This window comes from Borrelia nietonii YOR (genome assembly GCF_023035795.1).
GTDB lineage: Bacteria > Spirochaetota > Spirochaetia > Borreliales > Borreliaceae > Borrelia > Borrelia hermsii.
The window spans coordinates 1-57,671 of the sequence record NZ_CP073157.1 but is presented as its reverse complement, the minus strand read 5'-3'; the positions used below and the strand labels follow the sequence as shown (position 1 = coordinate 57,671).

Annotated in this window: 54 protein-coding genes and 25 pseudogenes (1 of these 79 running past the window's edge); 42 read left to right on the top strand and 37 right to left on the bottom strand. The window is 32.4% G+C overall.

The window, feature by feature from the left end:
- The 8 genes and pseudogenes from bhYOR_RS07330 to bdr (bhYOR_RS07300) form a co-directional block, all read right to left on the bottom strand.
- A pseudogene (locus bhYOR_RS07330) lies at positions 1-91 on the bottom strand (variable large family protein) (it extends 912 nt beyond the left edge of the window).
- Positions 92-193: 102 nt separating this feature from the next.
- A complete protein-coding gene (locus bhYOR_RS07325) occupies positions 194-838 on the bottom strand; it encodes a Vsp/OspC family lipoprotein (RefSeq protein WP_247088599.1) in 645 nt (214 codons plus the stop codon).
- A gap of 351 nt (positions 839-1,189) precedes the next feature.
- Positions 1,190-1,327: a hypothetical protein gene (locus bhYOR_RS07320; RefSeq protein WP_155265630.1), complete on the bottom strand. Its 138-nt coding sequence runs from the start codon at positions 1,325-1,327 to the stop codon at positions 1,190-1,192.
- Positions 1,318-1,443, bottom strand: a complete 126-nt coding sequence (locus bhYOR_RS08260; RefSeq protein ID WP_276325109.1) for a hypothetical protein — start codon at positions 1,441-1,443, stop codon at positions 1,318-1,320. The genes bhYOR_RS07320 and bhYOR_RS08260 overlap by 10 nt, the downstream gene beginning before the upstream one ends.
- 50 nt (positions 1,444-1,493) lie before the next feature.
- Positions 1,494-1,631, bottom strand: coding sequence for a hypothetical protein (locus bhYOR_RS07315; RefSeq protein ID WP_155265631.1), 138 nt, complete (start codon positions 1,629-1,631; stop codon positions 1,494-1,496).
- Positions 1,632-1,642: 11 nt separating this feature from the next.
- Positions 1,643-1,747, bottom strand: a complete 105-nt coding sequence (locus tag bhYOR_RS07310; protein WP_247088597.1) for a Vsp/OspC family lipoprotein — start codon at positions 1,745-1,747, stop codon at positions 1,643-1,645.
- Between the two features lie 421 nt (positions 1,748-2,168).
- Positions 2,169-2,366 (bottom strand): annotated as a pseudogene (bdr, locus tag bhYOR_RS07305) (Bdr family repetitive protein); the annotation flags it as partial.
- A gap of 44 nt (positions 2,367-2,410) precedes the next feature.
- A pseudogene (gene bdr, locus bhYOR_RS07300) lies at positions 2,411-2,515 on the bottom strand (Bdr family repetitive protein); the annotation flags it as partial.
- Positions 2,516-3,086: 571 nt separating this feature from the next.
- Between bdr (bhYOR_RS07300) and bhYOR_RS07295 the strand changes: the two are divergent.
- The 3 genes and pseudogenes from bhYOR_RS07295 to bhYOR_RS08480 form a co-directional block, all read left to right on the top strand.
- Positions 3,087-3,731, top strand: coding sequence for a Vsp/OspC family lipoprotein (locus bhYOR_RS07295; RefSeq protein ID WP_247088595.1), 645 nt, complete (start codon positions 3,087-3,089; stop codon positions 3,729-3,731).
- 229 nt (positions 3,732-3,960) lie between these two features.
- A pseudogene (locus bhYOR_RS07290) lies at positions 3,961-4,577 on the top strand (variable large family protein); the annotation flags it as partial.
- Between the two features lie 21 nt (positions 4,578-4,598).
- Positions 4,599-4,808, top strand: a pseudogene (locus bhYOR_RS08480) (variable large family protein); the annotation flags it as partial.
- Here bhYOR_RS08480 and bhYOR_RS07285 read toward each other — a convergent pair.
- Positions 4,709-4,912 carry a hypothetical protein gene (locus bhYOR_RS07285; RefSeq protein WP_155265629.1) on the bottom strand — a complete coding sequence of 68 codons (204 nt, stop codon included), beginning with the start codon at positions 4,910-4,912 and terminating at the stop codon, positions 4,709-4,711. The pseudogene bhYOR_RS08480 and the gene bhYOR_RS07285 overlap by 100 nt on opposite strands.
- A 194-nt stretch (positions 4,913-5,106) precedes the next feature.
- Positions 5,107-5,310, bottom strand: a complete 204-nt coding sequence (locus tag bhYOR_RS08420) for a hypothetical protein (RefSeq protein WP_206741062.1) — start codon at positions 5,308-5,310, stop codon at positions 5,107-5,109.
- Here bhYOR_RS08420 and bhYOR_RS07280 point away from each other — a divergent pair.
- The gene (locus bhYOR_RS07280; protein WP_025400448.1) at positions 5,219-5,455 is read left to right on the top strand and encodes a variable large family protein; all 237 of its coding nucleotides are present in this window, start codon (positions 5,219-5,221) and stop codon (positions 5,453-5,455) included. The two genes, bhYOR_RS08420 and bhYOR_RS07280, sit on opposite strands and share 92 nt — an antisense overlap.
- Positions 5,456-5,485: 30 nt before the next feature.
- Here bhYOR_RS07280 and bhYOR_RS07275 read toward each other — a convergent pair.
- A pseudogene (locus tag bhYOR_RS07275) lies at positions 5,486-5,859 on the bottom strand (variable large family protein); the annotation flags it as partial.
- Positions 5,860-5,930: 71 nt separating this feature from the next.
- Between bhYOR_RS07275 and bhYOR_RS07270 the strand changes: the two are divergent.
- Positions 5,931-6,131, top strand: coding sequence for a hypothetical protein (locus bhYOR_RS07270; RefSeq protein ID WP_025400449.1), 201 nt, complete (start codon positions 5,931-5,933; stop codon positions 6,129-6,131).
- An 87-nt stretch (positions 6,132-6,218) separates the two neighbouring features.
- On the opposite strand, the gene bhYOR_RS08245 is transcribed toward bhYOR_RS07270, so the two are convergent.
- From bhYOR_RS08245 to bhYOR_RS07235, 8 genes are all read right to left on the bottom strand, one after another.
- Positions 6,219-6,350 carry a hypothetical protein gene (locus bhYOR_RS08245; protein WP_281506160.1) on the bottom strand — a complete coding sequence of 44 codons (132 nt, stop codon included), beginning with the start codon at positions 6,348-6,350 and terminating at the stop codon, positions 6,219-6,221.
- A gap of 292 nt (positions 6,351-6,642) precedes the next feature.
- Positions 6,643-6,810, bottom strand: coding sequence for a hypothetical protein (locus tag bhYOR_RS07265; protein ID WP_157255302.1), 168 nt, complete (start codon positions 6,808-6,810; stop codon positions 6,643-6,645).
- Positions 6,797-6,976, bottom strand: coding sequence for a hypothetical protein (locus tag bhYOR_RS07260; protein ID WP_025400450.1), 180 nt, complete (start codon positions 6,974-6,976; stop codon positions 6,797-6,799). The genes bhYOR_RS07265 and bhYOR_RS07260 overlap by 14 nt, the downstream gene beginning before the upstream one ends.
- Before the next feature lie 36 nt (positions 6,977-7,012).
- Positions 7,013-7,108 carry a hypothetical protein gene (locus bhYOR_RS07255; protein WP_247088593.1) on the bottom strand — a complete coding sequence of 32 codons (96 nt, stop codon included), beginning with the start codon at positions 7,106-7,108 and terminating at the stop codon, positions 7,013-7,015.
- A 96-nt stretch (positions 7,109-7,204) separates the two neighbouring features.
- A complete protein-coding gene (locus tag bhYOR_RS07250; RefSeq protein ID WP_247088591.1) occupies positions 7,205-7,738 on the bottom strand; it encodes a chromosome replication/partitioning protein in 534 nt (177 codons plus the stop codon).
- Positions 7,739-7,812: 74 nt separating this feature from the next.
- Positions 7,813-8,571, bottom strand: coding sequence for a ParA family protein (locus bhYOR_RS07245; protein ID WP_025400452.1), 759 nt, complete (start codon positions 8,569-8,571; stop codon positions 7,813-7,815).
- On the bottom strand, positions 8,547-9,107 hold the full coding sequence (locus bhYOR_RS07240; protein WP_025400453.1) for a DUF226 domain-containing protein: 561 nt from the start codon (positions 9,105-9,107) through the stop codon (positions 8,547-8,549). Before bhYOR_RS07240 ends, bhYOR_RS07245 begins: the two co-directional genes overlap by 25 nt.
- A gap of 9 nt (positions 9,108-9,116) precedes the next feature.
- Positions 9,117-10,220 carry a plasmid maintenance protein gene (locus bhYOR_RS07235; protein ID WP_025400454.1) on the bottom strand — a complete coding sequence of 368 codons (1,104 nt, stop codon included), beginning with the start codon at positions 10,218-10,220 and terminating at the stop codon, positions 9,117-9,119.
- Positions 10,221-10,368: 148 nt separating this feature from the next.
- Here bhYOR_RS07235 and bhYOR_RS07230 point away from each other — a divergent pair.
- From bhYOR_RS07230 to bhYOR_RS07210, 5 genes and pseudogenes are all read left to right on the top strand, one after another.
- Positions 10,369-10,865: pseudogene (locus tag bhYOR_RS07230) on the top strand (variable large family protein); the annotation flags it as partial.
- 136 nt (positions 10,866-11,001) lie between these two features.
- A complete protein-coding gene (locus bhYOR_RS07225; protein ID WP_247088589.1) occupies positions 11,002-12,042 on the top strand; it encodes a variable large family protein in 1,041 nt (346 codons plus the stop codon).
- Positions 12,043-12,429: 387 nt separating this feature from the next.
- Positions 12,430-12,646 (top strand): annotated as a pseudogene (locus bhYOR_RS07220) (variable large family protein); the annotation flags it as partial.
- Complete coding sequence (locus bhYOR_RS08415; protein ID WP_407933142.1) at positions 12,630-12,794, top strand: hypothetical protein; 165 nt, start codon at positions 12,630-12,632, stop codon at positions 12,792-12,794. The pseudogene bhYOR_RS07220 and the gene bhYOR_RS08415, both read left to right, overlap by 17 nt.
- A 1,105-nt stretch (positions 12,795-13,899) precedes the next feature.
- Positions 13,900-14,811, top strand: a complete 912-nt coding sequence (locus bhYOR_RS07210; RefSeq protein WP_025434415.1) for a P12 family lipoprotein — start codon at positions 13,900-13,902, stop codon at positions 14,809-14,811.
- 297 nt (positions 14,812-15,108) lie between these two features.
- Here bhYOR_RS07210 and bhYOR_RS07205 read toward each other — a convergent pair whose 3' ends face one another.
- Both bhYOR_RS07205 and bhYOR_RS07200 read right to left on the bottom strand, forming a co-directional pair.
- Complete coding sequence (locus tag bhYOR_RS07205) at positions 15,109-15,561, bottom strand: hypothetical protein (protein ID WP_025434299.1); 453 nt, start codon at positions 15,559-15,561, stop codon at positions 15,109-15,111.
- Positions 15,562-15,956: 395 nt separating this feature from the next.
- Complete coding sequence (locus bhYOR_RS07200; protein WP_025400426.1) at positions 15,957-16,160, bottom strand: hypothetical protein; 204 nt, start codon at positions 16,158-16,160, stop codon at positions 15,957-15,959.
- Between the two features lie 234 nt (positions 16,161-16,394).
- Between bhYOR_RS07200 and bhYOR_RS07195 the strand changes: the two genes are divergently transcribed.
- The 5 genes and pseudogenes from bhYOR_RS07195 to bhYOR_RS07175 all read left to right on the top strand — a co-directional run bounded on the left by bhYOR_RS07195 (position 16,395) and on the right by bhYOR_RS07175 (position 22,127).
- On the top strand, positions 16,395-17,453 hold the full coding sequence (locus tag bhYOR_RS07195; protein WP_407933137.1) for a variable large family protein: 1,059 nt from the start codon (positions 16,395-16,397) through the stop codon (positions 17,451-17,453).
- Positions 17,454-17,554: 101 nt separating this feature from the next.
- Positions 17,555-18,559, top strand: a pseudogene (locus bhYOR_RS07190) (variable large family protein); the annotation flags it as partial.
- A 244-nt stretch (positions 18,560-18,803) separates the two neighbouring features.
- A pseudogene (locus tag bhYOR_RS07185) lies at positions 18,804-19,378 on the top strand (variable large family protein).
- A gap of 524 nt (positions 19,379-19,902) precedes the next feature.
- A complete protein-coding gene (locus bhYOR_RS07180) occupies positions 19,903-20,949 on the top strand; it encodes a ThiF family adenylyltransferase (RefSeq protein ID WP_247088587.1) in 1,047 nt (348 codons plus the stop codon).
- The gene (locus bhYOR_RS07175; protein ID WP_025400392.1) at positions 20,946-22,127 is read left to right on the top strand and encodes an MFS transporter; all 1,182 of its coding nucleotides are present in this window, start codon (positions 20,946-20,948) and stop codon (positions 22,125-22,127) included. The genes bhYOR_RS07180 and bhYOR_RS07175 overlap by 4 nt, the downstream gene beginning before the upstream one ends.
- A 342-nt stretch (positions 22,128-22,469) precedes the next feature.
- Here the strand turns inward: bhYOR_RS07175 and bhYOR_RS07170 are convergent, their stop codons facing one another.
- From bhYOR_RS07170 to bhYOR_RS08325, 3 genes are all read right to left on the bottom strand, one after another.
- Positions 22,470-22,901: an Mlp family lipoprotein gene (locus tag bhYOR_RS07170; protein ID WP_025434331.1), complete on the bottom strand. Its 432-nt coding sequence runs from the start codon at positions 22,899-22,901 to the stop codon at positions 22,470-22,472.
- 188 nt (positions 22,902-23,089) lie between these two features.
- On the bottom strand, positions 23,090-23,158 hold the full coding sequence (locus bhYOR_RS08330; RefSeq protein WP_330378878.1) for a hypothetical protein: 69 nt from the start codon (positions 23,156-23,158) through the stop codon (positions 23,090-23,092).
- An 8-nt stretch (positions 23,159-23,166) separates the two neighbouring features.
- A complete protein-coding gene (locus tag bhYOR_RS08325; RefSeq protein ID WP_330378877.1) occupies positions 23,167-23,406 on the bottom strand; it encodes an Mlp family lipoprotein in 240 nt (79 codons plus the stop codon).
- A gap of 366 nt (positions 23,407-23,772) precedes the next feature.
- On the opposite strand from bhYOR_RS08325, the gene bhYOR_RS08235 reads away from it, so the two are divergent.
- The 19 genes and pseudogenes from bhYOR_RS08235 (at position 23,773) to bdr (bhYOR_RS07080) (ending at position 40,724) form a co-directional block, all read left to right on the top strand.
- Complete coding sequence (locus tag bhYOR_RS08235) at positions 23,773-23,904, top strand: hypothetical protein (protein ID WP_276325097.1); 132 nt, start codon at positions 23,773-23,775, stop codon at positions 23,902-23,904.
- Positions 23,901-24,290: pseudogene (locus tag bhYOR_RS08410) on the top strand (Vsp/OspC family lipoprotein). Before bhYOR_RS08235 ends, bhYOR_RS08410 begins: the two are co-directional and overlap by 4 nt.
- A gap of 390 nt (positions 24,291-24,680) precedes the next feature.
- A complete protein-coding gene (locus tag bhYOR_RS07155; RefSeq protein ID WP_025434353.1) occupies positions 24,681-25,022 on the top strand; it encodes a hypothetical protein in 342 nt (113 codons plus the stop codon).
- Positions 25,023-25,062: 40 nt separating this feature from the next.
- Complete coding sequence (gene bdr, locus bhYOR_RS07150; protein WP_247088582.1) at positions 25,063-25,584, top strand: Bdr family repetitive protein; 522 nt, start codon at positions 25,063-25,065, stop codon at positions 25,582-25,584.
- Between the two features lie 197 nt (positions 25,585-25,781).
- Positions 25,782-26,808, top strand: a pseudogene (locus bhYOR_RS07145) (variable large family protein).
- A 132-nt stretch (positions 26,809-26,940) separates the two neighbouring features.
- Positions 26,941-28,050: a variable large family protein gene (locus bhYOR_RS07140; protein WP_247088574.1), complete on the top strand. Its 1,110-nt coding sequence runs from the start codon at positions 26,941-26,943 to the stop codon at positions 28,048-28,050.
- Between the two features lie 113 nt (positions 28,051-28,163).
- The gene (locus bhYOR_RS07135) at positions 28,164-29,219 is read left to right on the top strand and encodes a variable large family protein (protein ID WP_025434306.1); all 1,056 of its coding nucleotides are present in this window, start codon (positions 28,164-28,166) and stop codon (positions 29,217-29,219) included.
- Positions 29,220-29,382: 163 nt separating this feature from the next.
- Positions 29,383-30,447: a variable large family protein gene (locus tag bhYOR_RS07130; protein WP_407933138.1), complete on the top strand. Its 1,065-nt coding sequence runs from the start codon at positions 29,383-29,385 to the stop codon at positions 30,445-30,447.
- 101 nt (positions 30,448-30,548) lie between these two features.
- Positions 30,549-31,553 (top strand): annotated as a pseudogene (locus bhYOR_RS07125) (variable large family protein); the annotation flags it as partial.
- Between the two features lie 286 nt (positions 31,554-31,839).
- Complete coding sequence (gene bdr, locus bhYOR_RS07120; protein WP_051473560.1) at positions 31,840-32,328, top strand: Bdr family repetitive protein; 489 nt, start codon at positions 31,840-31,842, stop codon at positions 32,326-32,328.
- A gap of 228 nt (positions 32,329-32,556) precedes the next feature.
- A pseudogene (locus bhYOR_RS07115) lies at positions 32,557-33,201 on the top strand (Vsp/OspC family lipoprotein).
- A 218-nt stretch (positions 33,202-33,419) separates the two neighbouring features.
- Positions 33,420-34,458: pseudogene (locus bhYOR_RS07110) on the top strand (variable large family protein).
- A gap of 135 nt (positions 34,459-34,593) precedes the next feature.
- Positions 34,594-34,812: a Vsp/OspC family lipoprotein gene (locus tag bhYOR_RS08320; RefSeq protein WP_331486848.1), complete on the top strand. Its 219-nt coding sequence runs from the start codon at positions 34,594-34,596 to the stop codon at positions 34,810-34,812.
- Positions 34,799-35,089 carry a Vsp/OspC family lipoprotein gene (locus bhYOR_RS08315; RefSeq protein WP_331486847.1) on the top strand — a complete coding sequence of 97 codons (291 nt, stop codon included), beginning with the start codon at positions 34,799-34,801 and terminating at the stop codon, positions 35,087-35,089. Before bhYOR_RS08320 ends, bhYOR_RS08315 begins: the two co-directional genes overlap by 14 nt.
- Positions 35,090-35,463: 374 nt before the next feature.
- Entirely contained in the window at positions 35,464-36,507 is a 1,044-nt protein-coding gene (locus bhYOR_RS07100; RefSeq protein ID WP_025434304.1) for a variable large family protein, read from the top strand.
- Between the two features lie 102 nt (positions 36,508-36,609).
- Positions 36,610-37,546: pseudogene (locus bhYOR_RS07095) on the top strand (variable large family protein); the annotation flags it as partial.
- A gap of 113 nt (positions 37,547-37,659) precedes the next feature.
- Positions 37,660-38,732, top strand: a pseudogene (locus bhYOR_RS07090) (variable large family protein).
- Positions 38,733-39,193: 461 nt separating this feature from the next.
- Complete coding sequence (locus tag bhYOR_RS07085) at positions 39,194-39,805, top strand: Vsp/OspC family lipoprotein (protein ID WP_025400178.1); 612 nt, start codon at positions 39,194-39,196, stop codon at positions 39,803-39,805.
- 514 nt (positions 39,806-40,319) lie between these two features.
- On the top strand, positions 40,320-40,724 hold the full coding sequence (gene bdr, locus bhYOR_RS07080) for a Bdr family repetitive protein (protein ID WP_025400177.1): 405 nt from the start codon (positions 40,320-40,322) through the stop codon (positions 40,722-40,724).
- A 561-nt stretch (positions 40,725-41,285) separates the two neighbouring features.
- On the opposite strand, the gene bhYOR_RS07075 is transcribed toward bdr (bhYOR_RS07080), so the two are convergent.
- The 3 genes and pseudogenes from bhYOR_RS07075 to bhYOR_RS08215 form a co-directional block, all read right to left on the bottom strand.
- Positions 41,286-41,720, bottom strand: a complete 435-nt coding sequence (locus bhYOR_RS07075; RefSeq protein WP_025434303.1) for an Mlp family lipoprotein — start codon at positions 41,718-41,720, stop codon at positions 41,286-41,288.
- Positions 41,721-41,755: 35 nt separating this feature from the next.
- A pseudogene (locus bhYOR_RS08220) lies at positions 41,756-41,977 on the bottom strand (Mlp family lipoprotein); the annotation flags it as partial.
- Positions 41,950-42,108: an Mlp family lipoprotein gene (locus tag bhYOR_RS08215; RefSeq protein ID WP_330378867.1), complete on the bottom strand. Its 159-nt coding sequence runs from the start codon at positions 42,106-42,108 to the stop codon at positions 41,950-41,952. The pseudogene bhYOR_RS08220 and the gene bhYOR_RS08215, both read right to left, overlap by 28 nt.
- Before the next feature lie 449 nt (positions 42,109-42,557).
- Here bhYOR_RS08215 and bhYOR_RS07060 point away from each other — a divergent pair, with 449 nt between their 5' ends.
- Together bhYOR_RS07060 and bhYOR_RS07055 are read left to right on the top strand one after the other, a co-directional pair.
- Entirely contained in the window at positions 42,558-43,202 is a 645-nt protein-coding gene (locus bhYOR_RS07060; protein WP_247088572.1) for a Vsp/OspC family lipoprotein, read from the top strand.
- A 378-nt stretch (positions 43,203-43,580) separates the two neighbouring features.
- Positions 43,581-44,608 (top strand): annotated as a pseudogene (locus bhYOR_RS07055) (variable large family protein).
- Positions 44,609-44,736: 128 nt separating this feature from the next.
- Here the strand turns inward: bhYOR_RS07055 and bhYOR_RS07050 are convergent.
- The 9 genes and pseudogenes from bhYOR_RS07050 to bhYOR_RS08400 all read right to left on the bottom strand — a co-directional run.
- Positions 44,737-45,360, bottom strand: a complete 624-nt coding sequence (locus bhYOR_RS07050; protein ID WP_025434302.1) for a Vsp/OspC family lipoprotein — start codon at positions 45,358-45,360, stop codon at positions 44,737-44,739.
- Positions 45,361-45,514: 154 nt separating this feature from the next.
- Complete coding sequence (locus bhYOR_RS07045; RefSeq protein WP_247088570.1) at positions 45,515-46,627, bottom strand: variable large family protein; 1,113 nt, start codon at positions 46,625-46,627, stop codon at positions 45,515-45,517.
- A gap of 646 nt (positions 46,628-47,273) precedes the next feature.
- Positions 47,274-47,543, bottom strand: a pseudogene (locus bhYOR_RS07040) (P12 family lipoprotein); the annotation flags it as partial.
- A gap of 261 nt (positions 47,544-47,804) precedes the next feature.
- Positions 47,805-48,632, bottom strand: a pseudogene (locus tag bhYOR_RS08405) (variable large family protein); the annotation flags it as partial.
- Positions 48,633-48,690: 58 nt separating this feature from the next.
- Positions 48,691-49,695, bottom strand: a pseudogene (locus tag bhYOR_RS07025) (variable large family protein); the annotation flags it as partial.
- 101 nt (positions 49,696-49,796) lie between these two features.
- Positions 49,797-50,894, bottom strand: a complete 1,098-nt coding sequence (locus tag bhYOR_RS07020; protein WP_247088566.1) for a variable large family protein — start codon at positions 50,892-50,894, stop codon at positions 49,797-49,799.
- A gap of 122 nt (positions 50,895-51,016) precedes the next feature.
- Positions 51,017-52,094 (bottom strand): annotated as a pseudogene (locus bhYOR_RS07015) (variable large family protein).
- Positions 52,095-52,198: 104 nt separating this feature from the next.
- Positions 52,199-53,224 carry a variable large family protein gene (locus bhYOR_RS07010; RefSeq protein WP_247088564.1) on the bottom strand — a complete coding sequence of 342 codons (1,026 nt, stop codon included), beginning with the start codon at positions 53,222-53,224 and terminating at the stop codon, positions 52,199-52,201.
- A 133-nt stretch (positions 53,225-53,357) separates the two neighbouring features.
- Positions 53,358-53,722, bottom strand: a pseudogene (locus bhYOR_RS08400) (variable large family protein); the annotation flags it as partial.
- A 41-nt stretch (positions 53,723-53,763) separates the two neighbouring features.
- Between bhYOR_RS08400 and bhYOR_RS07000 the strand changes: the two are divergent.
- The 6 genes and pseudogenes from bhYOR_RS07000 to bhYOR_RS06975 form a co-directional block, all read left to right on the top strand.
- Positions 53,764-54,303, top strand: a pseudogene (locus bhYOR_RS07000) (variable large family protein); the annotation flags it as partial.
- A gap of 154 nt (positions 54,304-54,457) precedes the next feature.
- Positions 54,458-54,715 carry a hypothetical protein gene (locus bhYOR_RS06995; RefSeq protein ID WP_247088629.1) on the top strand — a complete coding sequence of 86 codons (258 nt, stop codon included), beginning with the start codon at positions 54,458-54,460 and terminating at the stop codon, positions 54,713-54,715.
- A gap of 5 nt (positions 54,716-54,720) precedes the next feature.
- Complete coding sequence (locus bhYOR_RS06990; protein WP_157255271.1) at positions 54,721-54,906, top strand: hypothetical protein; 186 nt, start codon at positions 54,721-54,723, stop codon at positions 54,904-54,906.
- 89 nt (positions 54,907-54,995) lie between these two features.
- Entirely contained in the window at positions 54,996-55,292 is a 297-nt protein-coding gene (locus bhYOR_RS06985) for a hypothetical protein (RefSeq protein WP_247088562.1), read from the top strand.
- A complete protein-coding gene (locus bhYOR_RS06980; RefSeq protein WP_247088553.1) occupies positions 55,255-55,413 on the top strand; it encodes a hypothetical protein in 159 nt (52 codons plus the stop codon). Before bhYOR_RS06985 ends, bhYOR_RS06980 begins: the two co-directional genes overlap by 38 nt.
- A gap of 1 nt (position 55,414) precedes the next feature.
- A complete protein-coding gene (locus tag bhYOR_RS06975) occupies positions 55,415-55,786 on the top strand; it encodes a hypothetical protein (protein ID WP_247088551.1) in 372 nt (123 codons plus the stop codon).
- Between the two features lie 181 nt (positions 55,787-55,967).
- Here the strand turns inward: bhYOR_RS06975 and bdr (bhYOR_RS06970) are convergent, their stop codons facing one another.
- Positions 55,968-56,684: a Bdr family repetitive protein gene (gene bdr / locus bhYOR_RS06970; RefSeq protein ID WP_247088549.1), complete on the bottom strand. Its 717-nt coding sequence runs from the start codon at positions 56,682-56,684 to the stop codon at positions 55,968-55,970.
- Between the last annotated feature and the right edge of the window lie 987 nt (positions 56,685-57,671).

The following is a 57,671-nucleotide window of genomic DNA, read 5'->3' as shown; positions in this document are numbered from 1 at the left end:
CTAAGTCTATTACTGACTTTAAAAATTTACTCTGAGGATCTTCCGCAACCCCACCGCTATTACAGCTTACTAATACCATAAATAAAGTCATCAACACTTAAGCTTTTTATTTCTTGACTTTATTTTTCCTAGCTCTTACAGCTTACTTAATTAACTTATCTTATAATAACTACTTAAGTTATTTATTTCCTAGTTAGTTATTTTGAGAAGGTTTTTCTCCCTTAACAGGAGTTGTAAGCTCTGCAATTGCAGCTTCTACGGCACCATTAGCAGCCTTTAATAACTCATCTATTGCTGTATTTAAAGCAATAAGATCTTTTGCACCTTTCTCTCCACTAGCATCACTTTTAAGTAAGGCTTTTTTTGCATTCTCATCCGAAGCATCTTTTTTACCAAGATCACCACTTGCTCCTTTCACTGTATCTGTAAACTTTTTACTTGCAGTTTTAGCAACAGTAACCTTCCCCTTCAATTCAGTAGAAACTCCATCTTGTTTCTCTAATTTTTCCAATTTAGTGCTTACAGCTGATACTATACTATATGCTCCTGAAATTAAAGAACCATTTTGACCACCATCATCACCAAGAGTACCCGCATTCTCAACTTTCTTTCCAATAGCTTTAGCAAGCTCATCTATTGACTTAACTAAAGTATGAACTTCTTTAACACTTGTTGCAAAATCACTAGCATCTTTTATCTTTTTACTTATTTTCGCTAAATCAAGTACTGTTCCATCTGACTTAGCTACTTCGTCACTTTTAAGCTCTGGACCTCCATTATTACAGCTTACTAATACCATAAATAAAGTCATTATTATTGCACTTATTCTTTTTCTCATTTTTTTTCATGCCCACGTATAAACAAAAAGATAAAAAGCCACAATAACTTTCTGACATTGACATAAAATAAGACTTATTATTAACCGGTTTTTTCTATTTTTGTTTTACTTAAGCAAATTCAACTTACTTTTAAAGTATTTAATTATTTGATTACAATAAAAATATACTCTTAATATCATACTTGCAATTATTTATATTCAATCTTTACTCATATAAACAATTTGATATACAATCAAACACTCCCTAAATAACATCAGAAGCTAAAAGCATTACACTCCTAGCTTCCTATTCCTTTTTGACTTTATTTCTCCCTGATCTTATCTTTTACTCAATTTTTGATTTTATAATAATCATTTAAATTTATTTATACCTATTAAGAACTTAGCAGGAATTTTTGGCTTAGCAGGAGCTGTAAGCTCTTTAATTGCAGCTTTTACTACCTTATTATCAGCCTTTAACAACTCATTTATTGCTGTGTTTAGTGGCAAACAATTTCTTTTGCTTCTTTATCACCAGAAACATAACTTTTATCGATAGCTTTCTTTAAATTAGTATGAGTAGCAACGCTGTTAGCAAGTCCCAAATCATCCTTAGAATTTTTCAACTAGCCTGTATATGCTTTAGACTCACGCACAACGCCCTGAACTTTATCATTTAAATCTTTAAAATTAATAGATTAATAGATTCTTTAATTTTCAACTTTGCTGAGTTTATTTCTATAGTTTCAGCCACACTATATGTCCCTGTTAACAACAGAATATAGTGAGCATTAGCACCAGCATCGGCTTTCAACTCAGCTGAACCTATTTTTTCTCAATACCCTTAGCAAGATCGTCTACTGACTTAACTAGGGTTGCTATTTCTTTAACACCTGTCGCAAAAGCACTAGCATCTCTTATTTTTTGCACTTATTTTTGCTAAATCAAGAATTGTTCTCTCAGACTTCGCCACTTTGAAGATCTGGGCCCGCATTATCACAAGGAATAACATAAGAACATAAAATTTTAAAGCTTAATTAAAAACCCTTAAAAAATAATTAACCAAGCCTTAAAGGCTATTAAAAACCGATCATCTAAAGGTAATCCTAAAATGACTAACACTACTGACAAGTAATATACATTGAATTTAAAATAAAATTAATCCTTGTTCACAAAAATTTTTTCGGTTTATAAAAAATTTGCTTATTATAGACATGATTATAGATATAATTATTGGTATCCCTATAAGGGATATAAGGTTCAACATCCTATTCCCCACCTTAAGCTTTTCTAATAATATTGCATGGCCATTTTTCATTTATTCTCTTAAGATCAAATTGTTATTTTGTATTTATTTAAGTAAATTGCTCTCTAAATTAGATACGTATTTTTGTAAAATCTTCTCTACATTCATGATTTGTTGTTCTAATGAATTCATCTTTTCTCTTAAAACTTCAAAATTATAATTGTCATTATGAAGTAAAATGAAATCTATTGCTGCTTTAATAAATCCCGTATTTAAGAACCCCATCCTTAAATTTTCTGTTTTATATGTTCTATAATTTCGAGTTTTAAGTTAAAATTATTCTTTCAATACTCAATATCTTTATAAATAAGTTTGTTACGATAATATCTGAAAGAAAGGTCAACAACAATGTCTCTATTTATTCCATCTTTAATAAGTTCAGCTAAAACCATTGGCTGTGTAATTACTGGGGTTGCACGTGTCCCTAAAGAATCGTCTTATAAGGGTTTACAGTATTTTAAATATTAAGGGGATTTGCTTTAGTAAAATGCTTCTGGGTTGTGCTTACTTTTTGAAGATATGAAACAGGATTGCTAGTTGCTATTTATAGGGAGATTTGTAAGAAATATCCATTTCTTTGAGTCGTAGATTAATGTGAGCTTTGAGTTTATGAAGTGCATGATTATGTTTAGAGCTTGTATAGTTAGAGAAGAATTCTTCTATTATGGGGGTAATAATATTTTTTGCGCCAAGATCTAGGGTTTTTATAGCAGTTTAAATTGTTTTTATTAAGCCTAACAATATCAAATGAATGTATGTCCTTTAATTTTTTCTATGTTTTGAGGTATAGCTTCATTGGCCAATGCTATGTGCTTTTTCTTAGAGTAAATTATTTTACTGTAAAATAGTACGGCATTATCTATAAGTTTTTCATTTCATTAAGAATTAAGGCATAAATATTTTGCAAATCTTTAATTCTGATGTTTAAACTAATGCATAAGTTAAAAGGAGGCACGTAAAAAAATGAGAAAAAGAATAAGTGCAATAATAATGACTTTATTTATGGTATTAATATCATGTAATAATGGAGGGCCAGAGCTTAAAAGTGACGAAGCAGCTAAGCCTGACGGAACAGTACTTGATTTGGCAAAAATAAGTAAAAAGATAAAAGATGCTAGTGATTTTGCAACAAGTGTTAAAGAAGTAGAGACCTTAGTTAAGTCAATAGATGAGCTTGCTAAAGCTATTGGAAAGAAAATTAAAAGTGATGGAGGGTTGGATACTGAAGCTAGTAAGAATGGGTCATTACTTGCAGGGGTACATAGTATAATATCAGCTGTAAAAACCAAATTGGAAGCATTGGGAACAACAGATGGGGTTTCTAGTGATTTAAAAACAAAAATTACGGATGTTAAGACTAAAAGTCAAACATTTTTAGGTAAATTAAAGGATAATCATGCTGATCTTGGTAAAAATGATGCTTCTGATGATGACACAAAAAAAGCTATAAAGAAAGATAATAGTGATAAAACTAAAGGGGCTTCTGAGCTTGAAGCACTCAACACAGCAATAGATGGGTTGTTAAAGGCTGCTAATGGTGAAGTAGAAGCTGCAATTGCAGAGCTTACAACTCCTGTTAAGGGAGAAAAACCTTCTCAAAATAACTAACTAGGAAATAAATAAGTTAAGTAGTTATTGTAAGATAAGTTAATTAAGTAAGCTGTAAGAGCTGGTAAAAATAAAGTCAAAAAGGAATAGGAAGCTAGGAGCGTAATGCTTTTAGCTTCTAATGTTATTTAGGGAATGTTTATTTGTATATCAAATTGTTTATATGAGTAAAGATTGAATATAAATAATTGTAAGTATGATATTAAGAGCATGTTTTTATTGTAAGTTAAGTTACTTTAAAAAGATTCAGGACACTGTAACATCTACTAAGGAATCCCTTCAAAAGGGTATCAGACATAAAGAGTGAAGGCAATTCTAATGCAGCTGGAACAGAGACCGCTGTTAACAAACTAGTTGCTGGAACACTTGATAAAATAATAGAAGGAGCAAAGACCGCAAATGAGGCTATTGGTATTGCAGGTGATGACTTACTTGGTAATGTTGCCGATCAAGCAACAGCTGGTACTGCTGCTGAAGAAGCTTTGGTTAAGTTCCTTAGCGAAGGAATTGGAAAGATTGTCAATGTAGCACTTAAAGATATAGGAAATGCTGATTCTGGTACCGATAAAAAGCTGGAAATGGGGATGGTGGCGCAAAAGGTAATAATAATGGCGCAGCAAAGGCTGTTGGAACAGTAACTGGAGCTGATATTCTGCAAGCTATGATCAAGGATAATGGTGATGCTGTTAAATTTACCAAGAACAATAATGCGGCTTTTAACGCTACTGGTAAACCTAAAGATGCAACTATAACAGGAGGTATCAGCATTAAGGGCTATGACTAAAGGCAGTAAGTGCAGTAATTAAAGCATTAGATACACTAACTATTGTAATAAGGAAAACTATTGGGAATGCTTTTGAACTTACAGCAGTAAAATCTGATGATAAGAGAAGCAAAGTAGAAAAACACTTTGAGAGTATAGGAAATGGACTTAAAGCAACTAAGAATAAGTTAAACGATCTATCAAGTAAAATATCTTAAGCAAAGAATGCTGATAAAAGCAGCATTGAAGCTGTTAAGGATACAATTAAAGGAACGGGTGATGTTTTTAAACAACTAATTGGTTCTCTAACTAAACTAGCTGGTGTAACTAAAGAAAATGTTGATATTGGTACTAATAAAAATGCGAAGGCTATTGGTGCTGATAAGGCTAGTATTGCAACTATAATTGCAGAAGTCAATAGTTATGATGCAGCAGAGAAATCTGGCATAGAAATCAAGTCTGGGGATGCCGGTGCTAAAGTAGAAATGCTAATGACCCTAAAGCTTTAGCTGGTAATAATGGCGGCAATGCAAATGATGCTACAAAGCTAGCTAATAAAGTATCAAAAGCGATCCATGGACAATGACAAATAAGAAAAAAATGCCAAAACTACTACTGGGATCTTAACAATGACAATGCTGCATGAGAACTAGCTACTGGTGGTGGTGATGGAATTACTTCAAAAACTAATGCAGATCTAGCAGCAGCAGTAGCTCCTAAGGCAATGACTAAGACTGGCAAGTTTAGTGCTAATGCTGCTGATGTTTCTGGAATAGCAGCTAGTGCAGCGAATAAGGTCTTGGGAATATTGGACATAATAATTAGGAAAACAGTAGCGAGCAATCTAGAAAAAGTAAGAGAAACTATTAAGGAAATAAAAACTCTGAGACTACTGGAACTGATGCTACTGAAGCTGAGACTGCCCAACCAACTGCTAATAAATCAGGAAGATAAGTACTAAAAATATAAAGTCATAGCATCGCTACCTACAAGCTCCACTTGCTGCTTCTTTAGCTCTTGCTGCAATCTTGTCTAAGACTTCTGTAATAAACTTATCTACAACTGTTTTCACTTTTACGTAATTACCATCCTTAGTAACTTCTGTCTGCAACTTATCTTTAAGTTATGTCATTGTGCTTTCAACTGCAGTAAAATACTTCCCTATATCGCTCTTTTTAGTATCAGCCTTAATACCAACCGCATCTGACATCATGCCTCCAAATGATACAAAAGCATCTAAAACCCTTTACCTAAATTAGCTATAGATGTCAAATACACAAGTTTAGGATCCTCTACTACCTGACCGCTACTACAGCTTGCTAATACCAAAAATAAAGTCATTATTACACTTATTCTTTTTCTCATTTGTTCCTTTTACAAGGCTCTACTGCACTCTCAGTAGTATTAAAACTTAGTTATCTCCATCATACATACATTTGGATGTCGTAGTTAATGATGAAACCTCACTAAACATCGCAAAAATAGCCGCACCACTTAACACAAAAGTTCACGGAATTGAAGTTGGTAAGGCTAACTTAACAGAAATGGCTAACTTTTTACGGAATGAAGCATTAATAGCAAAAAATTTTAGGGAAAAGAATCAAATGAAAGCAATATTACATATCCCTCAAAAATAAAAGCCCTATTAACAACGCTCTCTAGCATCATAAAATTGCTTAAAATCAGAAATCTTTTCTTTAAAGTCCATTTATATTCTTATATGCCTACCATACTTCTGCAATATTATTTAAACTAGTTTTACTTATTATTATATTACTTGTATTTGTTACTTCACTTTTTATTATACTGCTCATATTTTGCATTTCATTTCTTATTATATGACTTGCATTATGCATTTTTTAACACTCCTATAATGTATTACTCAAAACAAATAGTATCAAAAATTAGTTCTAGTTAAATTTTTAACAAAATGTTTTTAATCAAAAAGAATTTTACTAAATATTGCATTATTAAACTTGAAAATAAAAAATTTAGAGCTTAATTAAAAACTCTTAAAAGAATACTTAATTAAGCTCTAAAGGCTTATGAATGTGATCATAAACAAGGTAGTACTAAAATGAGAGTACTACTAATATACAATATACACCAAATCTAAAACAAAATCAATCCTTATTCATTATAACTCTTTCAGTTTATAAAAAATTCACTTATTACAGACATAATAATAGATATAATTATTGGTATTCCTATTAATAAAATAAGGTTTAACCCCCTATTCCCCATCTTAAGATTTTCTAATAATATTGCATGATTACTCTTTAACTCTCTTCTTAAGATTGCGCTATCTCTTTTCATTTATTCTCGAAAAGATCACATTGTTATTTTGTATTTCCTTAAGTAAATCTTTATCTACATGATCAATCTTAGCATTAAGTTCATTGCTTACATTTTCTATCTTGATATTAAGTTCATTTTTTATAGTTTCTATTCTAATATCTAAATTAGATATATCTCGTTTCAATTCTACTTTAATAAATGCACTATCTTTGATTAAGTTTTATTCCACATTAATCACTTGTTGTTCTAATGAATTCATCTTTTCTCTTAAGACTTCAAAATTAGAATTGTCATTATAAAGTAAAATAAAATCCACTGCTTCTTCAGCAAACCCCTTATTTTAAGAATTCCATTTTAAATCTTCTGTTCTATATGTTTTATATGCTAAATTATTCATAAACATTCCTTACGCTTAGCCTTTTAAACTTTTAAATTTTTTCATAAATTCTTCGAGTAAATCTTTTTTATCTCTAAATAATTCATCCATTAAGAAACTTGTGAATTTTGCATTTTTCTTATAAAAATTATAACTATCGTGACTTTTAAGTTGAAAACGCAAAGGTTTTATTGGATTTTGTCTTGATTTCCTTATTGTTTTATTTCTTTCATTTCCTATCAAAACCAATGAATTATGAATGCCGTGTTCTATGATATAATCCTCTTGAAGGATACCATCTTGTAATGCACTGGCTAACTTCAAGTAGGCATATGCCTGTGTTTTAGCTACTTTATATTCTTTAACAAAACTTTCAAAGCTATTGTAATTATCCAATTTATAATATTCATTATCTTTTATTTCTTTTAAAATTTTAATAGCCTCCACTTTATAATGAATTTCTCTCTTAAAGCTCTCTTTCAACCTATCTTTCAAAGAATTATAATAACTTATTACATTCTCCTGTTCTTCTTCATTTGCTAAAACTCTATTATTTATCTTTATATTCATATATAATACTCACACACCGTTCGGATTCTGAACAATATGCACTTACTCCTTTATGCATATATAATTAGGCCCTATTAAATTTCATTTTTAAATCCAGTCCTTTCTAAAAGAAGCTCCAATACACCTTGATATTCTTTTATATAATCTTTCTTTAAATCAAAGATATTATTTTCTGCTATTTTTCTGTTTAAATCTTCTCTTTCAGATACAATACCTAAAAAATTGTTCTTTGACTGTAAATTTTCTAATAAAAACTTATGTGAATTATTTTTTTTAAATTTCGTAATAAAAATAAAAGTTGGGATTTTTAATTTTAGTTCTCTTATATAAAATTCTAATATCTGTAGACTTTCAACAGCCCATTTCTCAGCTGTCATTGGAATTAGTACATAATCACTAACAACTAAAGCATTGACTAAAGTAAAATCTAAACTCGGATTAGTATCTAATACTATGAAATCATACCTCACTTTCAAAAAAGTTAGAGCTTCATTTAATTTCAATTCCTTGAAACTAATAGCTTCTTTGTTAAATAAGTGTAGACTTAGATAACTAGGTATTAAATCTAAATTTTTATCTATTGTTACAATGGCTTTATTAATACTTACGGTCCCTTTAAGAACTCTATATATATTTTTGGAAACTATGTTAAAATTATTTTGCTCAAAAATTCCATAGAAATAACTAGTAGTAGAAGCCTGCGTATCCATATCAATTAAAAGCACTTTATGTTTTTGAGCTAGTAGTGTTGCAAATATGATTGAGCTTGTACTTTTTCCAACACCTCCTTTAATCGATGCAATTGTTATTATTTTAGGTTTTTTTCTATCCATCTATTTATAAGACCCCCATCTGGCAATTTTTTACCATAAAATTCATATACTTGTGCTTCTAAGCTTAAAAATGTTTTCGTTAAAGAATCGTAATACTTTTTATGAGACTTTTCTTTTTTAAGCAAATAGGCAATTCCTACAAGATAGCAAAACACACTACCCTTCTTGAACCTAAATTCTATGTAGTAAACCTTTGAAAAGGTAGATGCTTTCATAACCCCGTTCTCCTCATATCTTGTTACAACATTCTTGATTGGTTTCCTATATCCATAAAAAACACCTAAAAATTTATCATTTCCTTTTAAAGAAAATAAATGAAAAGACTCTATTTTCTCTTGATTAAATAACCCTCTAAATGAAATAAAAAATTTGTTCTTTTGATTTTTATTAATCCCAAATATATACAAATCATTCATTATCTTTGTATGATATAAAGTTCTGTCATTTTTACTTTCTATCTTTATGAAAATAGGCTTATTCCTTTTTCCTCTAATTTCTAATCCCTTTTCTTTAAGACGTTCTAACACACTTTCCATAATTAATCCTTAATTAACAATTTTTTCAAATTCTCTTGGCTTGAAATGATCTTTGTTGTCTTTCACTAATTCCAAAAACTCGTAGTAATAATAGTTATCAAATACCTTGTTATATTCTAATTTGTCCTGTCTACCCAAATAACCTTTCAGCATTGGCACTAAGACCGATGTGTCCACTTTATGACTTAACTGATCAAGAAGTATGCTAAATACGTTACTCCCAATTTCTTTCTCATCTTCTTTTGTGGTTGCTTTAATATGTTCAACTGATTTTTTAAGCTTCCCTATTATTTTTTTTAAGTCATTGTACTTATTGTTCTCTATGATAAAGTGTGGTTTATCTTTATATAGCTCATATACCTTTTGTATTTGGACTTCCAACTGTTTACTATTATAGCCTTCATTTTCTAAGCTAATCTTTGTTTTATCCAATATCTTGCTTAATTTTTGTTGCTTACTTCTAAGTTTGCTTCTTCTTGATTTGATACCGTTGAGTTTCTTGTATATACTCTTTTCAAGAAAGTTTTCAGTTCTTTTAAGAACTTTAAATACTTCAATCATAGTATCTTTTTCTATTTGTAGATCTAAAATAGAGTAAAATGTATTTGATTTGAAGTTACATTTTTTAGCATATTTTTTTGCTTGTAGTCTTTCTATTGGTTTTTCATTTCTATCTTCTTTTTTATTATATTTATTATTATAACACTCCCATTTTTCTACATTCCTATTTTTAATACAGGTCTTTTCAAGATATGCATTAAAACGTTTTTTGTGTCTTTCCTCTTTTTTCTCTCTAAAGAGTTTATTGATTATACTGTAACATTCTTTCTTGGAGTATTTAAGTTTGTAATGAATTTCAGTTCCCATGTTAACACCCAAATGTCTATGATAATTAATTGTTACTTTAAGTTCTTTGTCTAATTTATAAAGATAGCTTTGAAGTGTTTTAAGAGTAGTTTCTTTGTGACCATTGCGTCTTAAATTTCCATTAAAGTAATAAAGTATGTTGCTTTGAGTGTATTTTTTAAACTTTAAGTTCATGTAGTTTAGTGTAGATATTAAAACGATTAATTTGTGTTGGTGTTTGTTGGTAGGTTTTTTTGTACCCTTCATGTTTAATCCCCTTGTTTATGAGTTATTGTCATTTATAATAACTCAATTGTGACTAAAAAGTAAACCCATTTTAATAAAAAAATGTTTGAAGGATTTGAGTCATTTGCATTTTAAAGTCAAGGTCAGGTTAAGAACGAGCTAAAGAGCAGAAACTGTAGTAAATAAACTAGTTGCTGAAACACTTGATAGGATCATTGACGGAGCAAAGACTGCAAGTGAGGCTATTGGAGATGCTAGTGACCCAATTGGTAATGTTGCTTAACGCTGCTGGGGGGTTGAGGCTACTGCTGGCGATGTTACAAACCTAATAAAGGGAATTAAGACAATAGTAGATGTGGTACTTAAAGAAGGAAATTTTACCATTGGTGTTGCTCCCAAAGATGCAGTTGTAACAGGAGCCATAGCGTTAAGAGCTATGGGGCTCAGGGTGGTAGTTCGCTAATGCTAATACTGAATCTAATGGTGTTGTGCTTGCAGTTAAAGGAGTGCAGTAACTAAGACGTTAGATACCCTACTATTGCGATAAATAAAGCAATTGACGGGGGTCTTAAAACAGTTAAAGAAGCAATGAAAATTAATGCGAATGATATTTCTATAAGTCTTGAACAGAGCCTCTTAAATCTACTGTTAGTAACTGATAATTAATAATAAATAAATACTAAAATGTAAAGTCATTTAAGGGAAACGCTTCTCTTGTTCTTTGTAGGGCATCAGAGCTATTAGCTAACGATAGTTCTGATGATAATGCTAATGCATAAGTTAAAAGGAGGCACGTAAAAAAATGAGAAAAAGAATAAGTGCAATAATAATGACTTTATTTATGGTATTAGTAAGCTGTAATAGCGGTGGGGTTGCAGAGGATCCTAAACATGTGTATTTAGCATCTATAGCTAATTTAGGGAAAGGATTTTTAGATGTTTTTGTGACTTTTGGTGATATGGTTACTGGAGCTTTTGGTATTAAGGCTGATACTAAGAAAAGTGATATAGGAAAGTATTTTACTGATATTGAGAGTACTATGACAACAGTTAAAAAGAAGTTGCAAGATGAAGTTGCAAAGAATGGGAATTACGTAAAAGTTAAAACAGTTGTTGACAAGTTTATCACTGACACATTAGATAAGATTGCATCAGGAGCAAAAGAAGCAGCTAAAGGTGCTACAACTGATGTTGTTATTGGTAATGCTAAACAAAATGAGGATGCTGTAGCAGCAGAAGCAGCAAGCGTAAACTCACTTGTTAAAGGAATTAAAGAAATAGTTGGTGTAGTGTTAAAAGAAAATGAAGGGGATGCAGGCACTACTAAGACCAAAGATGAACAGCAAAAATCAATTGGTAAGTTGCTTGGTGGTAAAGATAATGGTGGAGCAGAAGCACAAGCAGCAGCAGCAAGTGCATCAATAGGAGCAGTAAGTGGTGCTGATATTCTTCAAGCTATTGCTAAGTCTGCAGAGGCTATTGGTGAGCCCACTATTCAGGCAGCAAAGAATGCGGCAGAGATTGCTGTTGCTAAAAAAGAAGACAATAAGGATCTTGGGGTTTCAGCACAAAAGGATGCAGTAATAGCAGCTGGTATAGCATTAAGGGCAATGGCAAAGGATGGTAAATTCGCTGCTAAAACTGGTGAAGAAAAATCTGCACATGCAGTAAATGGAGCAGCAGCAAGTGCAGTAGGCAAGACATTAAGTACTCTAATAATAGCAATAAGGAATACAGTTGATAGTGGATTAAAAACAATAAATGAAGCACTAGCAGCTGTTAAACAAGAAGATAAATCAGTAAAAGCAACTAATACTGCAGAAGTAACAACTGATGGGCAGTAAATAAAGAACTAGTTAAGGGTAAATATAAAGGAAGTTATTGTAAGATAAGTTAATTAAGTAAGCTGTAAGAGCTGGTAAAAATAAAGTCAAAAAGGAATATGAAGCTAGGAGCGTAATGCTTTTAGCTTCTAATGTTATTTAGGGAATGTTTATTTGTATATCAAATTGTTTATATGAGTAAAGATTGAATATAAATAATTGTAAGTATGATATTAAGAGTATGTTTTTATTGTAATCAAATAATTAATACTTTAAAAGTAAGTTGAATTTGTGTAAGTAAACCAAAAGTATAAAAACCCGTATAATAATGAGTTATGTTATATGTCAATACCAAAAAGTCATTGTGGGTTTTTATTTTTTTATGATATAGGGAAGGCACGTAAAAAAATGAGAAAAAGAATAAGAGCAATAATAATGACTTTATTTATGGTATTAGTAAGCTGTAATAGCGGTGGGGTTGCGGAAGATCCTCAGAGTAAATTTTTAAAGTCAGTAATAGACTTAGGTAATGATTTTAAATGTGTTCACATCATTTGGAGATATAGTTGTCAAGGTATTAGGTTTTAGTACAGAGACAAAAAAGTCTGATGTTGGAGTTTACTTCAAGACAACAAGATACCGTTCAAGTTACTCAGATGGCCCTTAAACAAATGGATGATAAGTATGCTGCCAATGCTGTTGTTGTTACTGCATTTAAGGGAGCAGCGGCAAATGCAGTGACTAAAGCAACTAGCTACATTAGCTATTGCTAATCCAGAAAAACAATTGACTTAGGCTTAAAACAGTTAAAGAAGCTATGAAGATTAATGCTAATGATACGTCTATAAGTCCTGTTCAGAGCACCTCTAAAGCTACTATTAGCAATTAGTTAAATAAATACTAGATACTAAAATATGAAGTCATTTTAAGGAAAACACTTCTTTTGTCCTTGTATAAGGAAGGGAAGTGGGCTCTCCTTTTATTTTAAAAAACTTGCAATAAGATAGCTTAAAGACAACAAATGCTACTTTTAGTGGCTCTATTTTAGCTATAATAAGTTCGAAAATAAAAAACCCTATCATCTTTATGACAGATACTAAAGGAGGCAAAGGTTATTGATGTTAAGCTAAAAATCAAGCGTTATCGACTAAATTGAAATCCGATGCTGAACTATCCAGAACACTTTATTAAGCTCGATTTGAGTTAATTGATAGACTTTATCACTTAATTTAAGAAGAGCCTTGCGAATACCATCCAACATATAATCCAAAATTAAATCATACTTACTAACCTGAATTTGAATATACTTTATGTTGAAGATAATGTATTTGGACAGGGTAGTTTTGCTAAGATATTCCTTACATTTAAAATAAATATGCAGTGTTATTGCAGCGTATTTGCTCTTGGCTTTGGGTATACGTTTTCTTAAAGCACATTTTACTAAGATAAAGTTTTTATGGCATGTAAAATATTATATTACAATTACATAAGGGGGGTTTTTTATGGGATATGCACAACCAGTAATTACATAGCAAATAGTTTTAAGTGAGCTTGCTAAAGGTTAAAAGAGCCAATGAGCTTAGAATTCAAAATTAATACAAAAGATTTATACAGGTGTTCGGTATTTTTTAGAAATTAAATCAAAAATGTAGCAGAAGCTCTTAGCTTCTGTTTTTATTTTTAACTTTTTTTATTTGATTTATAAATTTACTTAGTAAAATAATTTTATATAGCTTTTAATTGGCATAGATTAAAATAATTGCAATTTTATAAAATTATTTTTGCCATTTAAATTAAATGGTATATATTTATAAATAATTATTTTAATCCAATATTGAGACTCAATAATTGAGTAATTTAATATCCCAGGAGGCAAATATGAAGAAAAGTATTTTAACAGTATGTATGTTCATATTATTGTGTTTGTTATCATGTGATATAAATGCCCTTAATGATTTGCTAGGTGAAGCAAGGGAAAAATTTTTAGATGGAAACAAAAATAATAAAGATTTACACTATATACAAGGAAATCAAGATATTCAAGAAGAACAGGAAGAGATTGTCAATGGTCTTGAAGAGCGTGAGAGAATACAACAAGACATTGAAGTAGAACCTGTAGTGCCTGTTAATAAGATGACTTCAGTATTCCAATATTCTCAAGCAAAAATAGAGATAAAAGAAGAGGATTTAATTCCAAATACTAAAGAAGAAAAGGAAGCAGAAGCAGAAATTGAAAAGGTAAAAAGTGTTCTTGAGAAATCTGGATTCCAGCAATTAATTGAGAACGCACATAAACTTAAAAGTGAGTATGAACAATTAGAATCCGATTTACATGGTACATTTGCAGAACTCCAAACGAAACTCCAAGAGCAAATAGATTTGAAAAAAGTGAATCTTCGTAATAATTCCAATAGAACAAAGATACAGCGTTTAAAGAAATTACAAAATCAGTTAAAGATAAGTTTTGATCTTGAAAGACTTATAAGTCAAGTTGATAGTGGACTTAGTGGGTTAGAATCCGCAAGATTCTTCTTTGAGAAAGCACAAAAAAGTTTAAAAGAAGCTATTACCGAAAGATTAGAAAATGAGTTACGCAAAAATCGCTTTTTAAGAAGAGTAAACGGTAATTTGCCAAAACAATTATCCAGAGAAGCACGACGATATGCAGAAAATTCTTTAGAGCAGTTAGAATCTTCTTCTTTAGAGCTAAATGAGGCAATGGCGAAAAAGGAAGAGATAAAAAAACTTATTGAAGGAGCTAAATCTTATTTAGCAAGTCTTGTAAGATAAGGATGGCAAAGGTTTAAAATATGATTATGTATTTATTTTTTATGATATCTTAAGCGTAAGGATTATTGTTTTAAGTTGTTTTTGAAATCTTTTAAAGATTTTTATTATTATTGAGCAATAAACAGATTTTAAAGATACATGAAGATTGAATACTGAGAGTTAAAAAAAGAGAGATTTGTTAACTCAGGAATGTAAGGTTTATACAATAATTAAATGAGTATATATAAAAGTAAAGATAGTCTATAAATAAGCCTATCTTTACTTTTAATTTAAAGTACTTAATTGTTAAAGACAAATTTATCTAGCACTAGTAGTACCGTCAAGTAATCTTAGTACTTTCTTCAACTCATATTTAGTCTGTGGAGGTACTCTTTTGGGTGATTCTATTTCTTCGTATGCTTGATAATTAGTTTTATGACTTACTTGTACCTTTTCAAGCAAAGAGCTTACTTCTGCTTTAAGTTTTTCTAATTTTGTCTTTGAATCTAGATCGCTTTGGAAGTTACCAGGGTATTCAGGAATATTAGTAAGAGCTATAGCGTCATTTATACTTTCTTCAATTGCATTTAAAAGTTTTGTGAGATCTTCTGTTAACTTGTTTTTATTAAACTTAGATAATTTTGCTTGATACTCTTGTTTTTCCTTGTGTGTAAGTCTTATCTCATAATTAGGGTCTAATTTTATTGTAAGGAATTCAATTGTTCCCCAATCATATCTTATTTGTCTAGCTATTTCAAGTGCTTTCTTCACGCTATTTTTGGTTTTTCTTGAACGTGATTTGTATTCCCTGTCTAATCTTGCCTCTTCTTTATCGTCTTTGTCTTCATATTCTCCGTAGTTGTCATCGTCCTCTTCATCATCATCTTCCTGATCATAGTTGTTGTAATTGTAATCGTCTTCATTTTCCTCATAGTAATCTTGACTAAAACTGTTTTGTCCACTTAGGCTATATGCAGAGTCATAAGAGAAGTCAAAGCTATTTGAATCGATGATTTTATTGCCTTGAAGATAATTGCTACTTGAAGTGCTTTTAAAACTGCCTGGGTGTGCATTGTAATTAATGCCAACAGGGGATATTCTATTAAGATTTGGAAAATTTGTTTCCCCTTCTGTGCTTTGAAGAGTACTTTTTTTAGTAAAGCCACTTATTCTTTGTGGTAACTGATCTTTTTTTGTATGTCTTTTTTTCTTGACTTTTTAGGAATACTATTTTGATTAGCATTATCATAAGGATTAACAGTCTCTTTGCTAGTATCTAATACAGAATAAATTTTGCCGAGTAAATTAACGGATTTATCTTTAAGTTCACCATTAAGTAGTAAGTCACAACTAATAAAACTTAAAAGCAAACTTAAGCTAAATACTTTGTCTTGTCATATATTTATCATATTTCCTTTTAATTTAGATTGATGCATTAAATATAAATCGGTTATCAAAGAATTCTAGAAAGAGTTAAAAATAAAATGTTTTAAGTAAGTTACTAGCTTCTTTTTATAAAGATAATAATTATTTTACTATTAAATAGTACAGAGTTGTTTATAAATTCCTTCCTTTCATTAATAATCAAACTAAATATAAGTATAATGATGATGATAGTTGTTCTAATGATAGGATGTGGACAACAGGCAGTAGAAGCAGGGAAGGGTGGCGCAGCAGGAGGAGAGAAACAAGGGGCTGGAAGTTTAAGTGAAGTACTAATGGAAGTGGGAAAAAGTGCTGAGAATGCTTTTTATTCATTTATGGCTTTAGTCTCAGATACATTAGGCTTAAGAGTAACTAAAGATACAAAGAAGAATGAAGTGGGAGGTTATTTTAACAGCCTAGGTGGTAAGCTTGGAAAAGCATCAGATGAATTAGAAGAAGTAGCAAAAAAGTCAGAAGTAGAAGGGGCTAAAGATGGACCAATAGCCGTAGCAATTAGAGCAGCAGTTGATACAGCTAAGACTACTTTAAATACATTAAAAACCCATTTAGAATTCTTAAAAGTAATAGGTGATGCTAACCAAAAGGTAGGGGAAGCAGCAAGTAATGCTGCAGGAACAGCAGTAGATGATATTGAATTAAAGAAAGCTTTTAATTCATTGAAAGGAATAGTAGATACAGCTACTACAGAAGGTGTTGCAAAGCTAAAAGTGGGAAATACAGCAGTGAAAGTAGGTAATGGAACAGATAATAAGGATGGAGCTAAGATATTAGGTACAGATTTAGCAGCAACAGCAGGGGATGCAGGTAAAGCAGCAGCAATATTATCAACAGTAAGTGGGGAGGAAGTGCTAGCGTCAATAGTTGCATCAAAAGAAAGTGATGCAGCACTATCAGCTAATGCAACTTCAGATACAAGTGCCATTTCCTTTGCTAAAGGAGGTAATGCAGCTCACCTAGCAGGTGCAGATGCAACAAAGGCAGCAGCAGTAGTAGGGGGAATAGCATTACGTTCCTTAGTTAAAGATGGTAAACTAGCAGCAGCTGCAGCCGATGCACAAGGAGGACAAGGAGAAGTGCAAGCAGTAGGAGTAGCTGCAGTAAATAAATTATTAGTAGCAGTAGAAGATATAATTAAAAAGACAGTAAAGAATGTTCTTGAGAAAGCAAAAGAAAAAATAGATGAAGCAAGAGCTTCAAAACGAACAGTTCAGCAATAAGATAGATAGTTAGATTAATTACTTAAAAGTAAGATTAGAAGGCAATCTTAGAGATAAATCCAGGATGTCTTCTATATTGTTGTAATGAAAAATAAGAAGTTAAATTGGCTGCTGAATCTAAAAATTCTTTCTTTGATTCATTAGTGAAGATAGGACAAGGATTTCAAGATATATTTGGAATTTTTGGAAATGCAATAGGTGATGCATTAGGATTTAATGCTGTTAAATCTGGTGATAAGAGAAGTAAAGTAGGAGAACACTTTGAAAGAATAAAAAAAGGTTTAGGTGATGCTAAGGATAAGTTAAAAGAGCTATCAGGTGAAATATCTGAAGCAAAGAATGCTAATAGAAGTAGCATTGAGGTTGTTAAGAGTGCAATTAAAGGAGCGGGTGATGTTTTTGATAAATTAATTGATGCCTTAACTAAACTTGCTGGTGTTGCTAAAGAAGCTGGCGATACTAATATTGGCGATGCTGGTACTAATGGTGCTGCTGGGGCCGTAGCTGCTGATAAGACTAGTGTTGATGCAGTAATTGCAGAAGTTAAAAACATTATTGAGACTGCTACTAACTCTGGTGTAAAAATTAATACTGGAAATGCCGGTGCTCAAGTGGCTAATGGCAATGGACCTCAAGCAATAGTTCATAATGCTCAAGCTGCTGCTAATTCTGGTCCTGCACTAGCTACTGAAGTGGCTAAAGCTGACCCATGGGCAATAATTGATAAGATTAAAAATGCTACTGCTGCAGGCAATGCTACTGCTGCTGATGCAGAAGCTGGAGCACTTGCTATTGGTGGTAATTCTGCCAATGCTGCCGGTACTGCTAAAACTAATGCTGACCTAACAGCAGCAGTAGCGTTAAAGGCAATGACTAAAGGCGGTAAGTTTACTCAACCTGCCGCTAATGAAGAAGGAGCAGTAAAAGCAGCAGCAGCTAGTGCAGTAAATAAGGTATTAGGAGTACTGGACGTAATAATTAGTAAAGCGGTAAATTTAGAACTTGGTAAAATTAAAGAAGCAGTAAAGGGAATAAAATACTCTGAAACTACCGGTGAAGCTACTGAATCTGATACTGCTCAACCAACTAATAAATCGTCAAACTAAAAATATAAAGTCATTGTAAGGAAAACACTTTTCTTGTTTTCTATGAGATATGAAAACTATTTGCTATAAGGATAAAAGTAATGCATAAGTTAAAAGGGGGCACGTAAAAAATGAGAAAAAGAATAAGTGCAATAATAATGACTTTATTTATGGTATTAGTAGCTGTAACAACGGTGGGGTTGCGGAGGATCCTCAAAGTAAATTTTTCAAGTCAGTAATAGACTTAGGTAATGATTTTTTAAATGTGTTTACATCATTTGGAGATATAGTTTCCAAGGTATTAGGTTTTAGTACAGAGACAAAATCTGATGTTGGGACTTATTTAAGACAGTACAAATACTATACAAGGCACTAAGGACAAGCTTATTAAAAATTGTTGCTGACATGAAGAGTGAAGACAATCCTAATGCTTCTGCAACTGAGACTGTAGCAAATAACTTAGTGACTACTACTCTTGATAAGATAATAGAAGGAGCAAAGACCGCAAGTGATGCTATTGGGGATGCTAATGACCCAATTGGTAATGTTGCTATTACTGGTGCTGGTAATGTTGCTGCAGGTGCTAAAGGTGAGACTGAAGACTTAGCAAAGGAAATTAAAGCAATAGTAGAAGTAGTACTTAAAGGTAAAGGAAATGCTGATGCTGGTGATAATAAAAAAGCAGAAGATGGTAATAGTGCAAGGGGTTGCTGATGCTGGTGAAGCGGGCAAACTATTTGATGGTAGTACTGGTTTTGCTGATGCAAAAAAGCAGCCGCCGATGCAGCGAAGGCTGTTGGAGCAGTAATCGGTGCTGACATATTACAAGTTATGATTTGAACTGATACTCAAATTGCGCTTACTTATAAAGACCCTGAGTATATTTGAATTGTTTTATGGGTTTATTTTTATATATCTTATCTTAGATCGTAGTCTTGTAGCGATTACGATTTTTTCAAATCGGGATATTTTTTTGTTTTGCTTGGCAATTTATAGTACATTTCCTTAAAAGGGTGAGCATTACAAATGTTTTTTAAATGTTCTGTATAGTTTGTTTTTTCATATTTGAATATTTATTGTAAGCGTGTCTTTTATTGGATCCAGTGTAAATTGCAAGGAGCCTTGTCCGCTACTTTTTTTGCATTTAATATTCATATAATGTTTAAATAGGATTGCTTTGAGTCCATTAATATTTAATATCTTGAAAATAAATTCATTTTTTTAATGAATTATATAAAAAAATAAGCTTAACGGAGGTAGCGATTATGCGTGGAAAAACACTTAACTGAGACTTAAAATCGAGTGTATCAAGTTGTTTATAAGCATTTGGTATGCTAGATTTTAAATATTTAAAGGTTATAAAAATGACTTATATAAAAAATCCAACTTCGTTTTTTAATAAATCCACTTCGGGGAATCTTATTAATTTAGGTCAATTTCAAATTGAAGTAGATGATAGTCTGTTTGAGCATTTGCTTGATATCGTAATATTTGCACAGAATGAAAAAACATATGAAGAATTAATATCATTTGCTACTGAAAATAATATTAATAGTAAAACTATTAAGTTGTCCTTAGATAAGAAAATATTAATTCCTTTTTATACACATACACATCCTCAAAATGGTATTTATCTAAAAAATAAATATTTCCTAGATCTTTTATTAACACATCCAGAAAATTTTAATTTAGAAAAAGAGCATGTTATTATCATTGGATGTGGTGGTATTGGAAATTTTATGACTTATTCTCTTGCTACTTTGGGATTAGGATCTATGACTTTTATAGATGAAGATAAAATAGAAGAATCTAACTTAAATAGACAATTTTTATTTGATTATGATTTTATAGGAGGTAATAAAGTAGATATAATTGAAAAAAAAATAAAATCACTAAATAAAATTATTAAGACTCAAACATATAAACAAAAAGTTTCAACAAAGGTACTAGAAAGTATTTTGTGTAATTCAAAAATTAAACCATCTTTAATAGTATTATCAGCGGATGATGATTATTGTCTTCCTTTAGTTAATAAATTTTGTATTGAATATTCTGTTCCATTTATAAATATTGGCTATCTTAATGATTTTTCAGTTATTGGTCCATTTTATATTCCTGATATTTCGTCTTGTTCCTATTGTACTGATATTGGAGTTATAAAAATGCCATCATCTTCTATGATAGAAGACAAAATAATACTTGCAAATAAGGATTATCAAGCCCCTTCTTTTTTTACTAATAATGCAATTGCCTCAAGTATGGCTATTATTGATATAATGTTTTATTTTGGAGGTGAATATGAAAGGATTAATTCTTTAAATAAGCGAATTGGTATTAGCAATCATGATTTTTCATATCATTTTATTAATATTAAAAAAAATAAATTTTGTAATTGTAATAAAAATTTATGATAGAGTGTAAGCATCAAAGATATTATTTTTATTCATTATTTTTATCGGAATTTGCAAGGACATTGCCACATGCTGTTTTAACTATTATTTTAATAAATAAAGGTTTGCAATTGAGAGATATTGCTATAGTGCAAATGTTTTATATGTTAGCAATTATTTTTTTTGAACTTCCTTCAGGTGTAATATCAGATATTTTTGATAGAAAAATTGTTTATTTATCATCGATTTTTTTATCAATGATTGCTTATTTTATTATTTTTCAAACATCATCATTTATAATTCTTTGTATTGCTTGGTTTATATATGGTATGTCATCTGCAGTTAATACTGGTACAATTGATGTTAGTTTTACTCGTGTATATCAAAGTAATTCGAAAAAGTTAAAAGCATTTATATCATCTATGAAAATAATTTTAGGTATTGGTGCTATTTCAGGTGGATATGCAGGAAGTGTATTATTTTTATATGTTGATGAAAAAATTTATCTTATTTCATTATTTCTGTATCTAGCCTCATCTTTAATTACAATTTTTTTTATATCAAGTGATAAAAATACGGATCATAAGAAGGAATGTTTAAAATTATATATTAATCAATTTAAAAGTAATATAATTACGTTATTAAAATCTAAAATGTTAATAGAGTTATTTATTTTAATTAGTTCTATTCAGTTTTTTTTTCAACCTTTTTATTTGTACTGGCAAGCAATTTTTATTGATAAAAATGTTCCTATTAGTATATTTGGAATTATATATATATTATTTCGTTTATCAAATATTATAGGAGCATGGGTATTTAAAAAAATTAGACATTCAAGCTATGATTCTTATGTTATTTTAGGTATCATATTTTTATTATCAATTTTAATAAAAATAGTTTCACATATTTACGTATTTATTACTATAATGACATTTCTCGTAATTTTAGTTTCTCTTTATTCTAATAATTTAGAATATTTTTTACGAAAAAATATAGATTCAAAAATCTTAGGGACTATAGCTTCTATTAATAGTACAATATCTCGTTTATTTTCATTTTTAGTATTGACAGCATGTTCAATTTTAGCTAGCTTTATAAGCATAATAAATACATTTATTTTATTAATACTTATTTTTTGTATTTTATCTATCCTTGTGATATATAAATTTACGGATAATAAAAGAGAAGACATAAAGTAAATTTGAATTTGTGTTTAATACTTTAAAAGTAAATAATGAATTACTTTCATCAAGTAGTTATATGATTTTGATATTTTGGCACAAAATTATAGTTTCTTATTGCTTCCCTCTACAGGGTTTAATCCCCCTTCCTTTTTACCATAACTTAATTTTTCTCTCTTCTTCTAACATTTTTGTAATCAGTTTAATTGATTTCTTTATCTAATTCTTTTGTGAGAATTTCTATTTATTTGCTTTGTTATTGTTTTTGATTGCTTCACTTTCTCTTAAATCTTTATTTTTTAAATACGCTTTTTTAATTTTTTCCAAAACAGCATCTGAATTTTGTGTTATGGGTCTTATTTATCCACCTGTCCCACAAGTGCTTGATGCTTGTTCTTTAAATTTATCTAAATCATTACTATTACCTTCAAATGAACCTTTTACTATTTGTTTAAAAGTTTCCTTTTGCTGGCTAGCATTGTCACCTGTACATTTTGCAAGCTCACTCTGTATATGATCTAGTGCAAACTTTATCTTAGATTCATCAAAACTTAAAAATTTTTTAAAATCATTATCATCACCCAAAGCCCCTTTTAAGAAGTTTAATCCTTGTTTTTGGTTATCACTTAACTTGTCTCTTAATGCTTCCTCAGGTGTTTTTTGTACTTCTTGTGCTTGTTCCCTTAAGTCGTCTCTTTTAGATCTGCTTTTAATTCCTTTGTCCTTATTGGTATCTTGACCGCAACTACTAATTAGTAGTAATAAAACCAAAACAAAATTAATTTTACTCATATAAATCCCCTTATATTTATATTGATTTTTGATCATCTTGTTTTTATTGCCAATTTTAAGTCCATATGAATGTTGGCTGTTGTCATCAGTACATAGAGGCTCTTTTTTTAAGACATTCAAACATCTCTTCACTATTGTCTTTAGTAAATATGTCGTTTAGAATACCTCTAAAGAACTGCTCTATTTCGTTAGTACCATTGCAATACTTTCTCATTTGCGCCGTTACCATTGCCATTTTTATTGATTTTACAATCAATAGTATCACTTATATAAGTATTAAAAGTCTTATTACTTGCTTTTTTTGTTTTTTATCTTCTAAGAAATTATAGGCAGTAGTAAAAGCATTAGCCAATTCTTTTTGTTTTTGTGTATCTTTTGAAAGCCAGTTAAAAAAACCCGTGCACTTATTTTTATTGTCTTTACATTCACCAACTTGAGAAAGTAGTTTATCAATTACTTTCTCAAATTCGTTCTTAAGTGAATCAAACTTTTGTTGCTCATCAATAGTTAGAGTAATAACCTTCTTTTGTATTTCTTTATCGGTTTTCTTTTGTAAATTATCCAGAGCTCCCTTAGAGCTACTATGTAGCTGAGTTTCAGTAGGTACTATGCTTATTTATATCCTTTGCAATAATACAAGAATAATGTGCTTCAAAATATGAACCTTATAAGTTTACTCATGTAAATTTTCTTATCTTTATGATTGAAATAATATATAGCATTTCTTCTCGTGCTGTGTGAGTGCTTATGAGTACTCATTGTTTTTGTAAAAATTATTATTTTTTGCATTTTAGTAGATTAAAAAAGCTTTTTTGGCTATTTAGTCCCTTCTTCACTTATAGAGAAGTATAATAAGGAGGCACGGAAAGAAATGAGAAATAAATTAAGTGCAATAATAATGACTTTATTGATGGTATTAATATCATGTAATAATGGAGGGCCAGAGCTTAAAAGTGAGGAAGTAGCTAAGCCTGATGGAACAGTACTTAATTTGGAAAAATAAGTACAAAAATAAAAGATGCTGTCGCTTTTGCAAAAGATGTTAAAGAAGTTCATGCTTTAGTTAAGTCCATTGATGAGCTTGCTAAAGCTATTGGTAAGAAAATTCAACAAAATTCTGATCAATTTTGTGCTGATGGTGCTCATAATGGTTCTTTAATTACAGGGGTGTTTCAAGTAATATTGACTGTAGAAATTAAATTGAAGTCTTTATAAGATACAGTTGAACTTTCTGATGCACTTAAGGCAAAGGTTATTAGTTCTAAGACCGCAAGTGGAGATAAAGGGGTTGCTGAGCTTATTAAGTTTAACACAGCAATTGATGAATTATTAAATGCATCTCAAACGCAGCAGACGCTGCAATTACTGAGCTTTTACAACCCCTGCTAAGCCTTAACTAAGGATAAATAAGTTAAGTAGTTATTATAAGATTAGTTTTTAATTCTTAGGTCAGTAACTGGAAAAACAAAGTCTATAAATAATAAGCTAGGAGTTTGTTCTCTTAGCTTATTATGTTGTTTAATTCTATTTTTACTTGTTTTACTACATTATTATATTTTGTAGATTACTTTAATTACTTTCATCTTTGAGATTACATTTATGGCTTGATTTTAACTTATTTTATAACTTAATGAGAACTTAAATTGCTTATTTGTAACTTTATTTTTACTTATATCTTGTAATAATTCAGATCTTAAGAGCACTGATAGAATCTTTTAATAACAGATTGGTGCTAAGACCGCATTTGAGATTTTTTATAAACTAAAGGAAATCGGTCTAATGCTATATGTTGAAGATAGGGATAACACTTCTGGGCATGGGAATGTGACTAAAACCTTTTTTAAACTTAGAGAAGGTATGAGTCATAAGTTTAGAATTGCGCCAATTAAACCTATAAGTAATAAATTTACTAGAATTGTTACGTTAATAGAGCCATTTGCGACATCTAAACTTAGTATTATGGACTATTCAAGCAAGTCAGCTATATCTGATATTTATAAGTACAAAGGAGATGGAAAGAGTGCTGATGATTCATTAGATAGCCTCTCAGCAGCATATATGTTATTGACTTTGGGTATACGTTCTCTTAAAGCACGTTTTACCAAAATAAGGTTCCTATAACATGTAAAATATTATATAATAATTAAATAAGGAGATTTCTATGGGACTTGCACAACCAGTAATTACACAACAAATGGTTATAGCAGAACTTACTAAAGCTGGGATAAATAGAGAGATTGCTATTGATCTGTCTTACAGATATTATCGTAATGAGCTTACTTACAAAGATATTGAGTATTTAGAGAATAATTTTAATGTTAAATTTGATAAGTTAGAAGATAGGATAAGTGGTATTGAGAAGCGATTAGAAGATAAGATTAATGCTGCAGAGAATAACTTTCATCTTAAGCTTGAAAAGGTAGAGTCAAGCTTGCAAGCTGAGATTAAAGCAGTCAAATCTGAGCTAGATAACAAGATTGACACTAAATTCAATGAACTTGATAACAAGATTGATATAGTAAGAAATGAATTAAAATCTGATATTAAAGACCTTGATAACAAAATAGACACTAACACAATAGAACTTAAGAGTACATTAAGATTACATAATTGGATGTTTGGGACTCTTATCACACTTAATATAGGAATATTTTTAGCATTAATATCGTTATTAGTAAAGTAAGCTTAAGTTAAGTAACTCCTTCTTTAATTGACTTTATGTTAATTATTTTTTATCAAAATCGTTTAAATTTTTGTTAAATACAATTAAACTTTGATAATTGTTTCATCAAGCTCAATATTTGAAAGGTTAAAGCATCTATGCTCTTATCTTTTGTTTTTATCTAGTCCTCTGAGTTAATAAGGAGGCACGGAAAAGAAGTGAGAAAAAGAATAAGTGCAATAATAATGACTTTATTTATGGTATTAGTAAGCTGTAATAGCGGTGGGGGTTGCGGAAGATCCTAAAACTGTGTATTTGACATCTATAGCTAATTTAGGTAAAGGGTTTTTAGATGTTTTTGTGACTTTTAAAGATATGGTTACTGGAGCTTTTGGAATTAAGGCTGATACTAAGAAAAGTGATATAGGTAAGTATTTTGCTAATATTGAAACTACTATGAATGCAGTAAAAAAGAAGTTGCAAGATGAAGTTGCAAAGAATGGTAATTACGTAAAAGTTAAAACAGTTGTTGACAAGTTTGTTGCAGATGTCTTAGACAAGATTGCAGAAGGAGCTAAAAAAGCAGCAACAGGGGCTACTGGTGGTGATGCAATTGGTAATGCTGTCAAAAATGAGGATGCTGTACCTGCAGAAGTTGCAAGTGTCAATTTGCTTGTTGAAGGAATTCAAACAATAGTTGGTGTGGTCTTAAAAGATAAGGGAAGTGCAGATGCGAATAAGACTACAGATGATGACAAAAAGGATATAGGTAAGTTGTTTAGTAAAGCATCTGATAATGGGACAGAAGCAGAAGCAGCTAAGGCAAGCGCATCAATTGGAGCGGTAAGTGGTGCTGACATCTTGCAAGCTATTGCTAAGTCTGGTATGGCTTCAGCCGGTAAAGATATTGATCAAGCAAAGGATGTTGCTGAGATTGCTACTGCTAAGAATGATAGTGCTACTAAAGAGACTAAACAGAAAGATGCAATAATAGCAGCTGGTATAGCATTAAGAGCGATGGCTAAAAATGGTAAATTTGCTGCTAAGAATGAAGACAAAGCTGTATTTGCAGTAAATGGAATAGCTTCAAGTGCAGTAGGTAAGACGCTCAGTACTCTAATAATAGCAATAAGAAATACAGTTGATAGTGGTTTAAAGACAATAAATGAAACTCTTGCTAAAGTTAAACAAGAAGATAAGTCTGCAGAGGCTACTGGACCTGTAGAAACCGAAAAGAAAAAATAAGAATAAAGAATTATTAATAAACATAACTAAATAAAATCATTTAAGGAGAACTCTTCTATTGCTCTCTATGTATGAGACTTGTTCCCCTTATTTATATCTAGCCCTTTGAGTAAAAAATGAGGCACGGAAAAAATGAGGAAAAGAATAAGTGCAATAATTAATAAGTTAAATATAAGTATACTTATGATTTTATTTTTACTTCTTAGCTGTGGGAGTGGACAACTTCAAGCTGAGAAACTTGTTGCTGAATCTAAAATTTCTTTCTTTGATTCATTAGTTAAGATAGGACATGGGTTTCAAGAGATTTTTGGCATTTTTGGAAATGCAATAGGTGATGCATTAGGATTTAATGCTGTTAAATCTGGTGACAAGAAAAGTAAAGTAGGTGAACACTTTAAGAAAATAGGAGATGGACTTACAACTACTAAGGATAAGTTAAAAGAGCTATCAAATAAAATATCTGAAGCAAAAAATGCTAATAGCAGCACAATTGAAGCTGTTAAGAGTGCAATTAACAGTGCTAGTGATGTCTTTGAACAACTAATTGCTGCTCTAATTAAACTTGCTGGGGTTGCTAAGGAAGCTGGTAATACTAATATTGGTGATAATGCTGATGCTGTTCCTGGTGCTGCTGAAAAGACTGGGGTTGAAGCTATTATTGCAGGAGTTAAAGATATTATTGGAGCAGCAGAAAAGTCTGGTGTAAAGATTGAATATGGAAATGCTGGCGATCCAATAGCTACTGCAGCTAATACTACCGATGCTCTTGCTGTTCTTGGAGGTAATACTGCCAAGGCTACTCAAGGAGCTGGTGATAAGCTAGCATTTGAAGTATCTAAAGCTGATCCATGGGCAATAATTGATAAAATTAAAAATGCTAAGGCTGCTGATGGTATTCAACTTGATGCTGGTGAGAAAGATGCTGGGACATTAGCCGCTTCTAATAATAATGCTTCTGCTAATGCTGGTGCTAAAAGTAATGCTGCCCTAGTAGCAGCTGTTGTTCTTAAGTCAATTACTAAAGGTGGTAAATTTAGTGCTGCTGTTGCAGATGCAGGAGCAGTTAAAGCAGCAGCAGTAAGTGCAGTAAATAAGGTATTAGGAGTACTTGATTTTATAATTAGGAAACCAGTAGCAATCAATTTAGATAAGATAAGAGAAGCTGTTAAGGGAATACAGTACTCTGAAACTACTACTGAATCAACTGAAGCTAGTGCTACTCAACCTACTGTTACTAAATAAGTTATCTAATTAAATAATCTAAATAATAAAGTCATTTTAGGAAAACTCTTCTCTTTATGAGAACTGTTTTCCTTTTATGTTTTATATAGCTCTCCTGAGTAATAAGGAATAAAATGAGAAAAAGAATAAGTGTAATAATAATGATTTTATTTATGGTATTAGTAAGCTGTAATAGCGGTGGGGTTGCAGAGGAGCCTAAAACTGTGTATTTAACATCTATAGCTAATTTAGGGAAAGGATTTTTAGATGTTTTTGTGACTTTTAAAGATATGGTTACTGGAGCTTTTGGCATTAAGGCTGATACTAAGAAAAGTGATATTGGTAAGTATTTCGCTGATATTGAAAAAACTATGACATCAGTTAAAAAGAAATTACAAGGTGAAGTTGCTACGAATGGTAATTATGTAAAAGTGAAAACAGTTGTTGACAAGTTTATTACTGATACATTAGATAAGATTGCAGCAGGTGCTAAAGAAGCAGCCAAAGGTGCTACAGGAGAAGATAAGATTGGTAATACTACTTCTGCTGGGCATGGAGCCAGTCCTGCTGACAAGGACTCTGTGATCTCATTAGTTAAAGGAATTAAGACTATTGTTGATGTGGTATTAAAAGATAAGGGTGATGCAGGTGCTACTAAAACAGCAGAAGATGATAAAAAAGATATTGGCAAGTTGTTTGATGGGAAAAAAGATGATGCTAAAGAAGAAAATATTGCAAAGGCAGCGGCTAGCATTGGTGTAGTGACCGGAGCTGATATTCTTAAAGCTATAACTACATCTAAGGAAAATCCTGTTGAAAATGCTACTGAGGGTATTAATGCAGCCAAAGATGCAGCAGAGATTGCTGTTGCTAAGGCTGTTAATGACAAGAAAGAGATTAAAGAATTAGCAAAGAAGGATGCGGTTATAGCAGCTGGCATTGCACTGCGAGCAATGGCTAAAGATGGTAAATTCGCTGTTAAGGATGAAGAGAAATCTGCTCATGCAGTAAATGGAGTAGCAGCAAGTGCAGTAGGTAAGACACTCAGTACACTTATAATAGCAATAAGGAATACAGTTGATAGTGGTTTAAAGACAATAAATGAAGTACTAGCAGCTGTTAAACAAGAAGATAAATCTTTAGAAGCTGCTACCCCTACAGACGCAACAGCTAGTGGACAGCAACAATAAAAAATTATTAATAAACATAGCTAAATAAAGTCATTTTAGGAAAACTCTTCTCTTCATAAGAATTGTTCTCCTTTTGTTTTACCTACCCTCTGATTGCACAGGGGCCTAATAGTATAAAGAATTCTTTAAAAATCACAAATCAAACCTTAATAAGTATTGTTATATTTGTAGTTTTCTATTTATTTGTTGTGGTCAGCAATCAGATGCAGGGAAGGATGGCGCAGCAGGAGGAGAGAAACAAGGGGCTGGAAGTTTAAGTGAAGTACTAATGGATGTAGGTAGAAGTGCTGAGAATGCTTTTTATTCATTTATGGCTTTAGTTTCAGATGCTTTAGGTTTTACTGTAACTAAAGATACAAAGAAACAAGATGTAGGGAACTATTATAAGAAATTAGCAGAAGGAATAGAGAAAGCTATAGGAGAATTGTCAGCAATTTCAGGTCAAACTGATCAGTCTGATAAACAATCAGGGAAAGAAGGAAATGAATCAGAATTAAATAAGTCGATTGATAGTGCTAAGGGTGTATTGGAGTCATTAAAGATAAACGTAGAGTCTTTAAAAGGAATAGGTGATGTCAATGTAGTAGGTCATGCACATAATGCTCAAGGTGCAGGAACAGCAGCAGCTGATGTTGAATTAAAGAAATCCCTTAAAGCATTACAAGAAATAGTAAAAGCAGCAAAGGGAGCAGGTGTTCCAGAGCCAAAAGCAGGAAATACAACATTAAAAGTAGGTGATGCAGATAATAAGGAAGGAGCTAAAATATTATCTACAAGTGGTAATAATCCAGGTGCAGGGGATGCAGGAAAAGCCGCAGCAATACTAGCAACAGTAAGTGGAAATGAAATGCTAGCTTCAATAGTTAAATCAAAAGAAGGTGATGCGGATACAGGAGTAGGAGGCAATGCAGATGGAGATACAAGTGCGGTGTCATTTGCAAAAGGAGGATCAAGTAATAACCTATCAAATGCTGATACACCAAAAGCAGCAGCAGTATCAGGAGGGATAGCATTACGTTCATTAGTTAAAGGTGGTAAACTAGCATCAGGAGCAGGAGATAATGCTACAGGAGGAGGGAAAGAAGTACAAGGAGTAGGGATCACAGCGGCAAATAAATTATTAGTAGCAGTAGAAGATATAATTAAAAAGACAATAAAGAATGTTCTTGAAAAAGTAAAGCAGGAAGTAGATAAAGCAAGAGCTCCAAAAGCAACAGGTCAGCAATAAGATAGATAGTTAGATTAATTACTTAAAAGTAAGATTAGAAGGCAATCTTAGAGATAAATCCAGGATGTCTTCTATATTGTTGTAATGAAAAATGAGAAGTTAAATTGGCTGCTGAATCTAAAAATTCTTTCTTAGATTCATTAGTGAAGATAGGACAAGGATCTCAAGATATATTTGGAATTTTTGGTAATGCAATAGGTGATGCATTAGGATTTAATGCTGTTAAATCTGGTGATAAGAGAAGTAAAGTAGGAGAACACTTTGAAAGAATAAAAAAAGGTTTAGGTGATACTAAGGATAAGTTAAAAGAGCTATCAGGGCTATCAGGTGAAATATCCGAAGCAAAGAATGCTAATGGAAGCAGCATTGAAGTTATTAAGGGTGCAATTAGAGGATCGGGTGATGTTTTTGATAAATTAATTGGTGCTCTAACTAAACTTGTTGATGTTGCTAAAGAAGCCGGTAGTATTGACATTGGTGATACTGCTAGTGCTGCGGCTGCAGTAGCTGCTGACAAAGCTAGCGTTGAGACTATTATTGCAGGAGTTAAAGCTATTATTGATGCAGCAAAGAAATCTGGAATAGAAATCAAGTCTGGAACCGCTGGTAATGCAGTAAATGCTGCTGCTGCTAGTGCTCCTGCTGCAATTGGAAGTAATAATGCAGGTCAGGGAGCTGGTGATAAATTAGCAGCTGAAGTATCTAAAGCCGATCCATGGGCTATGATTGATAAGATTAAAAATTCTACAACTAATACCGCTGTTCTTGCTGGTAATGATAAAGACGCTGGGACATTAGCTACTGGTACTAATGCTAATGATGCTAATGGAGCTGGTGCGGCTACTAATGCGGACTTAGCAGCTGCTGTTGCTCTTAAGGCAATTACTAAAGGTGGTAAATTCAGTGCTGCGGCTGGTGATGTTGAAGCAGTAAAAGCAGCAGCAGCTAGTGCAGTAAATAAGGTATTAGGAATACTTGATTTTATAATTAGAAAAACAGTAAGTAGCAATCTAGATAAAATTAAAGAAGCAGTAAAGGGAATGAAGTACTTTGAAACTACTACTGAAGCAACCGAAGCAAGTACTATTAAACCCGATACTAAATAAATTGTCTAATTAAAGAATCTGAATAATAAAGTCATTTGAGGAAAACTTTTCTATTCATAAAAATTGTTTTCTTTTTTACTACCTTGTAATAATTCAGGTCTAAAGCGTAGTGATGGAATCCTTTAACAACAGATTGATGGTAAGGCTGCATTTGAGTTTTTTATAAGATAAAAAAATAGACTAAACGCTTTATGTTATAGTTAGGGGCCCTCTTAAATCACATTTTACTAACATAAAGTGCTTATAACAGTTAAAATATTATATAATAATTATATAAGGAGATTTTATGCAAGATTCATCATTACATTCCGTTGCTAATACACAAATTTTTAATGGGCATATTACAGAGGAGATTATATATCAAGAATTTGTAAAGATGGGTATGCAAGATTTTATTGCAAATGATCTCTCTAAAAGATATTACCGTAATGAACTGACTTATAAAGATATTGAGTATTTAGAGAATAATTTTAACTTAAAACTTGAGATGTTAGAGCGTAGTTTAAAATCTGAAATTATATCTGTTAAGGCAGAACTTGATAATAAAATAGATATTGTTAGAAATGAATTAAAAACAGATATTGCATCTGTTAGCAATGAGATTTCTCTTGTTAGGAAAGATATGGAGATTAATAAAATGGAACTTAATAGTAAACTTGATAAAACCACATCTGAATTTAAAAGTACATCAAGATTACATAATTGGATGTTTGGAACTCTTATCACACTTAATATAGGAATATTCTTAGCATTAATGTCATTATTAGTAAAGTAAATTTATTTAATTAGCCCTTATTTAATTGATTTTCTGTCAATTATTTTTTTTCTTCATTTTTTTTACAAAAATCATTTAATTATTTGTTAGATACAATTAGTAGATTAGTTGTTTTATTATGTTTAATCTCTGAAATGTTAAAGTATCTAATGTTTTTAGTTTTTTTATGTTTATCAAAGGTTTTTAACTATCTAATCCTTTCTGAGAAAAAAGGAGGCACGTAAAAAAATGAGAAAAAGAATAAGTGCAATAATAATGACTTTATTTATGGTGTTTATGTCATGTAATAATGGAGGGCCAGAGCTTAAAAGTGACGAAGTAGCTAAGTCTGACGGAACAGTGCTTGATTTGGCAAAAATAAGTAAAAAGATAAAAGATGCTAGTGATTTTGCAGCAAGTGTAAAAGAAGTTCATACTTTAGTTAAGTCAATAGATGAGCTGGCTAAAGCTATTGGTAAGAAAATTAAAATCAAGATACACTTGGTACTGAGGCTAATCAGAATGGTTCATTACTTGCTGGAGTATTTCAATTAATGGTAGACGTAAAAGTTAAATTGGAAGCTTTAGAAAAAACAGCTGGAATTTCTGATGAATTAAAGAGTAAAGTTTCTGATACTAAGACTAAAACAGAAGCTTTTTCAAAGAAATTGAAAGACAATAATACTGATCTTGGCAAAGCAGCTGTTCAGGATGATGCTGCAAAAAAAAGCTATACTTAGAACTAATAATGATAAGACCAAAGGAGCTGAGGAACTTGGTAACCTCAACGAGTCAATAGACGATTTGTTAATTGCTACTAACGGCGTAGTAACAGCTGCAATTAAGGAGCTTACAACTCCTGCTAAGACAGCATCTACTGCTCAATCTAACTAAGGGTAAACAAGTTAATTTATTATAAGATTACTTTTTAATCAATGGTGATTATCCGATAAAATAAAGTCTATAAATAATAAGCTAGGAGTATATTTCTCTTAGCTTATTTTGTTTTTTTATTCTTATATTTATTTGCTTTACTACTTTATTATACTTCTTGAGATTTTTTTTGATTACTTTTATCTTTTAGACTTATATTTATGCCTTGATTTTAACTTATTTTATTACTTAATAATAACTTAGATTGCTTATTTTTACTTCTTAGTTGTGGGAGTGGTAGTACTAAGGCTGAGGATCCTAAAACTGTATATTTAACATCTATAGCTAATTTAGGGAAAGGATTTTTAGATGTTTTTGTGACTTTTGGTGATATGGTTGCGGGTGCGTTTGGTATTAAGGCTGATACTAAGAAAAGTGATATAGGGAAGTATTTTACTGATATTGAGAGTACTATGACAACAGTTAAAAAGAAATTACAAGATGAAGTTGCAAAGAATGGTAATTACGTAAAAGTTAAAACAGTTGTTGACAAGTTTATTACTGACACATTAGATAAGATTGCAGCAGGAGCAAAGGAAGCAGCTAAAGGTGCAACAGGTAGTGATGTTATAGGAAATGCTGTGAAAGACGCTCAGGATGCTGCACCTGCTGATAAAACAGCAGTAAATTCTATTGTTAAAGGAATTAAAACTATTGTTGACGTAGTTTTAAAGGATAAAGGAAATGCAGATGCTAATGGTGCTAAGATTGAAGATACTGAGAGGAAATCAATTGGTAGATTGCTTAGTACTAATGCTAATGCTGGAGAAGAAAAACATGCAGGAGCAGCAAGTGCCTCAATTGGGGCTGTAACTGGAGCTGATATATTACAAGCTATTGCTAAATCTGGGGATGTTGTAGGTGAGGTTGAGATTGATGCAGCGACAAATGCAGCAGAGATTGCTGTTGCTAAAAAAGGAGATCAGAAAGATCTTAAAGCAAATCAAAAGGATGCAATAGTAGCAGCAGGAATTACTCTTAGAGCAATGGCAAAGGATGGTAAGTTTGCTTCTAAGAATAATGAAGAGAAATCTGCTAATGCAGTTAATGGTGTTGCTGCTAGTGCTGTTGGTAAGACTTTAAGTACTCTAATAATAGCAATAAGAAATACTGTTGATAATGGAAAAAAAGATAAATGAAGCATTAGCTACAGTTACACAAGAAGATAAATCCGCAGAAGCTGCTACACCTGTAGAAACAACAGCTAGTGGACAATAATAAAGAATTATTAATAAAACATACATAACTAAATAAAGTCATTTTAGGAAAACTTTTCTTTTCATAAGATAAGAATTGTTTTCCTTTTGTTTTTATCTAGTTTCCTGAGTTGAGTTAATAAGGAGGCACGTAATAATGAAAAGAATTACTTTAAGTGCGTTATTAATGACTTTATTTTTACTTATGTCTTGTAATAATTTAGGGACTACTCCTAAAGATGGTCAGGCCGCTAAATCTGATGGCACTGTTATTGATTTATCTAAAATAAGTAAAAACATTGCCGATGCAGTTGCTTTTGCTAAGGGTGTTAAAGACGTTCATACCTTAGTTAAGTCCATTGATGAGCTCTGGTAAGAAAATTAAAGCTGATGGAACATATGTAGGGGATGATGCAGGTAAGAATAGTTCATTAGTTGCAGGGGTACGTAATATAATATTAGCTTTAACTCCTAAATTGGGAACATTAGAGGTAATAGATGGAATTTCTGATAAACTGAAAACAGAGATTGATTCGGTTAAGAATAAAAGTAAAGCATTCTTAGATAAATTGAAAGATACTTCTTCTGATGATGATACGAAAAAAGCTATAGATAGGATTGGCAAAAAAGATGGTGATAAGGGAGTTGCATAACTTATTGCCTTGAACACAGCAATTGATGGGTTGTTAAAGGCTGCTGAAGCTGCGGTAACAGCTGCGATTAAGGAGCTTACAACTTCTACTAAGTCAGCATCTACTGCTCAACCTAACTAAGGATAAACAAGTTAATTGATTATTATAAGATTATTTTTTAATCAATCGTAATTATTTGCAAAAATAAAGTCTATAAATAATAAGCTAGGAGTATATTTCTCTTAGCTTATTTTGTTTTTTTATTCTATTTTTACTTGCTTTATTACTTTATTATATTTTTTAGATTACTTTGATTACTTTTATCTTTTAGACTTATATTTATGGCTTGATTTTAACTTGTTTTATCACTTAATGAGCACTTAGATTACTTATTTTTGCTTTTTGGTTGTGGAAGTGGACAACGACCAGAAGCAGGGAAGGATGTCGTAGCAGCAGGTACAGGAGGAAGAAGTTTAAGTGCAGTGCTAATGGATGTAGGGAGAAGTGCTGAAAATGTCTTTTATTCATTTATGGCTTTAGTTTCAGATGCTTTAGGTTTTACTGCTAAATCAACTACAAAGAAGAGTGATGTAGGAGATCATTTTATTGCTTTAGGTAAAAAACTTGGACAAGCATCAGATGAATTAGAAGAGGTAGCAAAAAAGTCAGAAATAGAAGGGTCTAAAGATGGATCAATAGCCGTAGCAATTAGAAGTGCAGTTGATGCTGCTAAGATTACTTTAAGTACATTAAAAGGTCATTTAGAGTCTTTAGGTCAAGTAGGTGATGCTAACCAAAAGGTAGGTGATGCAAATAATATTCAAGGTACAGGAACATCACCAGACGATGCTCAGTTAAAAGCGATGTTTAGGGTATTAAAAGAAATAGTGGGGATAGCAACAGATTTAGGTATTAAAGCATTAGAATCAGGAGTTACTACATTAACAGTAAATGGAATAGATAATAAAGATGGCGCTAAGATATTAGCTACAAGTGGTAATAATCCAGCAGCAGGAGATGCAGCTAAAGCAGCAGTAATATTAGCAGCAGTAAGTGGTGAGGAAATTTTAAAATCAATAATTGGATCACAAGAAAGTGATCAAGCACTAAATAATGCTGCAACTGCAAATACAACTGCGGTGTCATTTGCTAAAGGAGGATCAGATGCTCATTTAGCAGGTGAAACTAATGCAAAAGCAGCAGCAGTAGCAGGGGGAATAGCGTTACGTTCATTAGTTAAGACAGGTAAACTAGCAGCAGGTGCAGCTGATAATGCTACAGGGGGAGGGAAAGAAGTACAAGGTGTAGGAGTAAGTGCAGTAAATAAGTTATTGGTAGCAGTGGAAGATATAATTAAAAAGACCGTAAAAAATGTACTTAAAACAGCAAAAGAAAAAATAGATGAAGCAAGAACTCCAAAACCAGCAGTTCAGAAATAAGATAGGTAGTTAGATTAATTACTTAAAAGTAAGATTAGAAGGCAATCTTAAATATAGCATCTAAGATGCCTTTTATATTGTTGTAATTAAACTTAAGGAGTTAAATTGGCTGCTGAATCTAAAATTTCTTTCTTTGATTCACTTATTAAAATAGGTCAAGGATTTCAAGATATATTTGGAATTTTTGGTAATGCTATTGGGGATACTTTTGGACTTACAGCAGTTAAATCTGGTGATAAGAAAAGTAAAGTAGGAGAACAATTTGAAAGAATAAAAAAAGGCTTGGAAGATACTAAGGATAAGTTAAAAGAGCTATCAAGTGAAATATCTGAAGCAAAGAATGCTAATAGAAGTAGCATTGAAGTTGTTAAGGGCGCAATTAAAGGAGCGGGTGATGTTTTTGATAAATTAATTGATGCCTTAACTAAACTTGCTGATGCAACTAAAGATGATAACTCAATTGGTCATAATGATAATAATGCTGCTGCTGGTGCTGAAAAGGCTGGAGTTGAAGCCATTATTGGGGGAATTCAAACAATTATTGCAGAAGCAGGAAAGTCTGGCATATCAATCAAACCTGGAGATGCTGGTGGGCAGGTAACAGCTGCTGCTCGCTGCCCCTGCTGTACTGGGTGGTCATAATAATGCAGCTGCAGGAGCTGGAGCTGGTGATAAGTTAGCAGCTGAAGTATCTAAAGCTGATCCATGGGCTATGATTGATAAGATTAAGAATGCTACCGCTACTGATCCTGCTACCCTTGCTCAAAGCAATAATAATGAAACTGGAACACTAGCTGCTGCTAATGCTAATGCTAATGCTAATGATAATGATAATAACTATGGTGCAAAAACCAATGCTGACCTAGCAGCAGCTATAAGTGCAGTAAATAAGGTATTAGGAGTACTTGATTTTATAATTAGGAAACCAGTAGCAATCAATTTAGATAAGATAAGAGAAGCTGTTAAGGGAATACAGTACTCTGAAACTACTACTGAATCAACTGAAGCTAGTACTACTCGACCTACTGTTACTAAATAAGTTATCTAATTAAATAATCTAAATAATAAAGTCATTTTAGGAAAACTCTTCTCTTTATGAGAACTGTTTTCCTTTTATGTTTTATATAGCTCTCCTGAGTAATAAGGAATAAAATGAGAAAAAGAATAAGTGCAATAATAATGACTTTATTTATGGTATTAGTAAGCTGTAATAGCGGTGGGGTTGCAGAGGATCCTAAACTGTGTATTTAACATCTATAGCTAATTTAGGTAAAGGATTTTTAGATGTTTTTGTGACTTTTAAAGATATGGTTGCGGGTGCGTTTGGCATTAAGGCTGATACTAAGAAAAGTGATATAGGGAAGTATTTCACTGATATTGAGAGCACTATGACAAAAGTTAAAAAGAAGTTGCAAGATGAAGTTGCAAAGAATGGTAACTATCTAAAGGTAAAGGAAGTCGTTGACAAGTTTGTTTCAGATGTCTTAGACAAGATTGCAGCAGGAGCAAAGAAAGCAGCTAGTGGTGCTACTGATGGAGCATCAATTGGTGAGATTGTAAAATCTGATGCTGCCGGGAATGCTGGTCCTGATGCAGGAAGTGTAAAAAGTCTTGTTGTGGGAATAAAAGAAATAGTTGACTTGGTTATAAAAGAAGGTGATGGACAAGCAGATAAGACCAAGCCTGTTGATGATGATAAAAAGAATATCGGTAGACTATTTGGAGCTGAGACCTCTGCTGATAAGGGCGCTGAAGATAAACATGTAGCTGCGGCAAGTGCATCAATAGGAGCTGTGAGTGGTGCTGACATATTGAAAGCTATTGCTAGTGCTAATGTTGATGCTACGAAAGATGGCAAAGTTAAGGAAGTGAAAGATGCGGCGGGTCTGGCTTTAGCTAAGGGTACTGGTACTGCTGATGATGAAAAACTTACTACTGCAGAATCTAAAAAAGATGCAGTAATAGCAGCAGGAATAGTTTTGAGAGCAATAGCTAAAGATGGTAAATTTATTGTAAAGGACACTGCTGCAAATAAGACTGAAGCTGAAGCCGCTAAAGGAGCAGCAGCAAGTGCGGTAGGTAAGACTTTAAGTACACTTATAATAGCAATAAGGAATACAGTTGATAGTGGTTTAAAGACAATAAATGAAACTCTTGCTAAAGTTAAACAAGAAGATAAGTCAGCAGAAGCAACTAATCCTGCAGAAGCAACAACTAGTGGGTAGTAAATAAATAACTAGTTAACGGTAAATATAAAGGATAAAGTTATTGTAAGGGAATAAATAATTTAAGTAGTTATTACAAGATAAGTTATTAAGTAAGCTGTAAGAGTAGGGAGAAATAAAGTCAAAAAGGAATATGAAGCTAGGAGCGTAATGCTTTTAGCTTCTAATGTTATTTAGGGAATGTTTATTTGTATATAAAATTGTTTATATGAGTAAAGATTGAATATAAATAATTGTAAGTGTGATATTAAGAGTATATTTTTATTGTAATCAAATAATTAAATACTTTAAAAGTAACTTAAATTTGAATAAGTAAACCAAAAGCATAAAAACCCGTATAATAATAAGTTTTATTTTATGTCAATACCAAAAATTCATTGTGGGTTTATATTTTTTTATGATATAGGGAAGGCACGGAATAATGAAGAAGAATATGTTAAGTGAAATGTTAAACTTTATTTGTGGTATTAATATCATGTAATAATGGAGGGCGAGAGCTTAAAAGTGACGAAGTAACTAAGTCTGACGGAACAGTACTTGATTTATCAAAAATAAGTGCAAAGATAAAAGAGGCTAGTGCTTTTGCAGCAAGTGTAAAAGAAGTTCATGCTTTAGTTAGGTCAATAGACGATATTGCTAAGGGCATTAAGAAAAAAATTGCTGCAAATGGGTTGGAAGATGATGCTAATGGTAGTAATCACCATACTCCATTGATGGCAGGGGTATTTAGTGTGGCTACAACTATAGAAAAAAAATCAGGAGAGTTACAAGTAGCACAATCTCTTAAAAATTTAGGTGAAAAAGTTAAAGATGTTGAGGCTAAGGCTAAAGCATTTACAAGTAAGTTAAAAAATCAACATGCTACTTTGGGAGCTGCGGATGGAGCTGCTACTGATGCGAATGCAAGAAATGCTATAGATAAAAGCGATGCTACTGGAGGTAAAGGTAAGGAAGAGCTTATTGCTTTAAACACAGCAATTGATGGGTTGTTAAAGGCAGCTGAGGGTGAGGTAGAAGCTGCAATTAAAGAGCTTACAACCCCTGCTAAGCCAGCAACTCCCGCTAAGTCTTAACTAAAGTATAAATAATTTAAATATTATTATAAAAATTATTCCTAGTGGTATTGTTCTTGATTTAGCTACAATAAGTTAAAAATAAAAGACTCTATCAACTTTACGACAGATACTAAAGGAGGCAAGTGTTACTGATGTTAAGACTAAAAAATTAGGAGTTAGCGACTAAATAAAATCTGATGCTGAACTATCCAGAACATTACTTTGATATTGGTTTGAGTTTATTGATAGACTTTATCACTTAAGCTAAGAAAAGCTTTACGAGTACCATCCAATATATAATCCATAATTAAAACCATACTTACTAAACTTAATTTGAGTATACTTTATGTTGAAGTTAGGGATAATGTATCTGGACAGGGTAGTTTTATTAAGATATTTTTTTACATTTAGAACAAATATGCATCGTATTTATTCGTAACTTTAAATATACCTTTTCTTAAGGCACATTTTCCCAAGATAAAGTTTTTATAACATGTAAAATATTATATTATAATTACATAAGGAGATTCTTATGAGATGTGCACAACCAGTAATTACACAACAAATGGTTTTAAGTGAGCTTGTTAAAGCTGGGATAAATAGAGACATTGCTGCTGACCTTTTTTATAGGTATTGCCGTAATGAGCTTACTCATAAGGATATTGAGCATTTAAGAGAAAACTTTGATATAAAACTTGAAATGTTAGAACGCGGCTTAAAAGCTGACATTAATGAACTTGGCAATAAAATAGACACTGTTAGAAATGAGTTAAAATTTGATATTAAAGACCTTGATAATAAGATAGACATTAACAAAATGGAACTTAAGAGTACGTTAAGGCTATATAATTGGATGTTTGGTACTCCTATTGCACTTAATATAGGGATATTTTTAGCATTAATATCAATGTTAAGTAAGCAACTTTCAGTTAAGTAACCCTTCATCTTAATGCCTCTTTTAATCAATTGTTTTTTTGTTAAAGACAATTAGACCTTGCTGATTGTTGCATGATATTTAGTTTCTGCAAGGTAAAGGTAGCGATGGGATTAAATTTCAAGATTAATGCAAGAGATTTATACAGGTATTCTATCTTTTTTAAGAATTATATAAAAATATAGCAGAAGATGTGCTTAAGATGAAAACTTTTTTGTAATGTGGTTTCTCATCTAAGTTTAGCGAAGATTTAGAGGCTTTAAAGATAGAGCTTAAGACAATATTATTTAACTTGATTTATACAGTCAATGATGTTGGATTCATTTGAGTTGAAACCGCAGACCAGCTTAGTGAGCTAAATTTAGAAATTAATACGGAATTATCATTAATTAAGTGTTCTCTTTTAATAGCTTTGTAATTTGCAGTGATACGTATTGTTCTTCAAAATTTAATTCTTTTGTAGGGATTTTGTCTAGATGTTGTGTTGTACCCTCTCTTAAATTTTTAGGTCTTAAATATCCTTTTTTAAATTTGCTTTTTTACTTGAATTATGCTCAGGTGCATTTACCCACCCGCCGATCCACAAGTGCTTATTGCCCCGGCTTTAAAACCATTTAGTGTATTGTTGTTCATTGTGTTAAAATATCCCTTTATTACTTCTTTAAAAGTGTTTTTGCCTTGCTCATTACCACTACACTTTGAAAGTTCATTCTTTATATGTTCAAGCGCATCTTTAATCTTAGATTGATTTAAAAGCACAAACTGATTGAATTTACTCCCATCATCCAAAGCCTCTTTTAAGAAGTTTAAATTTAATTTTTCAATATCATTTAACTTTTCTCTTAACGATTCCTCAGGTGTTTTTTGTACTTCTTGTGCTTGTTCCCTTAAGTCGTCTCTTTTAGATCTACTTTTAATCCCTTTATCCTTATTGTTATGTTGACCGCAATTACTAATTATTAGTAATAAAATTATTAAGACAAAATTAATAACTTTCATATCAAATTTCCTTATCTTAATATTAATAATTTATTTTATTCCCAATTTTTAAGTCCACCCCAATGACTATTGTCGCTTGTGAGACCATCTTTAAGACATTCAAACATTTCCTTATTAGTTGGCTTGTTGGGTATGTCGTTTAAAATGCCCCTGAAGAACTGTTCTATCTCGTTAGTACCATTACCGTATTTACCATCATTGTTGCCTACTTGACAATCAATAGCGTCACTTATATAGGTGTCAAAATCTTTATCACTTGCTTTTTCTTGTCTTGTCTTTTCTTTTCTAAGAAGTTATAAACATCGGTAAAAGCATTGGCTAATTCTTTTTGTTTTGGTATGTCCTTTGAAAGCCAAGTAAGAAAGCCTTGTGCATTTACTCTTATCATTTTGACATCCTTGAATTTGATTTTGTAGCTTTTCAACGATCTTCTCAAGTGCATGCTTTAAAGAGTTAAATTTCTTTCTCTCATCATCAGTTAGAGTAATAGCCTTTTCTTTTATCTCATCAGTTTCTTTATGTAAATTATTCATAGCTCTTTTAGATCTACTATGTGATTGATCTTCAGTAGGTGCTATTCTTACTTTATATCCTTTGCAACAATACAAGAATACTGCTCCGAAGAGCATGAACCTTATAAGTTTGCTCATGTAATCCCCTTATCTTTATGATTTAAACAATATATAGCAGTTTTTTTCTTGATGTATAGATTCTTGTGAGTCTTCATTGGTTTTATAAAAATTATTATTTTTTTGCATTTTAGTAGTTTAAAAAAGCTTTTTTGGCTATCTAGTCCCTTTGCCTATATAGAAGAGTAATAAGGAGGCACGTAAAAAAATGAGAAAAAGAATAAGTGCAATAATAATGACTTTATTTATGGTATTTACATCATGTAATAATGGAGGGCCAAAGCTTAAAAGTGACGAAGTAGCTAAGTCTGACGGAACAGTACTTGATTTAGCAAAAATAAGTAAAAAAATAAAAGACGCGGTTGAGTTTGCAGCAAGTGTAAAAGAAATAGAGACTTTAGTTAAGTCAATAGATGAGCTTGCTAAAGCTATTGGTAAAAAAGTTGAGGCTGGTGGTACTCTTGGAGATGATGGTGGTAAAAATGGTTCTTTAATTTCAGGAGCATATAGTGTAGTGTTGTTTGCAGACACTAAGTTAGGACAGTTAGAGAATAAGGAGGGAATTTCTGTTGAATTGAAGGCAAAAGTTGTTGCCTCTAAAGCTGCAAGTAAGGCGTTTATAGATAAAGTGAAAGGAGAAAATGCTTCCCTTGGTAAAAATGATGCTTCTGATGATGACACAAAAAAAGCTATAAAGAAAGATAATGGTGATAAAACTAAAGGAGCTGAAGAGCTTATTAAGTTAAATACAGCGGTTGATGGGTTGTTAAAAGCTGCTAATGAGACAGTAGAAGCTGCAGTCGCAGAGCTTACAACTCCTGTTAAGGGAGAAAAACCTTCTCAAAATAACTAATTAGGGAATAAATAATTTAAGTAGTTATTATAAGATAAGTTAATTAAGTAAGCTGTAAGATCAGGGAGAAATAAAGTCAAAAAGGAATATGAAGCTAGGAGCGTAATGCTTTTAGCTTCTGATGTTATTTAGGGAATGTTTATTTGTATATCAAATTGTTTATATGAGTAAAGATTGAATATAAATAATTGCAGGTATGATATTAAGAGTATATTCTTATTGTAATCAAATAATTAACTATTTTAAAAGTAAGTTGAATTTGTGTAAGTAAACCAAAAGTATAAAAACCCGTATAATAATGAGTTATGTTATATGTCAATACCAAAAAGTCATTGTGGGTTTTTATTTTTTTATGATATAGGGAAGGCACGTAAAAAAATGAGAAAAAGAATAAGAGCAATAATAATGACTTTATTTATGGTATTAGTAAGCTGTAATAGCGGTGGGGTTGCGGAAGATCCTCAGAGTAAATTTTTAAAGTCAGTAATAGACTTAGGTAATGATTTTTTAAATGTTTGCACATCATTTGGCGAGATGGTCGGTAGTGTATTAGGTTTTGGTGCTTCAATTAAAAAGTCTGCTGTTGAGAATTACTTTAAGAGAATCCAAGGTACTGTAACAGATATTAAGACAAAGCTTGGGCAAATAGTTTAGACATGAAAAGTGAAAATAATCTTAACGTTGCTGGGACGGAGACAGCTGTTAACAAACTAATTATTGAAACACTTGATAAGATAATAGAAGGAGCAAAGACTGCAAGTGAGGCTATTGGAGATGATAGTGACCCAATTGGCAATGTCGCTGCTGCTGCCGCTGGTGGTATTCCTGGTGTTGGGATTGAAAACTTGGTAAAAGGAATTAAGGCAATAGTAGACGTGGTACTTAAAGGTGTAGGAAGTGCTGATGCTGGTGATGATAAAAAGGCTGAAAATCTTACCTCAAGAAATAATGATGGTGCAGGGAAGTTGTTTGCTAATGCTGCTGATGCTGATCCTAAGAAATCAGCAGCTGATGCAGCAAAGGCTGTTGGAGCAGTAACTGGAGCTGACATATTACAAGCTATTTCTAAAGGTAATGAAGGTGATGCTGTTAAGCTAGCTAAGCATAGTGCTGCCGCTGGTGCTGAGGCTAATAAAAAAGATGCGGTTATAGCAGGAGGTATAGCGTTAAGAGCGATGGCTAAGGATGGTAAATTTGCTGGTCCTAATGCAGCTGATGCTGACGCAAAGAAAGCAGTAGAGGGAGCGGCAATAAGTGCAGTTACTAAGGCATTAGATACATTAACTATTGCAATAAGGAGAACAATTGACGGAGGCCTTAAAACAGTTAAAGAAGCCATGAAAATTAATACTAATGATATTCCTATAAGTCCTGAGCCGAATACCCCTAAAACTACTACTAACTAGTTAGTTAAGGGTAAATATAAAGTCATTGTAGGGGAAAACGCTTTTCTTGTTTTTGATACAGAAGGGTAGTTTACCTTTTACTTAATAACTTATCTTGTAATAACTACTTAACTTATTTATTCCCTTAGTTAGTTATTTTGAGAAGGTTTTTCTCCCTTAACAGGAGCTGTAAGCTCTTTAATTGCAGCTTCTACTGCATTATTAGCAGCTGTTACTAACTCATCTATTGCTGTGTTTAATTTAATCAGTTCAGCAACTCCTTTATCACCGTCCTTTTTTCCAATTCTATCTATAGCCTTTTTTGCATCTTCATCAGTAACACCATCTTTACCAAGGTCAGCATTCTTCTCTTTCAATTTATTTAAAAATGATGTATTTGCAGCTGTTGCAGCAGTAACTTTTACTTTCAGATTCTCAGGGATCCCTTCCTTTTTCTCCAATTGTGCCAATTTAGTCTTCACGTGTAACACAACATTAAATGTTCCTGCAAGTATTGATGCATTCTTATTCGCCTGATTATCAAGCTCAGTAGCAGAGTCTTTAATTTTCTTTCCAATAGCTTTAGCAAGCTCATCAATAGACTTAACCAGAGTCTCTACTTCTTTTACACTTGCTGCAAAAACACTAGCATCTTTTATCTTTTTACTTATCTTTGCCAAATCAAGTACCGTTCCATCTGACTTAGCTACTTCGTCACTTTTAAGCTTTGGCCCTCCATTATTACATGATGTAAATACCATAAATAAAGTCATTATTATTGCACTTATTCTTTTCCACTATTATATTTAACTTCTTATTTTCCTTAAAACAAAGTAGAAGGCAACCTAGATCTATCTCTCTAAGATTGCCTTCTGCTTTTATTCCTCAATAATCTAAATTTACTATTTATCTTATTAATATGTCTTCTCACTTACTTGGTTCTATAGCTGGTTCTTGCATACCTCTTGCTTTATCTATTTTTTCTTTTGCTGTTCCAAGAACATTCTTTACTGTCTTTTTAATTATATCTTCTACCGCTCTTAACAGCTTATTTGCTGCAGCCACTCCTACTCCTTGTACTTCTTTCCCCCCTCCTGTAGCATTATCTGCTGCTCCTGCTGCTAATTTACCTGTCTTCACTAATGAACGCAATGCTATTCCTCCTGCTACTGCTGCTGCTTTTGGAGTATTTGCACCTGCTAAGTTAGCATCTGAACCTCCTTTTGCAAAAGAAATTGCACTTGTATTTCCATCTGCAGCTGCTGCTAGCTGTGCATCATTCTCTCCTGATTTAACTATTGAGTTTAACATCTCTTCACCACTTACACTTGATAGTATTGCTGCTGCTTTAGCTACATCTGCTGCTGATGGATTACCACCACTTGTAGCTAATATCTTAGCACCCTCTTTATTATCTGCTCCTCCATTTGCTTGTAGTGTAGTAGCTCCTGTTTTTAATGCTTTAACACCTGCATTTGTTGCTGCTTTTACTATTTCTTGCAATGCTTTAAAGGCTTTCCTTAATTCATCATCAGCTGCTGTTGTTCCTGAACCAGCAGCATTATTTGCATAACCTACTGGATTAGAATCGCCTATTGTTCCTAAAGATTCTACATATCCTTTTAATGTACCTAAAACTTCCTTAGCTTCATTAACCGCTTCTCTAATTGGATTTTTTGATGAATCGCTTTTATCAACACCTGTTTCTGCTTTTATTGCTACTTGTTCCAAGTTATTTGACGCCTCTCCAAGCTTCGCACCTAGGCTGTTAAAATAACCTCCTACTTCTTGCTTAGTTGTATCTGATTTTGCAGTAAATCCCAACACATCTGATACTAACTCTATAAATGCGTAAAAAGCATTCTCCGCACTCCTACCTAATTCCATTAGTGAATTGCCTAAATTTCCATTTACTCCTCCTGCTGCTCCGGTCTTACCTGCTTCTACTGCCTGTTGTCCACATCCTATCATTAGAACAACTATCATCATCATTATACTTATATTTAACTTATTAATTATTGCACTTATTCTTTTTCTCATTTTTTTACGTGCCTCCTTTTAACCTATGCATTACCTTCAGCATCAGAACTAAAGATTTGAAAATATTTATGCCTTAATTTTTAATGAAAGGAAAAAGCTTATAGGAGACAATGCTATATTATTTAACAGTAATACAGCATTTAACTGTAAATATAATCACATATCACTATCCAATGAACCTATGCTTCAAAACATAGAGAAAAATTGAAATTCGACATTGTTAGGCTTAATAAAAACAATTTAGATTGCTATAAAAATTCTAAATCCTGTTTCAAAATATTATTGCCTCTGTAATAGAAGAATTCTTCTCTAGCAATACAAGCTCTAAACATAGTCATGTACTTCATAAGCTCAAAGCCCACATCAATCTACGACCCAAAGAAATGGATATTTCTTACAAGTCTACCTATAAATATCAACTAGAAATCCTGTATAGCATCCTTAAAAAGCGAACATAATCTAAATAGCATTTTACTAAGGTCAAGTGAATGTCATTATTTTCAAAAACTTATTTAAATTTAAATAAAATTTAAGAGAGCTCCCTTGTTAAAGGGAGCTCCTCTTTCAAATACTAATGTTGGGGGATGCTTAATACCTTTACATGTTTTTTTATCTTTCAAGATTCGATAGAGCAGATTTAGCCTCTTTAATAAATTTTTCTATCTCTTTCTTTATCTCTCCTTGCTTTAGTTAGCTTCGCAGAAGAATATTCTAATTGGCTTAAAAAATTTGCTGCGCTACTGCTTGCCTTTCGAGATAATTGTACTAATAAACAATCGTTTGCTTTTCCGAAAGAATAAAGTAATATATTTTTTAATCTTTCAGTAATAGCTTCTTTTAAAGTTTCCTGTGCTTTATCAAACAAGAATTTTGCAGATTCCAACTCGCTCAGTTCACTATCAACTTGATTTATAAGACTTTCAAGATTTAAATCACTTACCTATTGACTTTAAAAGTCTACTCTGAGGATCCTCTGATACAGGACCGCTATTACAGCTTACTAATACCAAAAATAAAGTCATATTATTGTACTTAATTTTTTTTCACTTACGTACCTCCCTAACCTATGCATTGCCTTCTGCATCAAAACTATCGCTAGCAAATAGTTCCCCGATTTACAGAGAATAAAAGAAGCATTTTCCTTAAATGACTTTGTATTTTTAGTATTTATCCTTAACTAGTTATTAGTAGTAGCTTTAGGGTGTTCTGTTCAGGGTTTATAGGAATATCATGAAGATTAATTCCCATAGTTTTTTTAACTGTTTTAAGTCCTGTGTCAATTGTTTTTCTTATTGCAATATTTAGTGTATCTAGTGCCTTAGTAACCGCACTTATTACCGTTCCTTTAACCGCAGTAGTAACATCAGCACTAGCAGCATCATTACCATTAGCAAATTTACCATTCTTAGACATAGCTCTTAAAGCCATACCTCCTGCTATAGTCGCTACAGAAGCATTCCCAGTTGTTTCTTTCGCCAATTTAGCAGCATTGCCCCATCTTTAACCATGTCTCGTAATATATCAGCATCGGTTACTGCTTCAACAGCCTTTGGTGCGTCGGCTGCTGATTTCTTGGCATTAGCAGCAGTATCAGCGTGGTAGTGATAAATAATTTTCCTGTCTTGTCATTAGTAGCAGCACCTCTTGGGGGGGGTGAACCATCTTCGGCCTTTTATCATTGCCAGCATCAGCATTTCCTTCTTTAAGTATTACATCTACAATTGACTTAATTTCATTTATTAGTTTATCAATATCATTGTCTTTAACCCCGGACAGCATTACCAGCACCATAAGCAACAACATTACCAATTGGGTCACTAGCATCACCAATAGCATCATTTGTAGTCTTTGATCCGTCAATTATCTTATCAAGTGTATCAGTAACTAGTTTGTTAACAGCTGTCTCTGTTCCAGCTGCATTAGGATTACCTCCACTCTTCATGTCTGATGCCCTTTTCTCAAGGGATGTTTTAGTAGATGTAACGGCATCTTGTATTTTCTTAAATTAGTTTTCTGCTTTATAGAAAACAAGAGAAGCGCTTCCCTTAAATAACTTTATATTTTTAGTTTGACGATTTATTAGTTGGTTGAGCAGTATCAGATTCAGTAGCTTCACCAGTAGTTTCAGAATATTGTATTCCCTTAACAGATTCTCTTATCTTATCTAGATTGCTACTTACTGTTTTCCTAATTATAAAATCAAGTACTCCTAATACCTTATTTACTGCACTTACTGCTGCTGCTTTAACTGCCCCTTCTTCATTTGCAGCAGCACTAAATTTACCACCTTTAGTCATTGCCTTTAATGCTACTGCTGCTGCTAAGTCTGCATTACTCTTTGCACCCGCATTAGCAGCATCAATCGAAGTAGCTAGCTCTCCAGCATTGTTAGCATTACCAGCAGCAAGTGCAGCAGGATTTGCAGCAATCTTGGCATCTCTTATCTTATTTATCATTGCCCATGGATCGGCTTTAGCCACTTCTTCAGCAAGTTTAGGACCAACATTAGCAGACGCAGCAGCACCAGATTTTGCAACTGCTTCACCACCAGCATTAGCTTCAACCGGACTACCCTCTTTTCCATCTTCAATCTCTACTCTTGACTTTTTGGCAGTTTCAATAATAGCTTTAACCCCTGCAATAATAGTCTCAACGCTAGCTTTGTCAGCAGCTACTGCAGCCGCAGCACTAGCAGTATCACCAATGTCAATACTACCAGCTTCTTTAGCAACACCAGCAAGTTTAGTTAGAGCAGTAATTAGTTGTTCAAAGACATCACTAGCACTACTAATTGCACTCTTAACAGCTTCAATTGTGCTGCTATTAGCATTCTTTGCTTCAGATATTTCACCTGATAGCTCTTTTAACTTATCCTTAGTATCACCTAAACCTTTTTTTATTCTTTCAAAGTGTTCTCCTACTTTACTTCTCTTATCACCAGATTTAACCACATTAAATCCTAATGCATCACCTATTGCATTTCCAAAAATTCCAAATATATCTTGAAATCCTTGCCCTATCTTCACTAATGAATCTAAGAAAGAATTTTTAGATTCAGCAGCCAATTTAACTTCTCATTTTTCATTACAACAATATAGAAGGCATCTGAGACGCATCTCTAAGATTGCCTTCTAATCTTATTTTTAAGTAATTAATCTAACTATCTATCTTATTTTTGACTTGCTGCTTTTGGAGCTCTTGCTTTATCTACTTCTTGCTTTACTTTATCAAGAACATTCTTTACTGTCTTTTTAATTATATCTTCTACTGCTACTAATAATTTATTTACTGCAGCTACTCCTACTGCTTGCACTTCTCCTTGTCCTCCTTGTCCAGCTGCTGCAGATGCTAGTTTGCCTGTTTTAATCAATGAACGTAATGCTATCCCCCCTGCTACTGCTGCTGCTTTTGCAGCATCTGCACCTGCTAAATTAGCTGCAGTACCTCCTTTTGCAAAAGACACCGCACTTGTCTGTGCAGTTGCAGCTGCCGCTAGTGCTGCATCACCTTCTGTTGAATTAACTATTGAAGCTAGCATTTCCTCTTCACTTACTGTTGCCAGTATCATTGCTGCCTTAGATGCATCAGTTGCTGCTGGTTTGTTATCTGTAGCCAATATTTTAGCTCCATCCTTATTATCTGCATTATCTACTTTTAATGTTGTTGCTCCTGCTTCTGGCTTTGCAATACCTGATTTACCTGCTTCATCTACTATACCCTTTAATGCATTATATGCTTTCTTTAATTCAACATCATCTACTGCTGTTCCTGCAGCATCACTTGCTGCTTCCCCTACCTTGTTAGCATTACCTATATCTTTTAAGGAGTCTAAACGGGTTTTTAATGTGTTTAAAGTAGTTTTAGCTGTATCAACTGCTGCTCTAATTGCCTTGTTTAATAGACTATCTTTAGATCCTTCTATTTCTGACTTTTTCGCTACTTCTTCTAACTCTGCTGATGCTTCTCCAAGTTTTTTACCTAAAGCAGTAAAATAATCTCCTACATCACTCTTCTTTGTAGTTGATTTAGCAGTAAAACCTAATGTATCTGAAACTAACTCTAAAAATGAATAAAAAGCATTCTCAGCACTTTTTCCCACTTCCATTAGTACTTCACTTAAACTTCCAGCCCCTTGTTTCTCTCCTCCTGCTGCGCCATCCTTCCTTGCTTCTACTGCCTGTTGTCCACATCCTATCATTAGAACAACTATCATCATCATTATACTTATATTTAACTTATTAATTATTGCACTTATTCTTTTTCTCATTTTTTTACGTGCCTCCTTTTAACCTATCTATTAGCTTCAGTGCCAAGATTATAAGCAAGCAAATAGTTTTCCTGCTTTATAGAAAACAAGAGAAGCGTTTCCCTTACAATAACTTTATATTTTTAGTTTGATGATTTATTTAGTAGTTGGTTGAGCAGTATCAGATTCAGTAGCTTCACCAGTAGTCTCAGAGTATTTTATTCCCTTTACTGCTTCTTTAATTTTGCCAAGTTCTAGATTGACTACTTTTCTAATTATTACGTCCAGTATTCCTAATACCTTATTTACAGCACTTGCTGCTGCTACCTTAATTGCACCATCTTCATTTGCAGCAGGTTGAGTAAACTTTCCACCTTTAGTTATAGCCTTTAGTGCAACAGCTGCTGCTAAGTCCGCATTAGTAGCTGCGGTGCCATTATTAGCAGCATTAGCACTACCAGTAGCTAGTTGTCCAGCGTCATCATTAGCGGCAGGTGCAGCAGATGCAGTAACAGCTTTAGCATTTTTAATCTTGTCAATCATTGCCCATGGATCAGCTTTATCTACCTCAGCAGCTAGTGCAGGACCAGAATTAGCATCAGCTTGAGCATTATTAGTCAGTACTTTAGGTCCATTAGCATTAGCTACTTGAGCACCCGCAGTTCCTTTTTCAATCTTTACACCGGACTTTTCGGCAACTTCAATTATTTTTTTAACTCCTTCAATAACGGTATTAACATCAGCAATATCAGCAGGTGTTGCAGCAGCAGCTTGAGCAGTACCAGCATCGCCTATAGGAGCTTCGGATTTAGTTGCCCCAGCTAGTTTAGCCACAGAATCAATTAGCTTTGTAAGTACTGCACCAGCATTATTAATAACAGCTTTAACCCCTGTAGTATCAGCATGTGGCGCTGCAGTTACTTCTTTTAACAACTCATCTAACTTAATCTTAGTTTCTTTAAGTCCCTTTCCTATACCTTCAAAGTGTTCTCCCACTTTGCTTCTCTTATCATCAGATTTAACCGCATTAAATCCTAATACATCCTCTATTGCATTTCCAAGAATTCCAAATATATCTTGAAATCCTTGTCCTATCTTCACTAATGAATCAAAGAAAGAATTTTTACTTTCTGCTGCTAGTTTCTCAGCCTCAAGTTGATTACTACAGCTTACTAATACCATAAATAAAGTCATTATTATTGCACTTATTCTTTTTCTCATTTTTTTACGTGCCTCCTTTTAACTTATGCATTACCTTCAGCATCAGAACTATCGTTAGCTAATAATTTTCCTTAAATAACTTTATATTTTAGTATTTATCCTTATTAGTTAGTAGTAGTAGCTTTAGGGGTGCTCTGATCAGGGGTTATAGGAGTATCATTAGCATTAATTTTCATAGCTTCTTTAACTATTTTAAGCCCTGTATCAATTGTTTTTCTTATTGCAATAGTTAATGTATCTAATGCCTTAGTAACTGCACTTATTGCTGCTCCTTTAACCTCGGGAGCATACTCAACAGCATCAGCACTAGGACCAGCGAACTTACCACCTTTAGCCATTGCTCTTAAAGTTATAGCTCCTGCTATAGTTCCATCTTTTGCATTAGCTTTAGCAGCATTAGTAGCAGCCTCACTGCCATCCTTAACCATTGCTTTTAAGATATCAGCACCAGTTATTGCTCCAACTGCTTTAGACGCATCGGCCGCTGCTTTTTTTGCATTATCAGCATCTCCAGCATTAGCAGCATCAAATAGTTTTCCTGCTTCACCACTCCCATTATTAGTTCTTGAGGTAAGACCGTCGGCTTTTTTATCGGTACCTGCCTCAGCGTTTCCTTCTTTTCCAAGTACCACGTCTATAATTGACTTAATTCCTTTTGCTAGACTATTAACCCCAGTTCCAGAAGCACCTGCAACATTAGTAGCGCCTACATTGCCAATTGGGTCACTATCATCTCCAATAGCCTCACTAGCAGCCTTAGCTCCGTCAATTATCTTATCAAGTGTTTCAGTAATTAGTTTGTTAACAGCGGTCTCTGTTCCAGCTGCATTAGGATTTCCTTCTCTCTTCATGTCAGCAACAATTTTATTAAGTTTATCCTTAGTGCCTTGTATAGTATCTTGTACTGTCTTAAAATAAGCCCCAACATCAGACTTTTTTGTCTCTGTACTAAAACCTAATACCTTGGAAACTATATCTCCAAATGATGTAAACACATTTAAAAAATCATTACCTAAGTCTATTGCTGACTTTAAAAATTTACTCTGAGGATCTTCCGCAACCCCACCGCTATTACAGCTTACTAATACCATAAATAAAGTCATTATTATTGCACTTATTCTTTTTCTCATTTTCTTCCTTATTACTCTATTTAAGTAAAGGAGCTAGATATAAATAAGGAAACACCTCTCATGCATCGGGAACAATAGAAGAGTTCTCCTTAAATAACTTTATTTAGTTATTTACTGCTTATTAATTCTAATATTAGTTCTTCTTAGTTTCAGAAATCTGATTACCAGTAGTTACAGGAGTATCATTAGGATTAATTTTCATAGCATCTTTAATTGTTTTAAGGCCTGCGCCAATTGTTTTTCTTATCACAATTGCTGTTCCTTTAATCGCAGTAGCAACAACCCCTTCATTATCAGCAGCACTAGCATTAGTAAATTTACCACCTTTAGCCGTTCTCTTAATGCTATAGCTCTTGCTATAGTTTCATCTTTAGGGGAAACACCAACATTGCCATCATTACTCTTAGCTAATTTAGCAGCACATCGCCATTATTTTTAATCATAGCTTGTAATATGCTAGCATCTGTTACTGGCTCCAACTGATTTAACCGTATCAGCTTTCTGCCCCCTTCTTTGAGGGCCAACCCCAATCTCAAGTGCCACATGCCGATGTTACAGGAGTTAGATCTGTGATTCAAGGTGCTACAAAATCAATTGATTCTGTAAGCAAACTAGGCTAGGGTAACTAAAGAAGGTGGTAGCATTCCTATTGGTGATTCTAATACAGTTGGTGGAGCAGCAGCCGCTGAAGAAGTTGGTGTTAATACGATTATTAAAGGAGTTAAAAAAATAATTGAGGTTGCCGAAAAGTCTGGTGTAAAGATTAATACTGTAAATGCTGGTGCTGATGTTGCATCAGGTGGCTTTTCTGGTACTGCACCTGCTATTATTACTGTCAATGCTGCTGGGGGGGTATACTGCTAAAACTAATGCAGACTTAAGCGACAGATGTTTTGCACTAAAGGCTATGTAAATTTAGTACAGTAAATAAGGTACTAGGAATACTGGACGTAGTAATTAGTAAAGCAGTAAATCTTGAAGATGGTCAAATTAAAGAAAATGTTAAGGGAATAAAATACTCTGAGACTACTGGAACTGATGCTATTGAAGTTGATACTGCTCAACCGACTACTAACTAATGCAAAATAAGTAAAAAATAAAGTCGTTGTAAGGAAAACACTTTCCCTTGCCTTTTTGTAAATCAGGAGAACTATTTGCTAGCGATAGTTCTGATGCTGAATCTAATGCATAAGTTAAAAGGAGGCACATAATGAAAAAAGATTAAGTGCAATGATGACTTTATTTATGGCATTAATAAGCTGTAATAGCGGTGGGGTTGCGAAAGATCCTAAAACTGTCTTTTACCTATATAGTTGCGAAAAGCTTAATGGTGCTGAAGAAGCGCAAATTGTAGCAGCTAGTACATCAATTGGGCATGTAAGCTGTGTTGATATTTTTTTTCAAGTTATTGTTGAATCTGGTAATGCTGCTAATAACGATATTTCGATTAATATAGTAAAGAATGAAGCAACAATGATGCAACTTACATAAATGCATTGATCAATCTAGAGACAGCAATCATTGAATACAGAAGCGAATACTATATTGAAGACATTCTAGAGCATTTCCTAAAGCAATTTAGCAATAGGTATAAATACAAAGTATGGATGATGATGAGGCGTAAAGATGGCGTGATTAGCGATTATGAGCTCATATGGGAGGGAAGAGTTAGAGATTGGTAAAAAAAGTATAAGCTAAATTGTGCTCTTAAAGAGACTTATGGCGATAATATACGAGTTAGAAAAATAAAGTAAAAGAGATAACAAATTAATTGAAACCTGAAGAGGCAGAAAGAATAGAAAGGGATAGGGAAGAAAAATGCAGACTTGAAATAAAGAGAAGGGAAGAATATTTGAGTAAGTTGTTTGAACGTGAAGCTAAAGAAAGGGAAGAGCGTTTAAGGAGGGCTAGGGAAGATGAAGCTTATCTAAAAGACCGTGCTAGGGAAAGTATGCTTGCTATTTTAGAGAAAAGTAGGGTAGGGAACATGGGAGTGAATATAGAGAATAATAGAGATAATTCAGCACCCTATGAGAGTGTGCATAATCCACCACGTCCGGTTGGTTGAGATTGTGCTTAAGAATAATTTTGAAGGATTTAAGACTACTAAGGGAATTTCTATAGCTAATTTAGGGATCATGTTTCCAGATGAAGAACAGAATCAAATTTTAGGTGAAAAGGAGATATGACATGAGATTTAGTTTGAAATATCTAGCAAAAAGGTTATACATAAAGCGCCATAGGTTTTGGAACGCCTATATGAGCGACGAAGTTCAGTCTAAGAGGGCATACGATGCAATAATTAATTTCCCAATATTTAGCCCTGCAGACATTGACTATGAATATGTATATGCATACGTTAAAGATTGGCTAATAAAGAAATATACAGATGGCCTTGACATTACGATTAAGAAAATAGGCAATAATGATTATTATTGTGAAACAAAGCGTGGTTCTTTGATGAATAATATTTTGGATAGGATTCATGAGGATTATAAGGAAATTTTTCTTGGCAATTTAGAAAAAAGGGTTGTTGATGAGAATCCCCAGGTTTGTTGTTAAGGGGTCTGGGGATGTTGGTTCATTAGAGGGAGAATAAGAAGCTTTTGAAGGAAAATTACAAGGTAAGCAAGTTAAGAACTGCTAAAAAGACTAAGGCCAACAAGTCCTTAGGGTTATACCATTCTGATTTGTGTGAATTGCTGATTATGTAGTCAAAGACCATAGAATTAGTAATTCACATTTACTTGCCCAAAACCGAATAAATAATTGAAATTAATGTTAAAAAAATTCCTATATTAAGTGTAATAATAGTGCCAAACATCCAATTATGAAGTCTTAATGTGCTCTTAAGTTCCATTTTGTTAACATCAATTTTGGTATCCAGGTCTTTAATGTCAGATTTTAACTCATTTCTAACGTTGTCTATTTTATTGTCAAGGTCTTTAATGTCAGATTTTAACTCATTTCTAACGTTGTCTATTTTATTGTCAAGGTCTTTAATGTCAGATTTTAACTCATTTCTAACGTTATCAATCTTTATGTTAAGATTATTCTCAACAGTATCAATCTTGTTGTCAAGGTCTTTAATGTCAGATTTTAACTCATTTCTAACGTTATCAATCTTTATGTTAAGATTATTCTCAACAGTATCAATCTTGTTGTCAAGGTCTTTAATGTCAGATTTTAACTCATTTCTAACGTTATCAATCTTTATGTTAAGATTATTCTCAACAGTATCAATCTTGTTATCAATGTCTTTAATGTCAGATTTTAGGCTTGCCCCAACCTTTTCAAGTTTAAGGTTAAAAGTAGTCTCTAAATACTCAATATCTTTGTAAGTAAGCTCATTACGATAATATCTGTAAGATAAATCAGTAGCAATATCTCTATCAATGCCAGCTTTAACAAGTTCAGCGATAACCATTTGTTGAGTAACTATTGGTTGAGGAAGTCCCATAAAATCTCCTTATAAGTATTATACATTATTTTATTGCAAAAGGATATGAGAGAATAGTTGTTTTTGAGTTCTATTAGTTAATTTATAATTAATACCAAGTTGTTTGAGGTGTATATTAATATAAGATTGAGTGTATGTAAGTTTTTACTTGATTTATTATCAAGTAAAAAGGATTCAATTAGGGTCGCAATATTAGATTACAATTTATTATTGCTATTTTTATAGAATAGTAAATTAGAAGTATGTATGCGTAATGATTGAAAAGAATTAATAAACTTTAAGTTTTTATAGCTATTTAGAGGAGTAGTTTTGTTTACAAGTTTGATATGCTTATGTTTTAGATTTTGTGAAGAGGAGTGGGTATAAAAGCAAAAAGCATTTTTTCTATAGGAGGAATTAAGAATAGCATAGCTTGGAAAATTAATCGTATTCTTAAAAAACTATTCCTAGAAAACCTAACCTCTAAACATCTAGAATCCATTTACTATGATAGTAGAATTAAGCTTTTTTAGGGAATAAATGGCGTTTGTAATTAGTTTTGGGTTAAGCAAAGTATGCTTTTTAATTTGTAGACCAGAAGATAAAGTATAATAAATAATATTATCTGTAAAGTTAGTGATAGTAAAATTTTTGTTATTTAGAGTGGACAGGGGGTACCGGAAGAGAGTATGATACCAATTGATTTAAGTTCTGTACTATTTGATAGTAAGAAATAATTTCTTTAGGACTTATTCCAAGTGAATCGGTAGTAGATATTCTGGCAATAAATTTTTAGATTTGATTTTTTATTAAAAATATTTTTATGCTAATCATTGTATAGAAATATATATATCTATTTATAAAAATGTCAACTTTGGTATATTTTCGTGACAACTATGGTGCATTTTCATAGCAACTTTGTCCATTTTGGCGTCAACTTTGTACATTTTCATAGCAACTTTAGTCAATATTATAATTCAAAGAATCTTATACTAATAACAAATTATA

What these genes read in the sequence shown, in the direction of transcription:
- bhYOR_RS07325 (WP_247088599.1), bottom strand. Translation starts at nt 838, where the DNA reads ATGAGAAAAAGAATAAGTGCAATAATAATGACTTTATTTATGGTATTA.
- bhYOR_RS07295 (WP_247088595.1), top strand. Translation starts at nt 3,087, where the DNA reads ATGAGAAAAAGAATAAGTGCAATAATAATGACTTTATTTATGGTATTA.
- bhYOR_RS07280 (WP_025400448.1), top strand. Translation starts at nt 5,219, where the DNA reads ATGACTAAGACTGGCAAGTTTAGTGCTAATGCTGCTGATGTTTCTGGA.
- bhYOR_RS08420 (WP_206741062.1), bottom strand. Translation starts at nt 5,310, where the DNA reads ATGTCCAATATTCCCAAGACCTTATTCGCTGCACTAGCTGCTATTCCA.
- bhYOR_RS08245 (WP_281506160.1), bottom strand. Translation starts at nt 6,350, where the DNA reads ATGCATAATGCAAGTCATATAATAAGAAATGAAATGCAAAATATGAGC.
- bhYOR_RS07265 (WP_157255302.1), bottom strand. Translation starts at nt 6,810, where the DNA reads ATGAAAAGAGATAGCGCAATCTTAAGAAGAGAGTTAAAGAGTAATCAT.
- bhYOR_RS07250 (WP_247088591.1), bottom strand. Translation starts at nt 7,738, where the DNA reads ATGAATATAAAGATAAATAATAGAGTTTTAGCAAATGAAGAAGAACAG.
- bhYOR_RS07245 (WP_025400452.1), bottom strand. Translation starts at nt 8,571, where the DNA reads ATGGATAGAAAAAAACCTAAAATAATAACAATTGCATCGATTAAAGGA.
- bhYOR_RS07240 (WP_025400453.1), bottom strand. Translation starts at nt 9,107, where the DNA reads ATGGAAAGTGTGTTAGAACGTCTTAAAGAAAAGGGATTAGAAATTAGA.
- bhYOR_RS07235 (WP_025400454.1), bottom strand. Translation starts at nt 10,220, where the DNA reads ATGAAGGGTACAAAAAAACCTACCAACAAACACCAACACAAATTAATC.
- bhYOR_RS07225 (WP_247088589.1), top strand. Translation starts at nt 11,002, where the DNA reads ATGAGAAAAAGAATAAGTGCAATAATAATGACTTTATTTATGGTATTA.
- bhYOR_RS08415 (WP_407933142.1), top strand. Translation starts at nt 12,630, where the DNA reads ATGTTGGAGTTTACTTCAAGACAACAAGATACCGTTCAAGTTACTCAG.
- bhYOR_RS07210 (WP_025434415.1), top strand. Translation starts at nt 13,900, where the DNA reads ATGAAGAAAAGTATTTTAACAGTATGTATGTTCATATTATTGTGTTTG.
- bhYOR_RS07195 (WP_407933137.1), top strand. Translation starts at nt 16,395, where the DNA reads ATGATGATGATAGTTGTTCTAATGATAGGATGTGGACAACAGGCAGTA.
- bhYOR_RS07180 (WP_247088587.1), top strand. Translation starts at nt 19,903, where the DNA reads ATGACTTATATAAAAAATCCAACTTCGTTTTTTAATAAATCCACTTCG.
- bhYOR_RS07175 (WP_025400392.1), top strand. Translation starts at nt 20,946, where the DNA reads ATGATAGAGTGTAAGCATCAAAGATATTATTTTTATTCATTATTTTTA.
- bhYOR_RS07170 (WP_025434331.1), bottom strand. Translation starts at nt 22,901, where the DNA reads ATGAGTAAAATTAATTTTGTTTTGGTTTTATTACTACTAATTAGTAGT.
- bhYOR_RS08235 (WP_276325097.1), top strand. Translation starts at nt 23,773, where the DNA reads ATGAGAAATAAATTAAGTGCAATAATAATGACTTTATTGATGGTATTA.
- bhYOR_RS07155 (WP_025434353.1), top strand. Translation starts at nt 24,681, where the DNA reads ATGCTATATGTTGAAGATAGGGATAACACTTCTGGGCATGGGAATGTG.
- bdr (WP_247088582.1), top strand. Translation starts at nt 25,063, where the DNA reads ATGGGACTTGCACAACCAGTAATTACACAACAAATGGTTATAGCAGAA.
- bhYOR_RS07140 (WP_247088574.1), top strand. Translation starts at nt 26,941, where the DNA reads ATGAGGAAAAGAATAAGTGCAATAATTAATAAGTTAAATATAAGTATA.
- bhYOR_RS07135 (WP_025434306.1), top strand. Translation starts at nt 28,164, where the DNA reads ATGAGAAAAAGAATAAGTGTAATAATAATGATTTTATTTATGGTATTA.
- bdr (WP_051473560.1), top strand. Translation starts at nt 31,840, where the DNA reads ATGCAAGATTCATCATTACATTCCGTTGCTAATACACAAATTTTTAAT.
- bhYOR_RS08320 (WP_331486848.1), top strand. Translation starts at nt 34,594, where the DNA reads ATGAAAAGAATTACTTTAAGTGCGTTATTAATGACTTTATTTTTACTT.
- bhYOR_RS08315 (WP_331486847.1), top strand. Translation starts at nt 34,799, where the DNA reads ATGAGCTCTGGTAAGAAAATTAAAGCTGATGGAACATATGTAGGGGAT.
- bdr (WP_025400177.1), top strand. Translation starts at nt 40,320, where the DNA reads ATGAGATGTGCACAACCAGTAATTACACAACAAATGGTTTTAAGTGAG.
- bhYOR_RS07075 (WP_025434303.1), bottom strand. Translation starts at nt 41,720, where the DNA reads ATGAAAGTTATTAATTTTGTCTTAATAATTTTATTACTAATAATTAGT.
- bhYOR_RS08215 (WP_330378867.1), bottom strand. Translation starts at nt 42,108, where the DNA reads ATGATAAGAGTAAATGCACAAGGCTTTCTTACTTGGCTTTCAAAGGAC.
- bhYOR_RS07060 (WP_247088572.1), top strand. Translation starts at nt 42,558, where the DNA reads ATGAGAAAAAGAATAAGTGCAATAATAATGACTTTATTTATGGTATTT.
- bhYOR_RS07050 (WP_025434302.1), bottom strand. Translation starts at nt 45,360, where the DNA reads ATGACTTTATTTATGGTATTTACATCATGTAATAATGGAGGGCCAAAG.
- bhYOR_RS07045 (WP_247088570.1), bottom strand. Translation starts at nt 46,627, where the DNA reads ATGAGAAAAAGAATAAGTGCAATAATTAATAAGTTAAATATAAGTATA.
- bhYOR_RS07020 (WP_247088566.1), bottom strand. Translation starts at nt 50,894, where the DNA reads ATGAGAAAAAGAATAAGTGCAATAATTAATAAGTTAAATATAAGTATA.
- bhYOR_RS07010 (WP_247088564.1), bottom strand. Translation starts at nt 53,224, where the DNA reads ATGAGAAAAAGAATAAGTGCAATAATAATGACTTTATTTATGGTATTA.
- bhYOR_RS06995 (WP_247088629.1), top strand. Translation starts at nt 54,458, where the DNA reads ATGACTTTATTTATGGCATTAATAAGCTGTAATAGCGGTGGGGTTGCG.
- bhYOR_RS06980 (WP_247088553.1), top strand. Translation starts at nt 55,255, where the DNA reads ATGAGAGTGTGCATAATCCACCACGTCCGGTTGGTTGAGATTGTGCTT.
- bhYOR_RS06975 (WP_247088551.1), top strand. Translation starts at nt 55,415, where the DNA reads ATGAGATTTAGTTTGAAATATCTAGCAAAAAGGTTATACATAAAGCGC.
- bdr (WP_247088549.1), bottom strand. Translation starts at nt 56,684, where the DNA reads ATGGGACTTCCTCAACCAATAGTTACTCAACAAATGGTTATCGCTGAA.